Origin of the sequence: Tatumella ptyseos ATCC 33301 (genome assembly GCF_000735525.1) — a bacterium.
Taxonomy (GTDB): domain Bacteria; phylum Pseudomonadota; class Gammaproteobacteria; order Enterobacterales; family Enterobacteriaceae; genus Tatumella; species Tatumella ptyseos.
The window spans coordinates 1-56,620 of sequence record NZ_JMPR01000008.1 but is presented as its reverse complement, the minus strand read 5'-3'; the positions used below and the strand labels follow the sequence as shown (position 1 = coordinate 56,620).

The 56,620-nt window shown below is 50.8% G+C and carries 60 protein-coding genes (1 of these 60 cut by a window edge); 41 read left to right on the top strand and 19 right to left on the bottom strand.

Annotated features, from left to right (window positions below):
* On the bottom strand, positions 1-455 hold the 5' portion of the coding sequence (locus GTPT_RS02165; RefSeq protein WP_025901514.1) for a YhgN family NAAT transporter. The gene continues 145 nt to the left of window position 1, outside the view; the window shows 455 of its 600 coding nt (coding positions 1-455); the start codon lies at positions 453-455; its stop codon lies off the left edge, out of view.
* Here GTPT_RS02165 and GTPT_RS17635 point away from each other — a divergent pair.
* Positions 388-603: a hypothetical protein gene (locus GTPT_RS17635; protein ID WP_162139947.1), complete on the top strand. Its 216-nt coding sequence runs from the start codon at positions 388-390 to the stop codon at positions 601-603. The genes GTPT_RS02165 and GTPT_RS17635 overlap by 68 nt on opposite strands.
* A 146-nt stretch (positions 604-749) precedes the next feature.
* Complete coding sequence (gene asd / locus GTPT_RS02160; RefSeq protein ID WP_025901513.1) at positions 750-1,859, top strand: aspartate-semialdehyde dehydrogenase; 1,110 nt, start codon at positions 750-752, stop codon at positions 1,857-1,859.
* An 83-nt stretch (positions 1,860-1,942) separates the two neighbouring features.
* On the opposite strand, the gene glpD is transcribed toward asd, so the two are convergent.
* A complete protein-coding gene (glpD, locus tag GTPT_RS02155; protein ID WP_025901512.1) occupies positions 1,943-3,469 on the bottom strand; it encodes a glycerol-3-phosphate dehydrogenase in 1,527 nt (508 codons plus the stop codon).
* Between the two features lie 230 nt (positions 3,470-3,699).
* Between glpD and glpE the strand changes: the two genes are divergently transcribed.
* From glpE to GTPT_RS02140, 3 genes are read left to right on the top strand one after another with little or no spacing between them, the layout of a single operon-like run.
* Positions 3,700-4,032, top strand: a complete 333-nt coding sequence (glpE, locus tag GTPT_RS02150; protein WP_029991042.1) for a thiosulfate sulfurtransferase GlpE — start codon at positions 3,700-3,702, stop codon at positions 4,030-4,032.
* Positions 4,033-4,054: 22 nt separating this feature from the next.
* Complete coding sequence (gene glpG, locus GTPT_RS02145) at positions 4,055-4,888, top strand: rhomboid family intramembrane serine protease GlpG (protein WP_029991040.1); 834 nt, start codon at positions 4,055-4,057, stop codon at positions 4,886-4,888.
* 43 nt (positions 4,889-4,931) lie between these two features.
* Complete coding sequence (locus GTPT_RS02140; RefSeq protein ID WP_025901509.1) at positions 4,932-5,690, top strand: DeoR/GlpR family transcriptional regulator; 759 nt, start codon at positions 4,932-4,934, stop codon at positions 5,688-5,690.
* A 43-nt stretch (positions 5,691-5,733) separates the two neighbouring features.
* Here the strand turns inward: GTPT_RS02140 and nfuA are convergent, their stop codons facing one another.
* Complete coding sequence (gene nfuA, locus GTPT_RS02135; protein WP_025901508.1) at positions 5,734-6,309, bottom strand: Fe-S biogenesis protein NfuA; 576 nt, start codon at positions 6,307-6,309, stop codon at positions 5,734-5,736.
* Between the two features lie 57 nt (positions 6,310-6,366).
* Positions 6,367-7,050, bottom strand: a complete 684-nt coding sequence (gntX, locus tag GTPT_RS02130; RefSeq protein ID WP_029991038.1) for a DNA utilization protein GntX — start codon at positions 7,048-7,050, stop codon at positions 6,367-6,369.
* Positions 7,051-7,081: 31 nt separating this feature from the next.
* On the opposite strand from gntX, the gene bioH reads away from it, so the two are divergent.
* From bioH to GTPT_RS02115, 3 genes are all read left to right on the top strand, one after another.
* A complete protein-coding gene (bioH, locus tag GTPT_RS02125) occupies positions 7,082-7,852 on the top strand; it encodes a pimeloyl-ACP methyl ester esterase BioH (protein WP_025901506.1) in 771 nt (256 codons plus the stop codon).
* A 171-nt stretch (positions 7,853-8,023) separates the two neighbouring features.
* Positions 8,024-8,293, top strand: a complete 270-nt coding sequence (locus GTPT_RS02120; RefSeq protein ID WP_025901505.1) for a YdgH/BhsA/McbA-like domain containing protein — start codon at positions 8,024-8,026, stop codon at positions 8,291-8,293.
* Positions 8,294-8,454: 161 nt separating this feature from the next.
* Positions 8,455-8,751, top strand: coding sequence for a putative quinol monooxygenase (locus GTPT_RS02115; protein ID WP_025901504.1), 297 nt, complete (start codon positions 8,455-8,457; stop codon positions 8,749-8,751).
* A gap of 38 nt (positions 8,752-8,789) precedes the next feature.
* On the opposite strand, the gene GTPT_RS02110 is transcribed toward GTPT_RS02115, so the two are convergent.
* The gene (locus tag GTPT_RS02110; protein ID WP_025901503.1) at positions 8,790-11,111 is read right to left on the bottom strand and encodes a Tex family protein; all 2,322 of its coding nucleotides are present in this window, start codon (positions 11,109-11,111) and stop codon (positions 8,790-8,792) included.
* 98 nt (positions 11,112-11,209) lie between these two features.
* Positions 11,210-11,689: a transcription elongation factor GreB gene (gene greB, locus GTPT_RS02105; protein ID WP_025901502.1), complete on the bottom strand. Its 480-nt coding sequence runs from the start codon at positions 11,687-11,689 to the stop codon at positions 11,210-11,212.
* 328 nt (positions 11,690-12,017) lie between these two features.
* On the opposite strand from greB, the gene ompR reads away from it, so the two are divergent.
* Entirely contained in the window at positions 12,018-12,737 is a 720-nt protein-coding gene (gene ompR, locus GTPT_RS02100) for an osmolarity response regulator transcription factor OmpR (RefSeq protein ID WP_025901501.1), read from the top strand.
* The gene (gene envZ / locus GTPT_RS02095) at positions 12,734-14,089 is read left to right on the top strand and encodes a two-component system sensor histidine kinase EnvZ (RefSeq protein WP_025901500.1); all 1,356 of its coding nucleotides are present in this window, start codon (positions 12,734-12,736) and stop codon (positions 14,087-14,089) included. The genes ompR and envZ overlap by 4 nt, the downstream gene beginning before the upstream one ends.
* A 44-nt stretch (positions 14,090-14,133) precedes the next feature.
* Here envZ and pckA read toward each other — a convergent pair whose 3' ends face one another.
* The 4 genes from pckA to GTPT_RS02075 form a co-directional block, all read right to left on the bottom strand.
* The gene (gene pckA, locus GTPT_RS02090; RefSeq protein WP_029991037.1) at positions 14,134-15,756 is read right to left on the bottom strand and encodes a phosphoenolpyruvate carboxykinase (ATP); all 1,623 of its coding nucleotides are present in this window, start codon (positions 15,754-15,756) and stop codon (positions 14,134-14,136) included.
* Positions 15,757-16,012: 256 nt separating this feature from the next.
* Positions 16,013-16,879, bottom strand: coding sequence for an Hsp33 family molecular chaperone HslO (gene hslO / locus GTPT_RS02085; protein ID WP_025901498.1), 867 nt, complete (start codon positions 16,877-16,879; stop codon positions 16,013-16,015).
* Between the two features lie 26 nt (positions 16,880-16,905).
* The gene (hslR, locus tag GTPT_RS02080; protein WP_029991035.1) at positions 16,906-17,310 is read right to left on the bottom strand and encodes a ribosome-associated heat shock protein Hsp15; all 405 of its coding nucleotides are present in this window, start codon (positions 17,308-17,310) and stop codon (positions 16,906-16,908) included.
* A 305-nt stretch (positions 17,311-17,615) separates the two neighbouring features.
* Complete coding sequence (locus GTPT_RS02075; RefSeq protein WP_029991033.1) at positions 17,616-19,742, bottom strand: IgaA/UmoB family intracellular growth attenuator; 2,127 nt, start codon at positions 19,740-19,742, stop codon at positions 17,616-17,618.
* Between the two features lie 398 nt (positions 19,743-20,140).
* On the opposite strand from GTPT_RS02075, the gene nudE reads away from it, so the two are divergent.
* Positions 20,141-20,710 carry an ADP compounds hydrolase NudE gene (gene nudE, locus GTPT_RS02070; RefSeq protein WP_025901495.1) on the top strand — a complete coding sequence of 190 codons (570 nt, stop codon included), beginning with the start codon at positions 20,141-20,143 and terminating at the stop codon, positions 20,708-20,710.
* 168 nt (positions 20,711-20,878) lie between these two features.
* Here the strand turns inward: nudE and mrcA are convergent, their stop codons facing one another.
* Positions 20,879-23,431, bottom strand: a complete 2,553-nt coding sequence (gene mrcA, locus GTPT_RS02065; RefSeq protein ID WP_025901494.1) for a peptidoglycan glycosyltransferase/peptidoglycan DD-transpeptidase MrcA — start codon at positions 23,429-23,431, stop codon at positions 20,879-20,881.
* Positions 23,432-23,550: 119 nt separating this feature from the next.
* On the opposite strand from mrcA, the gene GTPT_RS02060 reads away from it, so the two are divergent.
* The 12 genes from GTPT_RS02060 to trpS all read left to right on the top strand — a co-directional run bounded on the left by GTPT_RS02060 (position 23,551) and on the right by trpS (position 33,572).
* On the top strand, positions 23,551-24,384 hold the full coding sequence (locus GTPT_RS02060) for a type IV pilus biogenesis protein PilM (RefSeq protein ID WP_025901493.1): 834 nt from the start codon (positions 23,551-23,553) through the stop codon (positions 24,382-24,384).
* Positions 24,381-24,941, top strand: a complete 561-nt coding sequence (locus GTPT_RS16665; RefSeq protein ID WP_025901492.1) for a PilN domain-containing protein — start codon at positions 24,381-24,383, stop codon at positions 24,939-24,941. The genes GTPT_RS02060 and GTPT_RS16665 overlap by 4 nt, the downstream gene beginning before the upstream one ends.
* Positions 24,934-25,413, top strand: a complete 480-nt coding sequence (locus tag GTPT_RS02050) for a HofO family protein (protein WP_029991030.1) — start codon at positions 24,934-24,936, stop codon at positions 25,411-25,413. Before GTPT_RS16665 ends, GTPT_RS02050 begins: the two co-directional genes overlap by 8 nt.
* The gene (locus GTPT_RS02045) at positions 25,406-25,756 is read left to right on the top strand and encodes a hypothetical protein (protein ID WP_029991028.1); all 351 of its coding nucleotides are present in this window, start codon (positions 25,406-25,408) and stop codon (positions 25,754-25,756) included. Before GTPT_RS02050 ends, GTPT_RS02045 begins: the two co-directional genes overlap by 8 nt.
* On the top strand, positions 25,746-26,990 hold the full coding sequence (gene pilQ, locus GTPT_RS02040; protein WP_029991027.1) for a type IV pilus secretin PilQ: 1,245 nt from the start codon (positions 25,746-25,748) through the stop codon (positions 26,988-26,990). Before GTPT_RS02045 ends, pilQ begins: the two co-directional genes overlap by 11 nt.
* Before the next feature lie 361 nt (positions 26,991-27,351).
* Positions 27,352-27,873, top strand: a complete 522-nt coding sequence (gene aroK, locus GTPT_RS02035; protein WP_025901488.1) for a shikimate kinase AroK — start codon at positions 27,352-27,354, stop codon at positions 27,871-27,873.
* 43 nt (positions 27,874-27,916) lie between these two features.
* Entirely contained in the window at positions 27,917-29,005 is a 1,089-nt protein-coding gene (gene aroB / locus GTPT_RS02030; protein ID WP_029991025.1) for a 3-dehydroquinate synthase, read from the top strand.
* 68 nt (positions 29,006-29,073) lie between these two features.
* On the top strand, positions 29,074-30,228 hold the full coding sequence (locus tag GTPT_RS02025) for an SPOR domain-containing protein (protein ID WP_025901486.1): 1,155 nt from the start codon (positions 29,074-29,076) through the stop codon (positions 30,226-30,228).
* A 97-nt stretch (positions 30,229-30,325) separates the two neighbouring features.
* Positions 30,326-31,138, top strand: coding sequence for an adenine-specific DNA-methyltransferase (gene dam, locus GTPT_RS02020; protein ID WP_025901485.1), 813 nt, complete (start codon positions 30,326-30,328; stop codon positions 31,136-31,138).
* A gap of 63 nt (positions 31,139-31,201) precedes the next feature.
* Positions 31,202-31,885, top strand: a complete 684-nt coding sequence (gene rpe, locus GTPT_RS02015; protein ID WP_025901484.1) for a ribulose-phosphate 3-epimerase — start codon at positions 31,202-31,204, stop codon at positions 31,883-31,885.
* Positions 31,869-32,546, top strand: a complete 678-nt coding sequence (locus tag GTPT_RS02010) for a phosphoglycolate phosphatase (RefSeq protein WP_029991023.1) — start codon at positions 31,869-31,871, stop codon at positions 32,544-32,546. The genes rpe and GTPT_RS02010 overlap by 17 nt, the downstream gene beginning before the upstream one ends.
* An 18-nt stretch (positions 32,547-32,564) precedes the next feature.
* Positions 32,565-33,572, top strand: coding sequence for a tryptophan--tRNA ligase (trpS, locus tag GTPT_RS02005; RefSeq protein WP_025901482.1), 1,008 nt, complete (start codon positions 32,565-32,567; stop codon positions 33,570-33,572).
* Between the two features lie 99 nt (positions 33,573-33,671).
* Here the strand turns inward: trpS and tsgA are convergent, their stop codons facing one another.
* Entirely contained in the window at positions 33,672-34,853 is a 1,182-nt protein-coding gene (gene tsgA / locus GTPT_RS02000; protein ID WP_025901481.1) for an MFS transporter TsgA, read from the bottom strand.
* A gap of 259 nt (positions 34,854-35,112) precedes the next feature.
* On the opposite strand from tsgA, the gene ppiA reads away from it, so the two are divergent.
* The 3 genes from ppiA (at position 35,113) to argD (ending at position 37,699) form a co-directional block, all read left to right on the top strand.
* Positions 35,113-35,676: a peptidylprolyl isomerase A gene (gene ppiA / locus GTPT_RS01995; RefSeq protein ID WP_025901480.1), complete on the top strand. Its 564-nt coding sequence runs from the start codon at positions 35,113-35,115 to the stop codon at positions 35,674-35,676.
* A 141-nt stretch (positions 35,677-35,817) separates the two neighbouring features.
* Positions 35,818-36,399, top strand: coding sequence for an anthranilate synthase component II (locus GTPT_RS01990; protein ID WP_025901479.1), 582 nt, complete (start codon positions 35,818-35,820; stop codon positions 36,397-36,399).
* Between the two features lie 82 nt (positions 36,400-36,481).
* The gene (argD, locus tag GTPT_RS01985; protein ID WP_029991021.1) at positions 36,482-37,699 is read left to right on the top strand and encodes a bifunctional acetylornithine/succinyldiaminopimelate transaminase; all 1,218 of its coding nucleotides are present in this window, start codon (positions 36,482-36,484) and stop codon (positions 37,697-37,699) included.
* 43 nt (positions 37,700-37,742) lie between these two features.
* Here argD and GTPT_RS01980 read toward each other — a convergent pair whose 3' ends face one another.
* Positions 37,743-39,830, bottom strand: coding sequence for a YccS/YhfK family putative transporter (locus tag GTPT_RS01980; RefSeq protein WP_025901477.1), 2,088 nt, complete (start codon positions 39,828-39,830; stop codon positions 37,743-37,745).
* 67 nt (positions 39,831-39,897) lie between these two features.
* Positions 39,898-40,530 carry a cAMP-activated global transcriptional regulator CRP gene (gene crp / locus GTPT_RS01975; protein WP_025901476.1) on the bottom strand — a complete coding sequence of 211 codons (633 nt, stop codon included), beginning with the start codon at positions 40,528-40,530 and terminating at the stop codon, positions 39,898-39,900.
* A gap of 301 nt (positions 40,531-40,831) precedes the next feature.
* On the opposite strand from crp, the gene GTPT_RS01970 reads away from it, so the two are divergent.
* Positions 40,832-41,236, top strand: coding sequence for an OsmC family protein (locus GTPT_RS01970; protein ID WP_029991020.1), 405 nt, complete (start codon positions 40,832-40,834; stop codon positions 41,234-41,236).
* Positions 41,237-41,272: 36 nt separating this feature from the next.
* Here GTPT_RS01970 and GTPT_RS01965 read toward each other — a convergent pair whose 3' ends face one another.
* From GTPT_RS01965 to GTPT_RS01955, 3 genes are all read right to left on the bottom strand, one after another.
* Complete coding sequence (locus tag GTPT_RS01965; RefSeq protein ID WP_025901474.1) at positions 41,273-42,142, bottom strand: phosphoribulokinase; 870 nt, start codon at positions 42,140-42,142, stop codon at positions 41,273-41,275.
* 83 nt (positions 42,143-42,225) lie between these two features.
* Positions 42,226-42,450, bottom strand: a complete 225-nt coding sequence (locus GTPT_RS01960) for a YheU family protein (RefSeq protein WP_025901473.1) — start codon at positions 42,448-42,450, stop codon at positions 42,226-42,228.
* Positions 42,447-43,469 carry a hydrolase gene (locus tag GTPT_RS01955; protein ID WP_025901472.1) on the bottom strand — a complete coding sequence of 341 codons (1,023 nt, stop codon included), beginning with the start codon at positions 43,467-43,469 and terminating at the stop codon, positions 42,447-42,449. The genes GTPT_RS01960 and GTPT_RS01955 overlap by 4 nt, the downstream gene beginning before the upstream one ends.
* A 57-nt stretch (positions 43,470-43,526) precedes the next feature.
* Between GTPT_RS01955 and GTPT_RS01950 the strand changes: the two genes are divergently transcribed.
* Positions 43,527-44,135 carry a LysE family translocator gene (locus GTPT_RS01950; protein WP_025901471.1) on the top strand — a complete coding sequence of 203 codons (609 nt, stop codon included), beginning with the start codon at positions 43,527-43,529 and terminating at the stop codon, positions 44,133-44,135.
* Positions 44,136-44,434: 299 nt separating this feature from the next.
* Here the strand turns inward: GTPT_RS01950 and GTPT_RS01945 are convergent, their stop codons facing one another.
* Positions 44,435-46,342, bottom strand: coding sequence for an ABC transporter ATP-binding protein (locus GTPT_RS01945; protein WP_029991019.1), 1,908 nt, complete (start codon positions 46,340-46,342; stop codon positions 44,435-44,437).
* A 126-nt stretch (positions 46,343-46,468) separates the two neighbouring features.
* On the opposite strand from GTPT_RS01945, the gene kefG reads away from it, so the two are divergent.
* From kefG to slyD, 4 genes are all read left to right on the top strand, one after another.
* On the top strand, positions 46,469-47,020 hold the full coding sequence (gene kefG, locus GTPT_RS01940) for a glutathione-regulated potassium-efflux system ancillary protein KefG (RefSeq protein ID WP_025901469.1): 552 nt from the start codon (positions 46,469-46,471) through the stop codon (positions 47,018-47,020).
* Positions 47,020-48,834, top strand: coding sequence for a glutathione-regulated potassium-efflux system protein KefB (kefB, locus tag GTPT_RS01935; RefSeq protein ID WP_025901468.1), 1,815 nt, complete (start codon positions 47,020-47,022; stop codon positions 48,832-48,834). The genes kefG and kefB overlap by 1 nt, the downstream gene beginning before the upstream one ends.
* A gap of 52 nt (positions 48,835-48,886) precedes the next feature.
* Positions 48,887-49,081, top strand: coding sequence for a YheV family putative zinc ribbon protein (locus tag GTPT_RS01930; RefSeq protein WP_025901467.1), 195 nt, complete (start codon positions 48,887-48,889; stop codon positions 49,079-49,081).
* Between the two features lie 187 nt (positions 49,082-49,268).
* On the top strand, positions 49,269-49,811 hold the full coding sequence (gene slyD / locus GTPT_RS01925) for a peptidylprolyl isomerase (protein WP_029991018.1): 543 nt from the start codon (positions 49,269-49,271) through the stop codon (positions 49,809-49,811).
* Positions 49,812-49,860: 49 nt separating this feature from the next.
* Here slyD and GTPT_RS01920 read toward each other — a convergent pair whose 3' ends face one another.
* Positions 49,861-50,079, bottom strand: a complete 219-nt coding sequence (locus GTPT_RS01920; RefSeq protein WP_025901465.1) for a SlyX family protein — start codon at positions 50,077-50,079, stop codon at positions 49,861-49,863.
* Positions 50,080-50,362: 283 nt separating this feature from the next.
* Between GTPT_RS01920 and fkpA the strand changes: the two genes are divergently transcribed.
* From fkpA to GTPT_RS01875, 9 genes are all read left to right on the top strand, one after another.
* Positions 50,363-51,181, top strand: a complete 819-nt coding sequence (fkpA, locus tag GTPT_RS01915; protein ID WP_025901464.1) for an FKBP-type peptidyl-prolyl cis-trans isomerase — start codon at positions 50,363-50,365, stop codon at positions 51,179-51,181.
* Positions 51,182-51,347: 166 nt separating this feature from the next.
* Entirely contained in the window at positions 51,348-52,070 is a 723-nt protein-coding gene (locus tag GTPT_RS01910; protein WP_029991017.1) for a helix-turn-helix transcriptional regulator, read from the top strand.
* Positions 52,070-52,456, top strand: coding sequence for a sulfurtransferase complex subunit TusD (gene tusD / locus GTPT_RS01905; protein ID WP_025901462.1), 387 nt, complete (start codon positions 52,070-52,072; stop codon positions 52,454-52,456). Before GTPT_RS01910 ends, tusD begins: the two co-directional genes overlap by 1 nt.
* The gene (tusC, locus tag GTPT_RS01900; protein WP_025901461.1) at positions 52,456-52,815 is read left to right on the top strand and encodes a sulfurtransferase complex subunit TusC; all 360 of its coding nucleotides are present in this window, start codon (positions 52,456-52,458) and stop codon (positions 52,813-52,815) included. Before tusD ends, tusC begins: the two co-directional genes overlap by 1 nt.
* Positions 52,816-52,828: 13 nt before the next feature.
* On the top strand, positions 52,829-53,116 hold the full coding sequence (tusB, locus tag GTPT_RS01895; protein WP_025901460.1) for a sulfurtransferase complex subunit TusB: 288 nt from the start codon (positions 52,829-52,831) through the stop codon (positions 53,114-53,116).
* Between the two features lie 124 nt (positions 53,117-53,240).
* On the top strand, positions 53,241-53,615 hold the full coding sequence (gene rpsL, locus GTPT_RS01890; RefSeq protein WP_003852912.1) for a 30S ribosomal protein S12: 375 nt from the start codon (positions 53,241-53,243) through the stop codon (positions 53,613-53,615).
* A 96-nt stretch (positions 53,616-53,711) separates the two neighbouring features.
* Positions 53,712-54,182 carry a 30S ribosomal protein S7 gene (gene rpsG / locus GTPT_RS01885; RefSeq protein ID WP_025901459.1) on the top strand — a complete coding sequence of 157 codons (471 nt, stop codon included), beginning with the start codon at positions 53,712-53,714 and terminating at the stop codon, positions 54,180-54,182.
* Between the two features lie 93 nt (positions 54,183-54,275).
* Complete coding sequence (gene fusA / locus GTPT_RS01880) at positions 54,276-56,390, top strand: elongation factor G (protein ID WP_025901458.1); 2,115 nt, start codon at positions 54,276-54,278, stop codon at positions 56,388-56,390.
* Between the two features lie 67 nt (positions 56,391-56,457).
* The coding region (locus tag GTPT_RS01875) for a GTP-binding protein (RefSeq protein WP_038010722.1) at positions 56,458-56,620 on the top strand (163 nt) is incomplete at its 3' end.

The window sequence follows — 56,620 nt, the reverse complement described above, 5'->3', positions numbered from 1 at the left end:
GAGGTAATCGCCCAGGCGAGGAGCAGAGACAGAACCAGCATGCCCAAAGACCCCGGATATTGATGAGACATCAGCATCAATGTGGCCAGTAATGAGGGGCCGGCGACGAGAGGGATAGCCAAAGGAACCAGAAAAGGTTCTTCACCCGCAGGTAATCCGTTGCCGGAGCCACTGTGCTCTGGTCCGGGGAAAATCATTTTTATCGCGATCAGGAATAAAATAATTCCCCCGGAAATCGACACGGTTTCTGTGCGCAGATTCAGGAAGGCCAGAATTTTTTCCCCGGTGAACAAAAACAGCAGCATGATAACCAAAGCGATTAACAGCTCGCGGATCATCACGATCCGCCGCCGCCTTGGCTCGAGATGTCTGAGTACTGACATGAAGATGGGTAAATTACCCAGCGGATCCATGATCAATAAAAGGAGTACGGTAACGGAAATCATCTCTGTCATGGGGCAGTCTTATCCTTTGGTCAGCGCTGATATTAGTTCAATGATTAAAAAAGCCTGGCGTATCGAATTTATTTACTTGCCAGCGCGTGTGCATTTTGTAGAGTTGGGGGTCATAGGTAAATCTGATTATTACATGCAGGCCGGCTGAGGTGATGGAAAAGATGTATTTCATCAGTGATCAGTTCCGGAGCGGGATATTATTTTCCTGCAGATCGTATAATCTCACGATCGGTTGTCAAGGTTCCTGACAATGCGGCGTAAAAGAACTCAGAATACAGGATAAGCAGGCACAACATGAAAAATGTAGGTTTTATTGGCTGGCGCGGCATGGTGGGTTCCGTACTGATGTCCAGAATGAGTGAAGAGCGCGATTTTGATGCGATCAATCCGGTCTTTTTTTCTACCTCTCAGCATGGGCAGCCGGCACCGGCCTTCGGTGGCCGTCAGAATGGCGTACTTCAGGATGCCAGTGATATTGAAGCACTGCGCGCGCTGGATATTATTATTACCTGCCAGGGCGGTGACTATACCAGCGATATCTATCCGAAGCTGCGGGCGTCAGGCTGGCAGGGGTACTGGATTGATGCAGCGTCCACATTGCGCATGGAAGACGATGCCATCATTATTCTCGACCCGGTGAATCAGAGTGTTATCCAGCGTGGATTAGAAAAAGGTATCAAAACCTTCGTCGGCGGGAACTGTACCGTCAGCCTGATGCTGATGTCGCTGGGCGGGTTGTTCGCCAATGATCTGGTTGAGTGGGCCTCTGTGGCGACTTATCAGGCCGCTTCCGGCGGTGGCGCGCGTCATATGCGTGAATTACTCACTCAGATGGGCATGCTGCATGATCATGTTGCCAAAGAACTGCAAGATCCGGCTTCCGCTATCCTGGATATTGAGCGTAAAGTGACCGAACTGACGCGTTCAGGCACCTTGCCGGGCGATAACTTCGGTGTTCCTCTGGCAGGCAGCCTGATCCCATGGATTGATAAACAACTGGATAACGGTCAGAGCCGTGAAGAGTGGAAGGGGCAGGCAGAGACTAATAAAATTCTGTCGACGTCATCGACGATCCCGGTCGACGGGCTCTGTGTACGTGTCGGTGCACTGCGTTGCCATAGCCAGGCATTCACCCTGAAACTGAAGCAAGATATTTCTCTGCCGGAGATCGAATCATTACTGGCCAGCCATAATGAATGGGTGAAGGTTGTCCCTAATGATCGGGAGTTGTCTATGCGTGAACTGACACCGGCAGCAGTGACCGGAACGCTGACTACACCGGTCGGGCGGTTACGTAAACTGAATATGGGGCCGCAATATCTGTCGGCCTTCACCGTGGGTGACCAGCTACTGTGGGGAGCCGCGGAACCCCTCAGAAGAATGTTACGTCAGTTAGCAGGCTGAGATAACAGGGTTGCCTGACAAAGAATGCAGGCAAAACGAAGGCGGCCACCAGGCCGCCTTCCTGTTTTTATACTGTCTGAAAATTACAGCCCGGCAACCGGTAAAGATGCGGGAAGTACAGAAGGAGTGCGATACCGGGTCTTTAGCCACTCACCGACCCGGGTCTGTTGTTCTTCTGTCAGCCACATCCCCTGTTTTGTCCGGCGCCAGAGCGCATCCTGCGCCTCATGAACCCATTCGTGGTCGGCGAGATAGCGCAGTTCTGCCTCATAAAATTCATGACCAAAGTTTTCGCCCAAATCTTCCAGTCGCTGTGCATCACCCAGTACCTTTTCCGTATTGCTGCCATAGGTCCGGGCGTAGTGCATAGCCATATTCGCGGTGATAAACGGATAGCGGCGACGCAGGCTGGCGGCAAAGTCCTCACGGCTGCCGGAAAAATGGCCGCCGGGCAGCACACTTTCTTTGGTCCAGGCCGGCCCGGCCTTCGGATAATATTTAGCCAGCTTCTCCATCGCATGCTCAGCCAGTTTGCGGTACGTCGTCAGCTTGCCGCCAAACACCGATAGCAAGGGTGCCTTGCCATGCTCATCATGCACATCCAGCGTGTAGTCACGAGTGATTGCCTGAGGGGAGTCGGATTCATCGTCACATAACGGGCGGACACCGGAATAGGTCCAGACAATATCCTCGCGCGTCAGGTGATGACGGAAATGATCATTGAATACCTTCAGCAGATAGTCTGTTTCGTTATCATCTATCGCCACATCTTTCGGATCACCGTGGTATTCCACATCGGTCGTGCCGATAATTGAAAACTCATTCATCCACGGGATCACGAACACAATACGGTGATCTTCATTTTGCAGGATATACGCTTCTTTCCCCTGGTGGACACGGGGAACCACGATATGACTGCCCTTAATTAACCGGATCCCGTAAGGTGATTTAAGCGCCAGACCGTTATCGAAGAATTCTTTCACCCATGGGCCGGCAGCGTTGACCAGGCCTTTCGCCTGCCAGCGGAAGTGTTCACCGCTGTCACTGTCCACCGCTTCGACGATCCATAAACCGTTTTCACGCCATGCCCGGGTGACCCGGGTGCGGGTTCTGACTTCACCCCCGTGGCTGACGACCGCCTGAGCGTTCGCAATCACCATACGGGCATCATCCACCCAGCAGTCTGAGTATTCAAAGCCGCGGTTAATGGCCGGGTCCAGTACAGAATCGGCCCCGAAAGTGATCCCTTTACTGGCGGGCAGACTGGTTCGTTTTCCCAAATGGTCATACAGAAATAATCCCATACGGATCATCCAGGCCGGACGAAGGTGTGGCCGGTGCGGCAGGCGGAAACGCATAGGGAAGGCGAGATGGGGAGCCATTTTCAGTAAAACTTCGCGTTCGGCCAGCGCTTCGCTGACCAGACGGAATTCATAATGTTCCAGATAGCGTAAGCCACCATGAATGAGTTTCGAACTTGCAGAGGACGTCGCACAGGCAAAGTCCCGGGCTTCCAGTATCAGCACTGACAAGCCACGTCCCGCAGCATCTGCCGCAATTCCGGCACCATTGATGCCACCACCGATGACGATCAGATCTTTGGTTTCCACGCGCTTTCCTCCGGAGTTCGGAATAATCAGTCAATGTTCGTTTTCGAACATTAGCATAGGCGAAAACAAACATTGATGCCAATATTTAACCCGATGAAAACATTTTAGCGTGATGCAGATAACAAAATCGGAGGGCAATAGCGCCGATGCTCGTGATTTATCGGATTATCGGGAGAACAAAGATCAGGTTACAATGTGCGGCTGTGAGCTGATTGATTAGAGAGAGTGATATGGAAACCTATGAGTGCATTAACGTTCTGCAGGCAATGGAGAAGTTACAACAGGGCGCTATTCTGGTCGATATTCGCGACCCGCAAAGTTTTGAAGCGGCCCATGTTGCGGAGGCTTTCCATCTGACCAACGGGACTCTGAACAATTTTATGGCAGAAGCGGAATTTGACCAGCCGGTATTAGTCCTTTGTTACCACGGAAACAGCAGTAAAGGTGCGGCTCAATATCTTATTAATCAGGGGTTTGATCAGGTATATAGCGTCGACGGAGGTTTTGATGCCTGGCGGATGGCGTTTCCTGCACAAATCCGTACCGATAACTGTCAGGGGTAATGTCCGGCACTGGGGATAGGTCATGAAATGTATTACGCAGTTTACGAACCCGCGAATGGCACAGGCTTTCGTGGATTATATGGCAACCCGCGGCGTCAGGTTGCATATTGAACAGCAGCAGCACAGTTACGAGCTCTGGCTGGACGATGAAGATCAGCTGACATTAACCGAAAGTGAACTCAGTCAGTTTATGCGCGATCCCAATCATCCCCGTTATCAGGCCGCGAGCTGGCAAAGCGGTACGACCCGGTTACGTATGGAATATCCGCGGGGGCAGTTTCTGACCAATCTTCGTGAACGGGCTGGCCCGCTGACGATGAGTGTGATGGTGAGCTGCATCGCCGTTTTTATTCTGATGCAGATTGCCGGCGATGAAACCGTTTTAAGCTGGTTATCCTGGCCTGACGGACCGGGACAATATTTTCAGGTCTGGCGCTGGGTCAGCCATATTTTTCTTCATTTCTCTCTGCTGCATATCGTCTTCAACCTGCTCTGGTGGTGGTATCTGGGCGGCGCGGTTGAGAAACGGCTGGGCAGTGGAAAGTTATTTGTGATCACTGTCATTTCAGCCCTGTTAAGTGGCTGGATGCAGGCTAAATTCAGCGGGATCTGGTTTGGTGGCCTGTCCGGTGTGGTCTATGCACTGATGGGATATTGCTGGTTACGGGGTGAAAGAGACCCGCAGAGCGGGGTATATCTGGAACGCGGATTAATTGTGTTCTCTATTTTATGGCTGGTGGTCGGGTATTACGGTCTGTTCGGGATGGATATCGCCAATATGGCGCACTTTACAGGTTTACTGGTGGGGCTAGCGATGGCGTTTGCCGATACTCAGGCCCGCAGAAAACAACATTGACGATGAACACAGAAGTCAGGGAAAACCTGCAGAGGAGGGTAGAGTGAAGCAGACTCAGCGGCATGACGTCATTATTGAGCTGGTTAAACGGCAGGGATATGTCAGTACTGAAGAGCTGGTGGAACATTTCTCGGTCAGCCCGCAGACAATCCGGCGGGATCTGAATGATCTTGCAGAGCAGAACCAGATCCAGCGGCATCACGGTGGCGCGGCGTTACCCTCCAGCGCAGAGAATACGGCATGGCATGATCGCCGGATGATGTATTCCGAAGAAAAAGCCAGTATTGCCCGCAGCGTTGCCGCACAGATCCCTGAAGGGTCGACGCTGTTTATCGATATCGGCACCACACCCGAAGCGGTAGCCCATGCTTTACTGAACCATCAGCATCTGCAGGTGGTCACCAATAACCTGAATGTGGCGACGTTGCTGATGGCAAAACCGGAGTTCAGAGTCATTATTGCCGGCGGAGATGTCCGGACACGTGATGGAGGGATCATCGGTGAAGCAACGATGGACTTTATCTCTCAGTTCCGGCTGGACTATGGCATTCTTGGGATCAGTGGCATTGATATGGATGGTACGTTACTGGAGTTTGATTACCATGAAGTCAGGACGAAGCGTGCGATCATTGAAAATTCACGTAATGTGATCCTGGTTACCGACCATTCAAAGTTTGGACGCAATGCGATGGTGAATCTGGGGAATATCAGTATGCTGGACAGCCTGTATACTGACCGTAAACCGCCGGAAGAACTACTCAGGGTTATCCGGCAGCATGATGTCCAGCTGGTGCTGTGCTGATTGATTCAAATATCCACCGTGTTTACACGGTGGATAACGATAATCAGTAGTAAGAGTGTTCACCCGGCTGGTGCTCAGTAAGGTCACGCACCCCTTTCAGTTCCGGGAAGGCAGCCAGCATCTCTTTTTCGATCCCTTCTTTCAGGGTGACATCAACCATTGAACAGCCGTTGCATCCGCCGCCGAATTGTAAAATCGCATACCCGTCTTCGGTAATTTCCATCAACGAGACTTTACCGCCGTGGCTGGCAAGCTGTGGGTTAATCTGTGCCTGTAACAGATACTCCACCCGATCAATCAACGGGGCATCATCCGCCACTTTACGCATCTTGGCATTCGGTGCTTTCAGCGTGAGCTGTGAGCCCAGGTTATCTGTCACGAAGTCGATTTCGGCATCTTCAAGGTAAGGGGCACTCAGTTCATCGACATACGCGGTCAGGCGCTCATAGTTAAGCTCTGTATCGGTACTTTCCACCGCATCGGGTGGGCAATAGGAAACACCACACTCTGCACTGGGCGTCCCCGGATTGATCACGAAAACACGAATCTGGGTGCCTTCTTCCTGTTTAGCGAGCAGTTTCGAAAAATGCTCCTGGGCAGTGTCAGTAATACGGATCATAGTATGGCTCAATAGTTGACTGAAACAGTGGGTAATAATACGCCCATCACCGTGACTCTACAAGGTGCGGCACAGGCACCAGACCTGGACACTGGCCGCCCCTGCACGGGTGAGCAAGAGTGATATTTCGCCTGCTGTGCTGCCGCTGGTGACAACATCGTCCACCAGCGCCACATGGCGTTCGGAAAAGTCGAACTCCGTGGCAAATGCATGACGCAGATTACGCTTTCTTTGCTGAATACTCAGCCGGTGTTGTAATGCCGTTTTCCGGGTACGTATCAGCGCTTCCGGCGCATACTCACAGGATAGCCAATAGGCTAAGGGTTGCGCGAGTAATGCGGACTGATTAAATCCCCGCTGCCATCGCCGCTGCTTGTACAATGGTGAACACACCAGAATATCCGGTTTTCTCAGGCCACAGACTCTGCGCTGCTGTAACCAGCTTAGCAAAATCAGTCTGGCAAACATCACCTGCAGTGCGGTACATCCTGAAAACTTGAACTTATGCAGTAACCGGCTGAGCGGCGGGAGATAATCACTGACGCAGACCAGCCGGTGCCAGGGCGGAGGGTTGAGTAAACAGCGGCCACAGGCCTCCGTCCCCGGTGCTGCAGGTAAACCACAGCGATAGCATAACGGCGGGAGTGGGGGCAAGCGGCGCTGACAGGCACTACAGATCCCGCGCCCCGGCGAAGACACGGGTAGCTGGCACAGCCAGCAATTACCTTTTAAAGTGAAAATGCTAACCTCTTACTTTTAACCGGAGTACTTCATTATGTCGCTTTACTGGCACCGTTGCGGAGAAGGAAAAACGGATCTTGTGCTATTGCACGGCTGGGGTTTGAATGCCGAAGTATGGTCTGGCGTCCTGGAGAGATTAAGACCGCATTTCCGGTTACACCTCGTCGATCTGCCTGGCTATGGCCGCAGTCAGGGCTATTCTGCGATGACGCTGGAGGAGATGACCGGGACATTACTGCCACATTTACCGGAAAATGCGCTCATTGCCGGCTGGTCTTTAGGCGGCCTGGTCGCGACCCGGGTGGTGCAGATCGCGCCACAGAAAGTACGCGGATTGGTCACTATCTCTTCTTCCCCCTGTTTCAGTGAACGGGAGCAGTGGCCGGGGATAAAGCCGACCGTGCTGGAAGGGTTCAGACAACAACTGAGTCTGCATTTTGAAAAAACCGTAGAACGTTTTATGGCGTTACAAACCCTGGGAACCGGCTCCGCCAGACAGGATGCGCGGCAACTCAGGGAAGTTATCCTGTCGCAACCTTTACCGTCAGCCGATGTACTTAACGGGGGGCTTTCTATTCTGCAATCCGCAGACCTCCGGGCCGGACTCTCCGCGTTGAAGGTTCCGGTGCTGCGTATCTACGGTGCGCTGGATGCGCTGGTGCCGGTAGCGATAGTCCCTAAGGTGGACCAGTACACCGGACACGGCCAGTCACTGATCATTCCTAAGGCCGGACATGCGCCTTTTATTTCTCATCCTGAGCTCTTCTGCCAACAGCTGATCGATTTTTCATCTGATTTGTAAAAGTTTGACCCGGTGAACAGTCTGTTTTTTAGACGTTTGCGCATAATCCGGTCGGACAACCTCATTTACCTCTGTTGTCTGATACTGTCTGACTGCTCCTGACATGGTTGATGTGTCAGGGGCTGCCTGTTCTTACGTATTTTATAAAACCAAAAGTAAGAGGCTTACCCTATGAATATATTGAAATTTTCGTTAACTGCATTCGTCGCGGGTGCAATGTCTTTTTCAGCATGGGCTGCAGAAGAGGTGACCAAAGCGGAAGTGGACAGTCAGCATCTGGAGAAGATAGGAACGATTACGACCACCTCGAAAGCGACTTCTCCGCTGGATGCCAAAGCAGAGTTATCCAGGCAGGCCGATGAGAAAGGGGGGCGTTATTTCAGAGTCATTTCCGGACGTGAACATGGCCGTATCAGTGCCACGGCGGAAGTTTATAAATAGTGTCTTTTACACAGGCGGCCTTCAGCCGTCTGTGCTTTACCGTTTATCTTCTGATGCGGTCGGGGTGTCTTTTTTCTGCCTGCAGTTGCATACTTTCAGACAGATTCATTGTCTGCCGGCCAGTTTGCCGGGGTCCCGTATTAACCATCAGAAGGTCAGATATGAGCCAGGTAATAACAGTTATTGCATCAATTACAGCAAAATCGGGCGAAGAAAAAGTGGTCGCTGAAGCCTTAAAAACGGCTGAGAAAGAAGTGCAGGGTGAGCCCGGGTGTGAATCTTATGTCTTACATCGAAATATCAGCCAGCCGCAACAATTTATTATGCTGGAGCGCTGGAGTTCACGTCAGCACCTGGATGAACATGAGAAAGCACCGGCATTTCAGAAGCTGGCTGCAGCACTGAATAACCGTGCTTCGCTGGACGTTATTCTCTCGCAGGAAGTCAGTGCGGGCTGAATAGCGGAAAAAAGCTCCCTGAACGGGAGCTTATCAGATTAACGTTTTTTGCCAAATGCAGCGGCCAGAGCATCTTCCATTGCGCTGTTGCCTGTGGCTTTAGGACGTGTTTTCCCGTTGTTCTGACGGGCTGCAGGGCGTGGCTGACCTGCAGGTGCGGCACCGCCTCCCGGTTTGCGTGTTTCGCCGGGTTGCTCATCCAGACGCATTGTCAGGGCGATACGTTTACGTTGCAGGTCGATATCCATGACCTTGACCTTGACGATATCCCCGGCTTTCACGACCTTGTGCGGGTCTTCGACAAATTTATCCGACAGGGACGAGATATGCACCAGACCGTCCTGGTGGACGCCGATATCCACAAAAGCCCCGAAGTTCGTCACATTGGTGACCGAGCCTTCCAGTACCATCCCCGGCAGTAAGTCAGCCATCGTATCGATACCTTCAGCAAAGGTCGCTGTTTTAAATTCAGGACGGGGATCCCGGCCCGGTTTTTCAAGCTCTTTTAAGATATCGTTAACGGTCGGCAACCCGAAGCGTTCATCGGTAAATTCTGAAGGCTTCAGGGCATGAACGGCCTGACTGTTACCCATTAATTCCTGCAGACTCTGCGCGGTTGCCTGCAAAATGCGTTCAACCACCGGATAGGCTTCCGGGTGAACGGTAGACGCATCCAGCGGGTTTTCACCCTGGCTGATCCGCAGAAAGCCGGCACACTGTTCAAAGGCTTTTGGCCCCAGACGGCTGACTTTCAGTAACTGCTTACGGTTTCTGAAACGGCCATTTTCATCCCGCCAGTCGACAATATTCTGTGCCATCATCCGGCTCAGTCCGGCAACGCGGGTCAGCAGGGGAACGGATGCCGTATTCAGGTCAACGCCGACGGCGTTAACACAGTCTTCCACCACGGCGTCCAGTTTTTTCGCCAGCTGACTCTGACTGACATCATGCTGATACTGTCCGACCCCGATAGATTTGGGTTCAATTTTCACCAGCTCCGCCAACGGGTCCTGTAAGCGGCGGGCAATGGAAACGGCGCCACGCAGTGAGACATCAAGATCAGGGAACTCAAGGGCGGCCAGTTCAGAGGCTGAGTACACTGAGGCACCCGCTTCGCTGACAATAACCTTCTGAGCCGTTACCTGCGGATACTGTTTTTGCAGCTCGAGGAAGAAGCGTTCTGTCTCCCGGGAGGCGGTACCATTACCAATAGCCACCAGATCAACCTGATAGCGGGTACATAACGCCGCCACACTGGCAGCGGCTTTGGCCGTCTGTCCGGTGTGCGGATATACCGTGTCGGTGGCTACCAGTTTACCGGTAGCATCGACAACGGCGACTTTTACGCCGGTACGCAGGCCGGGATCGAGCCCCATAGTCGGGCGCATACCGGCCGGAGCCGCCATTAGCAGATCATTCAGGTTACGGGCAAAGACATTGATCGCTTCATCTTCAGCCCGCTCTCTGAGTGTGCCCATCAGTTCGGTTTCCAGATGCAGCAGAATTTTTATCCGCCATGTCCAGCTGATAACAGCCTTTCTCCAGCGGTCTGCTGGCGCATCATTGAAAATGACCTGTAAATGTTCTGCTATCAGTGTCTCTCCATAACTCTCCCGCGGTGGCTCATCGCTTTGCGGATCCGGGTTCAGAGAAAGCTGCAGGATACCTTCGTTACGCCCGCGGAACATGGCCAACGCACGGTGAGAAGGGATTGACGATAACAGTTCGTGGTGATCAAAGTAGTCGCGAAATTTCGCGCCTTCTTCTTCCTTTCCTGCCACGACTTTCGATACCAGGTGGGCATTTTTAGACAGATAATTACGGACTTTCGCCAGCAGAACGGCGTCTTCCGCAAACTTTTCCATCAGTATGTAACGTGCACCGTCCAGCGCTGCCCGGGTATCTGCGATGCCTTTATCCGCATTCACATAAGACTGCGCCACGCTCTCAGGATCCTGATCCGGCTGCTGCCATAACAGGGTCGCGAGGGGTTCCAGACCGGCTTCAATGGCTATCTGTCCACGGGTGCGGCGCTTCGGTTTATAAGGGAGATAGAGATCTTCGAGTTCAGTTTTGCTCAGGGTTGTGTTCAGCGCATCGGAGAGTTCCGGTGTCAGCTTGCCCTGTTCTTCAATGGACCGGAGGATGGTCTGGCGGCGATCTTCGAGCTCACGGAGATAACCCAGCCTGGATTCTAACTGGCGTAGCTGTGTATCATCCAGCCCGCCTGTAACTTCTTTACGATAGCGTGCAATAAATGGCACGGTATTCCCTTCGTCCAACAGATGCACTGCAGAATTGACCTGCTCTGCACGCACCTGAAGTTCACCGGCAATAATTTGGCTTAGCGAATTTTTCATCTTTAGCATCAGATTTCTGCGAGGTTGGTTTCCAGCGGACAGTTATACGGACTGAGCCGTTAAAATGCCAGTAGCACCGCTGCCTTTGGGCTATATTCCTAATCTGCATCCGGGTAATGGATTTCGTTGATATACCAGGTAGCAATCCCGGCCGGTGTTTCTACCCGCGCGGCATCACCGGCCTCTTTTTTAAGCAAGGCCCGGGCCATCGGAGAATCGATAGAAATATAGTCTTTACGGCCAAAAATCTCGTCATAGCCCACAATGCGGAAAGATTTAATTTCTCCGGCATCATTTTCGACCTCGACCTGTGCGCCGAAGAAGACTTTGCCCTGTTGCTGCGGAGAGTAATCGACAATACGTAATGCTTCCAGGCTTTTTCTCAGATACCGGACCCTGCGATCAATCTCTCTGAGCCGCTTTTTGTTATACTGATAATCGGCATTTTCACTGCGATCACCCAGGCTGGCAGCCCAGGTAACCTTTTTGGTGACTTCCGGGCGTTCCTCGCGCCACAGATAGTCAAGTTCCTGTTTTAATTTGTTATAGCCTTCGCGTGTAATCAGTGGCGTTCTCATTCCGCTTCCCGTAACAGTCAATAAATGTCAGTCATTGTCAGTGTATGTCGCTCATGCGGGTGTGAAAGTCCGCTTTCTGCGGAGGATAGCCAGAAATTCCCCCTTCTGTGCGTAAAACAGCCATTATCGCCTGTGGTGAAATCCGGATAGAAAGTTTGAGGAAATTCAACAGACTCCGCGGGCATCGGGCGATAAAAACAGAGTTAACTTGCTGTTTAATATGCTTTGTAACAATTTCGGCTAGAATATAAACCATTATAAACTGTCACTGTAATATATCTTTTTTAACAATACAGCATCAGGCAATTGTGCCTTTGGGAGTGAAGAAATGCAGGAAAATTACAAAGTTCTGGTCGTTGATGATGATATGCGACTGCGGGCATTGCTGGAAAGATATCTGACTGAGCAGGGTTTCCAGGTTCGCAGCGTAGCGAATGCTGAACAGATGGATCGTTTACTGACCCGTGAATCCTTCCACCTGATGGTCCTTGATTTGATGCTGCCGGGCGAAGATGGGCTTTCTATCTGTCGCCGTTTACGCAGCCAAAGTAATCCGATGCCGATTATTATGGTGACGGCCAAAGGCGAAGAAGTCGATCGTATTGTCGGACTGGAAATCGGTGCTGATGATTATATTCCTAAACCGTTTAACCCGCGTGAATTACTGGCCCGGATCCGTGCGGTATTACGTCGCCAGGCGAATGAATTGCCGGGTGCACCTTCGCAGGAAGAAGCGGTTATCGCATTTGGTAAGTTTAAACTGAACCTCGGCACCCGCGAGATGTTCCGTGAAGATGAACCTATGCCATTAACCAGCGGTGAGTTTGCGGTACTGAAAGCGCTGGTCAGCCACCCGCGTGAACCCTTATCCCGCGACAAACTGATGAATCTGGCCCGTGGCCGTGAATACAGTGCAATGGAACGTTCCATCGATGTTCAGATTTCACGTCTGCGCCGTATGGTAGAAGAAGACCCTGCACACCCCCGGTATATCCAGACAGTCTGGGGTCTGGGGTATGTTTTTGTGCCGGACGGCAGTAAAGCATGAAGCGATTCCGCTTTTCGCCACGGAGCTCCTTTGCCCGTACGCTGCTATTGATTGTGACTCTGCTGTTTGTCAGCCTGGTCACGACCTATCTGGTGGTGCTGAATTTTGCGATTTTACCGAGTCTTCAGCAGTTTAATAAAGTTCTGGCGTATGAAGTCAGAATGCTGATGACCGATAAACTGCAGCTGGAAGACGGCACACAGTTAGAAGTTCCGCCAGCTTTCCGTCGGGAAATCTATCGGGAATTAGGTATTTCACTGTATACCAATGCAGCGGCAGAGGAAAGCGGGTTACGCTGGGCACAGCATTATGAATTTCTGAGCGATCAGATGGCGCAACAACTGGGAGGACCGACAGATGTCCGGGTGGAGGTTAACAAAAACTCTCCGGTGGTCTGGCTGAAGACCTGGTTATCACCCGACATCTGGGTGCGTGTCCCTCTGACAGAAATTCATCAGGGAGATTTCTCCCCGCTGTTCCGCTATACCCTCGCTATTATGCTGCTGGCGATTTGCGGAGCCTGGTTGTTTATCCGTATGCAGAACCGGCCACTGGTGGAGCTGGAACATGCCGCTCTGCAGGTGGGACAGGGGATTATACCGCCACCGTTAAGGGAGTATGGGGCATCGGAAGTACGCTCAGTGACACGGGCGTTTAATCAGATGGCTGCCGGAATTAAACAGCTGGCAGATGACCGTACGTTACTCATGGCAGGGGTCAGTCATGACCTCAGGACACCGCTGACACGCATTCGCCTGGCCACGGAGATGATGGGGGAAGAAGAAAAGTATCTTTCCGAATCCATCAACAAAGATATTGAAGAGTGCAATGCCATCATCGAACAGTTTATCGATTATTTGCGCACCGGGCAGGAAATGCAGACCGAACGTGTTGATCTTAACACGGTACTTGGGGAAGTTGTCGCGGCTGAAAGCGGTTATGAGCGCGAGATAGAGAATGCTGTGATGGACAGTGAATTGCTGCTGGACATCAATCCGCTTTCTGTCAAACGTGCCGTCGCTAACATGGTGGTGAATGCCGCCAGGTATGGTAATGGCTGGATCAAAGTCAGTAGTGGTCGTGAGCTGAACCGGGCCTGGTTTCAGGTGGAAGATAATGGTCCCGGGATTGAACCTGAGCAAATTGAGCACCTGCTTCAGCCTTTTGTCCGGGGAGACAGTGCCCGCAGTACCAGTGGGACCGGATTAGGGCTGGCTATCGTCCAGCGAATTATTGACGCGCATCGGGGTGAGCTGGAAATCGGAAGAAGTGAGCAGGGCGGGTTACGCATCCGGGCCTGGTTACCGGTTCCGGCCACAGAACCGCCAGTGGTCAATACCGTGACTCATTAAGTGTGTGGAACAGACAGGGTGAGAGCCCTGTCTGTGGTTGTGGATTAATGTAGCTCAGGACCGGCGAGCACCAGTGCTTTGCCGGTTTCCGTATCCGTATATTGCCCGAAATTATCAATAAACTTCTGTGCCAGCACTTCAGCCTGTGTTTGCCATTCGCTCTCTGACGCCCAGCTATTCCTCGGGTCGAGTATCTGGCTCTCCACACCTTTCAGCATCAGAGGGATCTGCAGGTTAAAGACCGGCAGTATTTGTACCGGAGCCTGCCGTAATTCATCGTTCAGAATGGCATTAATCAGTGCCCGTGTATTTTTCAGCGAAATACGCTCACCTTTACCATTCCAGCCGGTATTAACCAGATAGGCTTCTGCACCAGCAGCCTGCATCCGCTTCAGAAGCACTTCTGCGTAACGGGTCGGGTGCAGGGTAAGAAACGCCGCACCAAAGCAGGCCGAAAACGTGGGTAACGGTTTGACAATACCCCGCTCTGTCCCGGCAAGTTTGGCCGTGAAGCCGGACAAAAAATGATACTGGGTTTGCTCCGGCGTCAATCGTGACACAGGGGGTAAAATCCCGAAGGCATCGGCAGTGAGAAAAATGACTTTACGTGCATGTCCGGCTTTTGAGGCCGGAGTCACGATATTCTCAATATGGCTTATTGGATAAGAAACACGGGTGTTTTCGGTTTTTGAGGCATCAGTAAAGTCTATGCTTCCATCAGGGAGCACAACCACATTCTCCAGCAAAGCATCACGACGGATAGCCTGGTAGATTTCCGGCTCCGCCCGGGCGCAGAGATTAATGGTTTTTGCGTAGCACCCGCCTTCAAAGTTGAAAACGCCCTCATCATCCCAGCCATGTTCATCATCGCCGATTAACTGCCGGGCGGGATCGGTAGAAAGTGTGGTCTTCCCGGTTCCGGAAAGGCCGAAAAATACGGCCACATCCCCTTGTTTACCGACATTAGCGGAGCAGTGCATGGATGCAATATTCTTCAATGGCAGTAAATAATTCATGATGGCAAACAAGCCTTTTTTCATCTCACCGCCATACCAGGTCCCCCCGATCAGCTGAATACGCTCGGTCAGGTTAAATGCCACAAAATTTTCTGAGTTGAGACCCTGGGACTGCCAATGCGGATTGGTACATTTTGAGGCATTCAGGACCACAAAATCCGGGGTAAACTGTGCCAGCTCCTCCTCGTCCGGCCGGATAAACATGTTTTTGACGAAGTGAGCCTGCCATGCCACTTCAGTCACAAAGCGGACACTGAGCCGGCTGTTTGTATTGGCCCCGCAGAAGGCATCGATCACGAACAGACGCTTACCTGAGAGCTGATCTGTCACACACTCTTTCAATGCCTGCCAGGTATCCGTGCTGAGTGGCTGATTTCCGTGACTGCCTTTCGCGTTGTCACTCCACCAGAGGTTATCGCGGGTGGTTTCATCGCGGACAATGTATTTATCTTTCGGGGAGCGGCCGGTAAAAATACCGGTATCCACCGCCACGGCACCGTTACTGGTCAGTGTTCCCCGCTCAAAGCCCTGTAATTCCGGGCGTAGCTCTTCGTTAAACAGGGTATCGTAGTCCGGGTTATAAATAATGCAGGGGGTATGTTGAATACCTAACGATGAGAGTTCGGGCAACTTCCTGTTTCTGGAAGACATATATCTGCTCCTTTCGAACCTGAGTCTGCAAGTGGATATGCCGCGGCCAGAGGCAATGATAATGACCCCAAGAGGTATTAACCTGATAGTCACGGGCAGTGTACACAGCGGATGATAAGGGCAGGAAGGGAGTCCGGAGAAAAGTGTGAGGCGGGTTATACTTCACTGTAATGACTACCCTTTCTTTCAACAGAAAAGGTAGTCCTGTAGCAATACCGGGTACGCCGGCCTCAACAGAGAAGGCCGGAGTTCAGGATCAGTGGACGGAATTATTACCTGCGAGAGCATTATTGCGAATATTTTCCACATCGACCGCATCATAAATGTAATGAGCGCCACAGTAGTCACAATGCATATCAATCTTGCCATCTTCGGCCAGGATCTCATCTATCTCATTAGCCGCCACGGTTTTCAGTACGTCGCCACAGCGCTCACGTGAACAGGTACATTTGAATTCAACCGTGACCGGGTCAAAGACAGATACCTCTTCCTGGTGATAAAGACGCCATAACACATCGGTGGCCGACAGTGAGGTCAGTTCTTCGGCCTTGATGGTGTCAGCCAGCGTTACCAGATGTTCAAACTCCTCGTTACCGGCACCGTGGGAAGGCAGAACCTGAAGCAGGATACCCCCGGCACCTTGTGCGTCCTGGCGGATAATGAGTCGGGTCGGTAATTGCTCTGAACGGGCAAAGTAGTCTTCCAGGCACTCAGCAATCGTCTCACCTTCCAGCCCGACCACGCCCTGATAACGCTCGCCTTTCGCCGGAGTGATAGTAATGATCAGATACCCGTTACCTGCCATCTCTTTCAATGTTGCGCCGTCAGTAATATCGCCACGCATGCGGGCAACACCACGAAGCTGCTGGTGGTTGTTACCATTGACCACGGCCATGGACAGAGGACCGTCCCCCTGCAGCTGAACCGTAATATCACCTTCAAATTTCAGTGTCGCGGTCATCAGACTGGTCGCGACCAGCAACTCGCCCAGTAATGCCTGCACCGGTTGCGGGTAGTCATGATCCCGCAGGATATCCTGCAGGGTCTGTGAAACATTCACGAGTTCTCCGCGGACCTCGGCGTTGTTAAAAATAAAGCGATGAAGCTGATCGTGTACAGGCATAAGTGTCTCTCTTTGGTGACGGGAGATTATTCATCGCCCGTTAATTTAAATTTTATCAGGTGCCGGCGCTCTTTTTTGTCCGGCCGTCTGTCTGGGTGCGGCATCGTTAATGCATGGAGTTTCCGTGCAACGGCTTGTGCCTCACGTTTTTCAATACTTTCCGGCGTTTCGCGATAGAGAAGACTGGCATCCGTCGCGCTGCCTCGCTGCCCGGAAATGCCGGTGATCACTATGGTACGCAGGTCATTTCCCTGACGTAACACCAGCCCGGCATTGAGCTCTACATGTTTTCCGGGTTTGGTACGTTGTCCGTTGTAATGGACTTTTCCGCCTTCAATCATTTCTCTGGCGATGGCCCGGGTTTTATAAAATCGGGCAGCCCATAACCATTTATCCAGCCTGACATCCTGCGGAGACGTTTGTTTTTTCATACTGGCTCCTGTTATCAGAATCACCGGTGACCTGCCCCCGGCAGAGAGGCATTAATGTGCGTGACCGTCCTGTGCCGGAATTGAGTAAATATGGGTGAATACGAATAATTCAAGGCAGAAGGGGGACGTTACAGGTGACAGTATTTTCCGTGCAGCACCAATCAGTGATGTCCTATTATAACGTAATTCCGGCCGGATGTATTGCGATGGCAGTACCATGAAATGCTGTAGTGGCGGTCATGCCTGGCCCCGGAGCGGGGGCATGACCGGCAACTCCGGGCAGATGGCTGAAGCGGTCATCCGGATCAAAACAATGAGCGTGGCTCTTGTCCGCTCCCCAGGGTCGGATTAAAACATTTATCATAATATTGCTGAATGGCTATCTGTCGCTGGTGGTCTTTACGCACTCCGCGGAGGGCGAGAACAACATTCACCAGCAGGCAGGCCACCAATGCGACTAAGAAAAGAGATGTTCCCAGATAGCGCCAGAGTGAGATCCCTCCCGGTTCTTCATGTAATGATACATGGGTAGTACCATTTGCATCGACGGAGAGCGCTGTAATGATCCCGGACGCGGTAAATGGCGTATGGAGCAACATAGCGGAAATACGCTGCAACTCATTCCATTGCTCGGGTGCACTGAGATCAAATAAAGAGACATCGGGCTGTGGCTGTCTGACCAGCTGCCGGCCCTGGTCACTGATCAACAGGTAACCTCCCGGCGGCGGGCTGTTCAGGGTTTCTATCGCTTTACGGGTCTCACTGGTAAAAAATATTGCTGCGGCACTGTTGACGAGGTTCTCCAGCATGCCGGCACTGACCGGACGCAGCAGGACATTAACCCCATTCAGCTGACCGGACTTCGCCCGGGCCACCAGAGATGACCAGTCTTTCGCATTCCCCAGATTGACCAGGGCATTTTTCAGACGGACACAATCCATCGCCTGGCCACAGAGCTGATGGGTCTTTAGTACGATATCGGCGAAGTCATCCAGCAGGATCATCCCCGATTTCTGGATAGCTAACGCCAGCTGGGGGTTAATTTTTAAATCATCGATGGAGTCAGGATGCAGCTGCCGCTGAACCGTATCCAGTAGTGCTGTGGTTTCATCAATGGTCTCAGACTGTGGCAATGGAAGAGGGGAGGCGTTATTCCAGTAAATGGCAGAGCAGTCGAAAGGCATATAGCCATAAATACGGTTCCCCTGATAACTGCCCGGAACCGAACACATTCCGTTCCCTTTGACGTCCAGTAAATCACCCACCTGTAATCTCATGGCGGTTAACTGCTTCAGTGAGGTCACTTCAATTCGCTGAGTACCCTGCAGCCAGGCCATACTCAGTTTAAAAGGCATTCCCAGCGGGACCCAGCTCGCCATCATGATTAATACCAGCAATGCACCGCCAGCCAGCACAGCATTTTTACGCCAGCGTTGTACCGGAAATTCGCGGCACTCATCATGTAATGAAAGAAATCTGCCCTGGCGGATCACCCGACGTTCGGTATCAATATCTATCTCAGTTTCTTTTCCCAGGTCGTGCTGGATATAAGGCATCCAGTAATCGGGATAGTGCAGATCGATAACGCCCAGCGAAATATTACTTTGTTCCTGATTCGACTCGCCGAAAAGCCCCCAACGTTTCGGTAACCCACGCATACAGTGGATTTCTTTAAAATCACTGAGTCTGGCAGGCCGGAACATACTCCACAGACATCCGGTGATCACCAATAGCGCCGGCACGACCAGCCATAACAGTAGCCCCGGAGGAACAAGCTGACTCAGGAACAATACCAGTAATGCCAGACAGATAATAAAGGCTTCCGTGGTGCCGTCGGGCCTGGAAAGCTGGTGTTCTTCCGGTGTTTCTCTGCGTATCTGCAGAAGCTCAATATTGCTGCTTTTCTCTTTACGGATGGAAGCCGGGGAGTTCAGTGGCAGATGGCGGGTGCTCTCTGATGTCTCCTGAAAATAGTCAGCCAGCTGATGTCCGTTGAGTGCGATGACCAGTAAAATATTCCCGGCGGGGATCAGTTCAATGGTATTTTCAGCAGTAATGAATTGTTCCCACAACGGTGGCAGATGGATTTCAATGGTATCGAGATAATATCGCCATTGCTGGGGGGAACTGGTCGAAAGCCCGTAGCGCGTTATCGGATAGTTGAGGGAGTAAACCTTATGGCTCCGTAACGTAAAAACCGGTTCTTTACTGACATTGGAACGATTAAACAGCGCGAGAAAAGGGTGACGTGATGATGATACAGCAGATAAGTACGCAACCGCGGCTTGTTTTTCTTCAGAAGAAAGAGAGCGTTTAGTTGCCGGGATCAATAAAGAAAGCCTCTCCGGAAAGAAGCGGTACCTTCTGAAATAAATCATTGAAGCACCAGACAATAATATTGCTAATGCTAAAATCGTGATCATCATACCCATGTAATGTTCAGCCTGGCTACAGACAACTCCGCAGCAGTTATTTACTCCGGAAATATAATAAAAGATGATTCTCAGTGGTTCCGGGTACCGGCCCGGTGTGTGCTGCTAATGCAACGAATTATGATCCTATTGCAGTCAGGTCACTATTCAGGAGTCATTGATTAAATTCAGATTTCGCTCATCACTATTCTACTGCGGGCAGCACAATAAGGATATCGGTCTAATCTTAATATTTATATTCTGTATGATCCCCGGCGTGAAGATAATGCCTGACGCCGATGCTCCTGTGAAGGCTGAACCGGGGATTTGAGCTGCGGGGTGAGCTGTGGTTCAATACGAACAGCGAGTTTATACGTTTATTACCAATGCTGATTACAACGTACTGTTCGAGGTTATCGATGGGTTCCCTGAAAAAACCAGAAATTCTGAATATCAAAGAGGTTGCCCGTTCCCGGCTATTTACTATCCAGCAGGTCGACCTGGAATTCAGTAACGGTGAACGTCGGGCATATGAGCGTATGAAGCCCTCATCACGTGAAGCCGTGATGATCCTCGCACTGGAAGGTGATTCGGTGTTGCTGATCGAAGAATATGCGGTCGGGCTGGAGAGTTATGAACTGGGTTTTCCTAAAGGTCTGATAGACCCGGGCGAAACCCCCCCGGAAGCAGCACAACGTGAGCTGAAAGAAGAAGCGGGATTTGGCGCGCGGAGCACAGAGTTACTGGCCAGTCTGACCATGGCACCTTCGTATTTCTCCAGCCGTATGAACATTATTGTCGCGCAGGATCTGTACCCGGAAAAACTGGAGGGTGATGAGCCTGAACCGCTGATCGTACACCGCTGGCCGCTCAATAATCTGACCGGCTTGCTGGAAAAACCACAATTCAGTGAGGCCCGGAATATCAGTGCGCTGTTTTTGCTACGGGAATGGCTGATAAAGCACAATAAACTGCCGGACCCGTCATAAAAAAGCCGGTAGTGCTATCCCCGGATCAGGGTGAATGAAAACGTCTCAGGAAGTGATAAGTGGCATCAGATGAATGCCATGAGCGCTGCGGGCAGAAGATGTCCGTCGCCGACGCCAGGACTTGTTAAAAGACCACCGCCGCCTGGCGGTGGTCTTTTACTTTAGGGGTCAGAACAGGTCGTGACTCTGCCCGTTATTGATGATTTCAGGGCTGGTATCCTGCACTGAATACCCGGTCGGTTCCGTCCCGGTAATAAAGTATTCCTGACGTGAGTTCGGCCCGCCTTTAGACAGTTTTCCGGTGGTGCGGTCAATCGTCACCGTCGTAATACCCTCCGGGGGTACCAGCGGCTGCAGCGGCACACCTTCCAGCGCAACTTTCATATAGTCATCCCAGGCAGGCTGGGCGGTTTTTGCGCCACCTTCATACCCGGCGGCCTGATCTTTAATGGCACCGGAGTAAGTACTGCGGCCTAAATCCCTGCGGGCATCATCAAAGCCGACCCAGACCGAGGTGGCAATATCCGGGCCGAATCCGGAAAACCATGCGTCTTTCGAACTATTGGTTGTGCCTGTTTTACCACCGATATCATTCCGTTTCAGATCTCTGCCGGCACGCCAGCCTGTCCCTTGCCAGCCGGGTTCCCCGAAGACATTCGAATTCAGGGCACTCTTAATCAGGAAGGAGAGCTGGGTGCTGATCACATGAGGCGCATATGCCTGATCCGCTGCCGGAGGGACTTCAGGTTGCTCCAGATCCGTTTGCGGGGCTGAGGTATTGGCCGCAGCGTCCGGGCCGGATGGAGCAACATTCTCAATACTGTCTTCGTTCAGTGCTGCGGATTTCGGGGTCTCACCATAGATCACCGGAATATTGCATTGCGGGCAGGCAATTTTCGGTTGTTCTTCAAAGACGGTATCACCGGCATCATTGACAATTTTCTGAATAAACCATGGGTCCACCAGAAAACCGCCATTTGTCAGTGTGGCATAGCCTCTGACCACCTGTAACGGCGTAAAAGATGCCGCACCCAGCGCCAGTGATTCCGTATGGACAATATTCTGTTCCGGGAAGCCCAGCCGCTGCAGATATTTCACGGCATAATCCACACCCATGGCCCGCATCGCCCTGACCATTACCACATTTTTAGATAACCCCAATCCCTGACGTAAACGGATAGGGCCGTCATAAGTATTCGGAGAATTATGCGGACGCCAGTCTGTACCGGCACCGGCGTCCCAGCGGGAGATGGGCACATCATTCAGCAGAGTGGCTAATGTCAGACCTTTATCCATGGCTGCGGTGTACAGCAGCGGTTTAATATTTGACCCGACCTGCCGTAAGGCCTGGGTGGCCCGGTTAAACATGCTCTGGTTAAAATCAAAGCCGCCAACCAGCGCAATGATGGCCCCGGTTTTGGAATTCAGAGAAACCAGCGCTGAATTCACATCCGGCACCTGTGCCAGTAACCATTGGTTCTCTGATTGCCGTACCCAAATAAGCTGCCCGGGTTGCAGGACCTGATTAACCGCTTGCGGAGTAGCACCTTGCTGCGTGTCTGTTTTAAACGGTCTTGCCCAACGAACAGAGGCAAGGTCGAGTGACAGCACTTTATCCCCTTTCATTGTCACACTGGCAGAGCTGGCATTTGTGGCGGTGACGATGGCCGGGATAAGCGGGCCATACACAGGGAGTGTATTCAGCTCCCGGCTAATTTTTGCTGCATCCCAGGCGTTATCGCCGGATTTCCATAGCACTTTCTGTGCGCCGCGATAGCCGTGACGCATATCGTAGTCGATAACATTTTTCTGTACTGCCGCCTGCGCGGCGGTCTGTAAGCGACGTGTAATAGTGGTATAGACCTTAAATCCGTCGGTATAAGCATTATCGCCATAACGCTTCACCATCTCCTGACGCACCATTTCGGTGATATACGGTGCAGTGAAGGCGACTTCCGGACCATGGTAACTGGCATCAATCGTCTGTTTCCTGGCGTCATCATACTGCTGCTGAGTAATGTAATGCTGGTCCAGCATGCGCGACAGAACGACATTTCTCCGGGCCAGGGCGCGATCCGGTGAATAGAGCGGGTTAAAGGTTGAGGGGGCCTTCGGTAGCCCGGCAATCATGGCTATTTCGCTCAGGGTCAGCTGATCCACCGTTTTGCCGAAATAGACCTGAGCGGCGGCACCGACACCATATGCACGATAGCCCAGATAGATTTTATTCAGATACAGTTCCAGAATTTCATTTTTACTCAGTAACTGCTCAATACGTATCGCAAGGAAGGCTTCTTTAACCTTCCTCATAAATGTCTTTTCCGGACTCAGGAAGACATTACGCGCTAACTGCTGGGTGATCGTACTGGCCCCCTGAGAGGCATGACCGGTCATCAGCGCGATACTGGCAGCACGGAAGATCCCGACCGGGTCAATGCCATGATGCTCGTAGAATCGACTGTCTTCTGTGGCGACAAACGCTTTTATCATTTCAGGCGGGATTTGATTCAGCGTTAAGGGGACACGGCGTTTTTCGCCAAACTGAGCCATCAATTCTCCGTCGGCACTGTAGACTTGCATCGGCGTTTGCAGCCGCACATCTTTCAGTGTGTTTACATCGGGCAGCTGTGGCTCAATATACTTATAGAGGCCATAGACAGAGCCGACTCCCAGAAATACGCAAAAAATTGCGGAAATAAATAAATACTTTAAGAACTTCACCTGAAATATCCCACCAAAGGTCAACTGCATAGTTTATAAACAATTTCCGCGTAGTATAAAGGCAAGAAGATTGGTTTGATACGTCATTTTGCGCAACAGACACAGCGGAGGTGTCATTTATGAATTTTCAGCGCTGGAATGTCGGGCTTGATATTCAGCCGGGCTGTATTACTGCCCTGGGGGTACAGGCCCGGCGCAGAGGTTGGCAATTACGGCATTGGTGGCAGCACAGGTTACCTTCAGCAGGTACCGGCACTGTGGATATCGAAGGGCAGCGATCAGTATTGTTGTCTCTTCTGCGCCAGTGGCGTCGGCTGTTGCCTGCCCGGTTTTCGCTGAGGGTCGGTTTACCTCCGCATCTTGTCTCCCGCCGTGAACTTACACTACCACCGACCGTTATGTGCGAGCCGCAACTCGGGCGTTATATTCGGACCGCGGCGCGCCGCTGGTTTCCTGAAGGTACCGGACCTCTGGGGCTTGATTACACCTCTGAGCCGCTTTCTTCGGGAGGACTGACGGTGACGGTTGTAAACCAGGAGGTGCTTGATCAGTGGCAGGCATTATTCCGACAGGCAGGACTGAGCCCTGAGGTGTTTGATCTCTCGCCGGCCAGTCTGGCGATCATTATGGAAGCGCAGCAGCCGGAAAGGGATGGCATATTACTTCACTGCAGTGATGCCTTCTGGTTATGGGCTGCCCGCCGGCACGGGAAAATCAGCTACGGCTGGCAGTTTCGTCAGCAAATGACTGATGCCGATACCCTCTGCCGGCAGCAGTGTCCGGAGGCAGCATTCCGTCTCTGTTGCGGAGAAGATCTCCGGCAACCACTGCCCGGGTTTACGTTATGTCATCCTCTGCAGATGATTGCGCATCGGTACCCGCCTTTACCGGCCAATGATAATGGCTATGTCCTGGCGACCGGCCTTGCTTTACGGCCGGAAGATAGCGTATGACCCGGGTGAATCTGTTGCCCTGGCGGGAAACTGCGATAAAACAACGGGCGCGCCACTGGATCATTCGCTACAGCACGTTGCTGATAGTTCTTACTCTTCTTTGTGCGGGTGGTCGTATCATGCTGCACAATCAGGTGCAGCAGATGCTTTTACTGGATGAGCAGCAACAGCAAGATCATTTACGGATAAACCGGCTCATTACCGGGCAGCAACAGCTTTCGCTGCGCCTGGAGGGCCTGAGGCAAAAAAGGGAAGCCCGCCGGTTACAACAGGAGCAACTGATACAATGGCGTCGCTTCTGGGCTGACTTACCGGAGCTGATGCCTGCATCGGTCTGGTTATTTTCTGTCAGCCGCCACGAAGGCGTGCTCATTTTTCGCGGGCAGAGCGACAGCGTTTCGCAACTGTTACGCTTTAACCGGCAACTTAAAGGGCATCCGTTTTTATACTCATCGGCTGTGCAGGAACTGGTCACGGTAGCAGAAGGCGGATATCGCTTTACGCTGACGGCCCGTCTGACCCCCGAACTTCACGAGACAGGGGGCGGAAATGCCTGAGTTTATCCTTTCTTTTTTATACCGCCCCCGGAGTCAGCAATGGCTGCTGTTTGTTCTGCTTGGCATGGGCAGTCTGGTTGCGGAGGTTGCGGTTCTGGACTTCCCTGCCTGGCGACTTTGGCAGCGGAGTGAAGTCCGTTATCTGCAGCAAACGACAGCGCTGAAACAGCAACGGAAAAAACTGGCATCTCTGCCTCCCCTGGCACAACTGCGGGAGTGGTGCCATGAGGCGACAATGCCTGAAGCTCCCCGGATAACACCGGTGGCGCTACTGACCCGACAGAATGTCAGGATCCGCCATTGGAAAAATGGTTCTCCGGCACAGATACAGTTATGGCTGAACTGGCCTGAGGTTAAAGATATTTTCGGAGGTATTGCCTCGCTGTATCCGGCCTGGTCCGCTGGCGATTTTACTCTTGGTCGCCAGAACGATGTGCTGGAAATGACACTATGGCTGCATACCGGTGACTAGACGTGGGCTGTGGTGCCTTAGCCTGTTACTCAGTACAGCACAGGCAGAAGACCGGGACCCTTTTCAGCCTCCGGTAATCCGCCCGCAATGCCAGTTACCGGAGAAAGCAGATCTGCGTCAGTGGCAATTAAAGGGGACTTTATCTGATCAGACTCACCAGGCCGCCTATATTACGGGGCCCGGCGGCGGGCATTATTTCCTGCAGGCGGGAGAGTACCTGCCGGGGAGCGAATGGAAAGCCGAAAGGATCGGTCGCGGCAAGGTGTTGTTCCGTAATACCTCGGCATGCGAAAAGCCTTTATGGCAGTTATCACTGACCCGGGAGAGCACTTATGAGAAGTAATATCCTGTTATTGATGCTTGTTCTTACTGCCGGAACGGGGCGAGCGGCTGTATCGGACTCTCCTGTGACTCTGGACTTTGAGGAAGCACCGGTCACGCGGATTTTTTATTATCTTGCCGGGTTTCGGGATCTCAATCTGGTTATTGCCCCCGGGGTGACCGGGACATTGTCTTTGCGGTTACACGATATCGCCTGGCCCCGGGCGATATCACTGGTATCGGAAATGGCAGGGGTAAGGACAGTTCTGGACGAAAACATTTTACGGGTTTTCCCGGAAGGGCAGAGAGAAGACGATGCCGGACGCCGGAACACGGGCAATCGTTCGTCTTCGCCTGTGATCACCCGACGTTTTACGTTGCGTAATACCGATGTCGCATCAATCAAACCATTACTGATGAGTGATCGTGCCGGTTTATTGAGTGCTTCAGGCCCCATCAGTGCGAACAGCCGGGCAAACATGCTTATTGTTCAGGATACCGCGGAGTCAGTCCGGAAAATTTCTGAGTGGTTAGACAGCTATGATGTCGCGATCCCTCAGGTAGAAATCACGGCACATATCATCACCATCAGTGAGGAAAGCTTACGTGAACTAGGAGTGGATTGGGGGTATCAGGGAGAACGCCTGCAGACAGACCCGGGAACGCTCTCTGTGCTGAATATTCCGCTGTCAGTGACACCCGCATCTTTCACCGCCGGTATGACACTGACACGAATTAATGGACAACTGTTGAGTCTGGAGCTGAGTGCGCTTGAGCAGGAGCATCAGGCAGAAATTATTGCCAGCCCGCGTCTGATTACTTCGCATGGTAATATGGCGTCCATTAAACAGGGGACGGAAATACCTTATGTCGTCACCCAGGGCAAAAACGAAACGGCAACCGTGGAATTTAAAGAAGCCGTCTTAGGAATGCAGATCACACCTGAAGTGCTCGGAGAAGGAAATGTTCGCCTGACGATACAGCTCAGCCAGAATGTTCCGGGAAAAGCCTTACAAAAAGGGAGTAACGTACCGATAAGTATCGATAAGCAGGAAATTTCTACCCGGGTTACGGTACGTGATGGGCAGACTTTGGCGCTGGGGGGGATTTTTCAGCAAAATCAGAATAACCAGAGGAATAAGGTACCATTGTTGGGAGAAATTCCTTTTTTTGGTCAATTATTTCGTCATGATGCACGCCAGCAGAATAAACGTGAGCTTGTGATATTTATTACCCCGCGGTTAATATTCCCCTGATCGCTCTCTCTGAAGGTGGCCGCTGACCGAATGCGCGTTGACGCGGCCCTGCATTTAGCATAAAAGATTGAGCGATTCCTTAAGTCCGGGGCCAAATACTAAAAAAACAGAGGCATGGTCAGGTTATTTTTGTGATTGCATGAATAATTGCCGGAAAAACAGGCAGACTATACAATCTCATCTTGCTCCGGAAGAGAAAGCTACCCCTGAGATCATTTAATTGGTTGCCAAACAGCCCAGAGTGTTGAGATAATTTTTCGTCTGACTCTTGTTAACGCTTATGAGGTCTCAGTTTCTGTCCCGACTGTCAGCAAGGCTGAACGCGGGGTATCATCAACGAATTCTTAGTAATACCGATAAAATGGCAGAGAAACGAAATATCTTTCTGGTTGGGCCTATGGGTGCCGGCAAAAGCACTATTGGTCGTCAGTTAGCTCAGCAACTCAATATGGAATTTTACGATTCCGATCAGGAAATTGAGCGACGTACCGGAGCTGATGTTGGCTGGGTATTTGATGTAGAAGGCGAAGATGGTTTTCGTGATCGTGAAGAAAAAATCATCAACGAGCTCACTGAAAAACAGGGAATTGTCCTGGCGACGGGTGGTGGCTCAGTAAAATCACGGGATACCCGTAATCGTCTTTCCGCTCGTGGTGTTGTTGTGTATCTGGAAACAACCATCGAAAAACAACTGGCACGCACACAGCGTGATAAACGACGTCCGTTACTCCAGGTTGACTCTCCTCCGCGGGAAGTTCTGGAAGAATTGGCCGATGAACGTAATCCTTTGTATGAAGAAATTGCAGATGTGACCATCAGAACCGATGAGCAGAGTGCTAAAGTGGTCGCAAACCAGATTATTCATATGCTGGAAAGTAATTAATTTGTTAGCGTAAAACAGACTCAGTCGCAGGGTATCGATCATTATGGAGCAGATCTCGGTCTCACTTGAAGAACGTAGTTATCCGATTACCATAGCTGCAGGTTTATTTGATGACCCTGCCTCCTACTGGCCTCTCAGTGCCGGTGATACCGCGATGGTGGTGACCAATGAAACGCTGGCACCACTCTATCTGGCGTCTGTGACACAGACATTATCTGATGCAGGTATTGCGGTTGACCAGGTGGTTCTTCCGGATGGCGAGCAATATAAGACGCTGAATGTCCTGGAGAAGATATTTACCGCTTTACTGGAAAAACCCCATGGCCGGGATACCACTCTGGTGGCTCTCGGGGGCGGGGTGATCGGTGATATGACCGGCTTTGCCGCGGCATGTTATCAACGGGGCGTCCGCTTCATTCAGATCCCTACCACCTTACTTTCACAGGTTGATTCTTCAGTCGGTGGAAAAACTGCAGTAAACCACCCGTTAGGTAAAAATATGATTGGGGCTTTCTACCAGCCCGCATCGGTCATTATTGATACCCGTTGTCTGAAAACGCTGCCGCTACGTGAGTTGTCGTCCGGACTGGCGGAAGTCATTAAATACGGTATCATTCTGGATTATGACTTTTTTGTATGGCTTGAACAGCATATGGATAAGCTGATGGCCCTGGATGAACCGACGATTGCCCGCTGTATCCGCCGTTGCTGTGAACTCAAAGCTGAAGTTGTTGCAGCGGATGAGCGTGAGTCCGGGGTCAGGGCTTTGCTGAATCTGGGACACACCTTCGGGCACGCGATTGAAGCGCATATGGGCTACGGCAACTGGTTACACGGTGAAGCGGTCGCCGCCGGAATCGTGATGGCTGCGAAAACAGCCGAACGTTGTAATGGTTTTACCTCAGCCGAAACAGAGCGCATTATTGCGCTGCTGGCGCGGGCCGGACTTCCGACCCGTGGGCCGGCTGAAATGAGCGCAGAACAATATTTGCCTCACATGCTGCGTGATAAAAAAGTGCTGGGCGGAGAGTTACGTCTGGTACTGCCTTGTAAAACAGGCCAGGCAGAGGTGAGAAGTGGTGTAGCACATGATATTGTTTTAGCGGCGATCAATGATTGTCAGCCAGACTGATATACGACAGAGCTTGTTCTGCTGCACACAGGTAGCGGGATACTAACGGTTAAGCACGAGGTGGTTTAATGGATGAGTTCCAGCCGGAAGATGAGTTAAAACCTGACGCCAGTGATCGTCCTGCTGCGCGAACCCGTAAATCATCACCCAAGCCAAAGTTACCGAAACTACCGCAGCTCCCGCAGTTACCGGTATCGAAGCAGCATATTATGATTGCTATCGGTATTCTGGTTCTCCTGCTCCTCATCCTCGGTATTGGCGCTGCCCTGAAAGGCCCTTCTCAGTCCCCGGTATCAGGAAACACGACATCTTCCGGAGGAGAAGGGAAGTCTATTGATCTTTCCGGTTCCTCTGTGATGAATAACACACCGGGATCAACCACCGATGCGCCACCACCGCCAGTCGCGGGTAGCGATACGGAAGGGAAGCCTGCGTCTCAGTCTGATGGGCAATCTGTATCGCCTTCTGCCCCGACCTCCGCGCCGGTTACTCCGGCACAGCCTGACACAGCACAGAACGGTATCAGTGCTGACGGGATGACGGCACCGGTCGCCAGTCAGACAACGTTGCCGACCGCGCCAGCGACACTGGGACTGAGCGGAAAAAATAACGGTATGGCATCGGGTAATCGTTCAGCCAATACCTCGCCATCTTCACCGGCGTCGGTACCTTCTGTTCCACACCATGCAATGCAGAAACCCCATGTCAGCGAGCATAACGTCGCGGCAGAACGTCGTGAGCGTGAGGCGCGCATTACGGAACAACGCCGCAGGGAAGAACAGCACCGTGTCACAGAACAACGTCGGGTCGCTGAGCAGCGTCGTGTAGCGGAACCGCGTCGCGTTACTGAGCATACGGTGAAAGAGCCCCGCAAAACGGTCACAGCTTCCGAACCGGCCATGCATGAATCGAAACCTGTCAGCGTGGCGCGTAAAAATGCCTCTGAGGCGGTAGCTCAGATACCTTCGGGTGAGTACACAATACAGCTGAGTGGTGCGACACACAGAGGATCCCTGAATGCATGGGCCAGACAACAAAACCTTACCGGTTACCATGTTTATGAAACGCAGCGTAACGGGCAGCCCTGGTATGTGTTAGTGAGAGGTTCTTATGCAACCTCTGCTGAAGCTAAGCAGGCTATCAGTACCCTTCCTGAAGCTGTACGGGCGAAAAGTCCATGGGTTAAACCTTTAAGTCAGGTCAGGAAAGAGGCTGCTAAGTGATAATTATCGGGGCTGCAACAGGCAGCCCCACTGATAAGCGCAGATCTGCTGTCGGTCTATCCGCAGCCATTAATGAAATAATTTTTACTACGACAGCATGAAAAAACACCGCGCTTTCCTGAAGTGGGCAGGGGGTAAATACCACCTGCTGGATGATATTCGGCAATACTTACCTGAGGGCGATTGTTTAATCGAGCCCTTTGTAGGTGCCGGTTCAGTATTTCTGAATACAGATTACAAAAGTTATCAGCTGGCTGATATTAATAGTGACTTGATTAATCTCTACAACATTATCAAGACCAATAGTACGGCGTTTATTGCAGACTCCCGTCGGTTGTTTACCGCGGAGTTTAATGACCCTGATGTCTACTATGCCCAGCGGATAATTTTCAATCAAAGCAGAGACCCTTATGAACGGGCACTGTTGTTCCTCTATCTGAACCGCCACGGTTATAACGGCCTATGCCGCTATAACCTGAGCGGAGAGTTTAACGTGCCTTTTGGCCGTTACCGTAAGCCTTATTTCCCCGAAGCCGAACTGTTATGGTTTGCTGAGCGTGCACAGCAGGCGACTTTTGTTTGTCAGTCTTACAGCACAACAATGAGTCAGGCGCGCTCCGGATCAGTCGTGTATTGTGATCCTCCTTACGCACCACTTTCGGCGACGGCAAACTTTACCGCCTATCACACGAACAGTTTCAATCTTGCTGAACAGGTACATCTGGCTGAACTGGCGGCAAAACTGGCAAGGGAAAATGCAGTCCCTGTGTTAATCTCTAATCATGATACTGAGTTAACTCAGCAGTGGTACGGTGAAGCAGTAAAGTATGTAGTGAAGGCTCGCCGTTCTATCAGCCGCAATATAAACGGGCGCACTAAGGTTAACGAATTACTGGCGCTTTACCGCTAAGCTGAGCATAGTCAGGTCTATTTCTCAGGTAATTTAACCGGGCACAACCCTCGGGAGAACAGAATGAAAGACTATTTGATAGCCCCCTCGATTTTGTCGGCTGACTTCGCCAGGCTGGGAGAGGACACCGCAAAAGCACTGGCTGCCGGGGGAGATGTTGTTCATTTCGACGTAATGGATAACCATTACGTGCCTAACCTGACCATGGGGCCGATGGTGCTTAAAGCTCTGCGTGATTACGGTATCACGGCTCCCATAGATGTCCATCTGATGGTGAAACCTGTTGATAGTCTGGTCCCTGAATTTGCGAAAGCGGGTGCCAGCATCATTACTTTCCACCCGGAAGCTTCAGAGCATATCGATCGTACCTTACAGCTGATTAAAGAACATGGCTGCAAAGCAGGTCTGGTATTCAACCCGGCAACACCGCTGAACTATCTTGATTACGTCATGGATAAGATTGATGTGGTTCTGTTAATGTCGGTGAACCCTGGTTTTGGGGGGCAAAGTTTTCTTCCGTCGACACTGAATAAACTCCGTGATGTGCGTAAACGTATCGACCACAGTGGTTTTGATATCCGCCTTGAAGTGGATGGCGGGGTAAAAACTGACAATATTGCTCAGATTGCCGCGGCCGGAGCCGATATGTTTGTCGCCGGTTCAGCGATTTTTGGTCAGCCTGACTATAAAAAAGTGATCGAAGAAATGCGTCGGGAACTGGAGAGTGCTAATGGATCATTTCACTGATATACGGGCTGTTGCATTCGATCTCGACGGCACGCTGACTGACAGCATTCCCGGCCTGGCAGAGGCTATCAATCTCACGTTGAAAACACTGAGTTTTCCTGCCGCCGGTGTGGACCGGATCGCGACCTGGGTAGGAAACGGGGCAGATGTTCTGGTGGAGCGTGCCCTGACGGATGCTCTTGGTCACACGCCTGCCACCACTGAGTTTGAACAAGCCCGGCAGTTATTTAATAGTTATTATGCACAAACGGCTGAACACGGCAGTGAATTGTTCCCGGCCGTACAGGAAACCCTGCGGACATTACATCAACAGCAGCTGCCGATGGCCATTGTGACCAACAAGCCGACGCCATTTGTTGCCCCCTTGCTGGAATCACTGGGGATTGCCGATATGTTCTCACTGGTTATCGGCGGGGACGATGTGGTAGTGAAAAAACCACATCCGGCGGCAATTTACCTGGTTTTAGGTAAATTCGGGCTTCATCCGCATGAATTATTGTTTGTTGGTGATTCACGAAATGATATTCAGGCAGCGAAGTCTGCAGGTGTCCCCTGTGCCGGTCTGACCTATGGATATAACTACGGAGAGCCCATCGCGGACAGTAAGCCGGATCGGGTATTGAATACGTTTGACCAACTTTTGCCCGTACTTGGGCTGTAAGGAATCAGGAAGAAATTTATGAGTAAACCCATTGTTTTTAGTGGCGCACAGCCTTCAGGTGAACTAACCATTGGTAATTACATGGGGGCTCTTCGTCAATGGGTACAGATGCAGGATGATTACCACTGCATCTACTGTATTGTTGACCAGCACGCGATTACTGTCCGTCAGGATCCGCAAGCGCTGCACAAAGCAACACTGGACACCCTGGCACTGTACCTGGCCTGTGGTATTGATCCTGAAAAATCGACCATTTTTGTCCAGTCTCATGTGCCGGAACATGCGCAGCTTTCCTGGTTGCTTAATTGCTACACCTATTTTGGTGAGCTGAGCCGCATGACACAGTTCAAAGATAAATCTTCCCGTTATGCTGAAAATATTAACGCCGGTCTGTTCGACTATCCGGTGTTAATGGCCGCAGACATCCTGCTTTACCAGACCAACCAGGTGCCGGTAGGCGAAGATCAGAAACAACACCTGGAGCTAAGCCGGGATATTGCTCAGCGCTTTAATGCCATTTACGGCGATATCTTCCGTATTCCGGAGCCTTTCATTCCGAAATCAGGTGCGCGCGTGATGTCATTGCTGGAACCGACCCGTAAAATGTCGAAGTCGGATGATAACCGCAATAATGTGATCGGCCTGCTGGAAGACCCGAAATCGGTCGTGAAGAAGATTAAACGTGCAGTGACCGACTCTGATGAGCCACCGGTAGTTCGTTATGATGTGAAAAATAAAGCCGGCGTTTCTAACCTGCTGGATATTCTTTCCGGAGTTACCGGTCAGTCTATCCCTGAGCTGGAACAGGAATTCAGCGGTAAAATGTATGGTCATCTTAAAGGCGCGGTAGCAGAAGCTGTTGCCGGAATGGTCGGCGAATTGCAACAGCGGTTTGAACACTATCGTAATGATGAAGCTTTACTGAATAAGATTATGAAAGAAGGCGCGGAAAAGGCCAGCAGCAGAGCCCGTGAAACGCTGGATAAGGTGTATCAGGCTGTAGGATTTGTTGGCCGTCCTCAGTAAAGTATACCCGCAGTCATAAAAGACTAAAAAGCCACCGTCAGGTGGCTTTTTAGTCAGATAACGCCGGTATCCCGGCGCCGGAGTGAACCGCAGTGATGATTAGCGGGATGCAGATGTGCTATGCAGCCGGTGTCTGGTCACAAATCCCAGGCCGATACAAAGGATAAACACGACCGCATACAGACCATTTGCAGTCAGCAGCGCAGCATGTGGCCCGCTGTGTTCTACGATAGGACTGGTTACAACAAAGGTCAGCATTGTACCGATAGTGCCGCAGGTCAGGATAAAGTTAACCAGCTTCGGTGATGACACTTTGGTTTGCTGTGAACCCAAAGTAATAATGGTGGTATAAATGGCACTTGAGAAGAAACCTAATGCCATAATAATCAGGTGGAGCATCGGGATTGCCTGGTCATGAGTAAACCAGTACATCAGCAGTGTTGCCAGAGCGGTGAGCACCACCAGAATTTTCTGCAGGTCAAAGAAGCGCAGTACGACACTGAACACCCACATTCCTACCATATAAGCCGTCCAGAAATTACCTACCAGTTGGCCGGCATCAGAAATCTGCATACCCAGGTTTTTAGTCGCATATTCCGGTACCCAGGAAATAAAGCCCAGTTGTCCCAGAATGTAGCATAGGGCAGCCAGTGCCAGCAGGAATACTCCGCTTCCCCATTTTTCTTTTCCGGTCTGTTCTTTGTCGCTGTTTTTGGTCAGTACCGGGAATTCCATCATCAGTGTGAGTACAAAGATAACCACGTAGATGAGTCCGATACAGCAATATACCCAGTACCAGGGCAGGTGACGGGCCAGAAGAATACCCGCGATGATAGGGAACAGAGTTCCGGCCATGCTGAAGAAGGAGTCAGTGAACAGCAGGCGCGAACCGCGCTGACGGCCTTCATAAAGATGGGTGATCAGGAAAGTACCAATCGACATGGTAATACCGCTAACCACACCCAGGACAAACATACAGACGGAGAATATTGCAATACTGTGCCCGGTAATCAGCCCCGCAATTGCCAGCAACATCAGGATAAAGCCAAAAATCAGCTGGCGTTTCAGAGGGATAATTTCCATCAGCCAGGCATTCAGGAAAATAGCGGCCAGGATCCCCGCATTAAGAAAAGTGAACGTATTACTCATACTGGACACCGGCACATTAAAGTACCGGGCAATATTATCCATGACCATCCCTGTCACGATAACTAATGCACCCGTTAGTGCATAAGAAAAAAAACTAATCCAGGTCAGGCCAATTCTGTTGGTCTTTGTCATTGTCGACACCCTAATAAGAAGAGAAATACTGGTTATAACGGCACAGGTAAAGAGTGAACCGTGATCTGCAAAAATAATCAATGCAAAATCATACCTTTATTGCATTAAATGTGTGATGTTCTTCAAATGTTTGTCCCGGCAGAGTGATCTTTTCCTGTGGTTAACCGTGCCATCACCCGGTAAACGTCTGGTTCTTACCTGTTTATATCACTACAATTAGTCGGATTTTTTGCACTATCTATCTAATCAGGGAGTTTTTATGTTGAAACGTACTTTGGCGACAGCTTTCACTTTGTTAGCTCTCTCTTCTGTCTCTGTATCGGCACTGGCCGATACCCATGTATTACTGACTACGACGGCAGGTAATATTGAGCTGGATCTTAATGATCAGAAAGCACCGGTGAGCGTTAAGAATTTTGTCAGCTACGTCAACAGCGGCTTTTATAACAATACTATTTTCCATCGGGTGATCCCGGGGTTCATGATCCAGGGCGGCGGGTTTACTGCAGATATGCAGCAGAAAACCGCAGGTGCGCCTATCCGTAATGAAGCTGACAATGGTTTGCAGAACGTCCGTGGCACCATTGCCATGGCCCGTACTGCGGATAAAGATAGTGCAACCAGTCAGTTCTTTATTAATGTGGCGGATAATGCATTCCTGAATCACGGTCAGCGTGATTTCGGGTACGCGGTCTTTGGTCGCGTTGTCAAAGGCATGGATGTGGTGGATAAGATTTCGCAGGTGGCTACCACGTCGAGTGGTCCTTACGAAAATGTTCCTGCTAAACCGATTGTGATCACTTCAGCAAAAGTCTTACCATAATCTGATGCGGTCAGTGGAGTACAGGGTTATTGCACTGACTTTACTCCGATACCATTCTCTGCCACAGTCAGCAGAGAGTGGTGCATTTGCATTGATGCGATCCGCTACCTCCCCGGTAACTGCCAGACAGAGATTACTTTCATGCTGCTCCTCATCGATAACTACGACTCCTTTACCTGGAATTTATTTCAGTATTTCAGCCTGACCGGAGTGGATGTCCGCGTTGTTCGGAATGATGCGATCACCCTTGAGGAGATGTGCCGATTACCTCTGACTCACCTGGTGATTTCTCCCGGACCATGTACACCGGATCAGTCCGGTATTTCTATGGCGGCCATTCGCCATTTTGCTGGTAAAATTCCTATTCTCGGGGTCTGCCTGGGGCACCAGGCGATAGTCAGTGTCTTTGGTGGTAAGGTAGTCCGTGCACGCCAGCCGATACATGGTAAAACATCAGCGATTATCCATCGCGGTATCGGCGTGTTCCGTCGGTTGAATAATCCACTGACGGTAACACGTTATCACTCACTGATCGCCGAGCAAGCCTCACTGCCGGAATGTCTGGAAATCACGGCCTGGACTGAGGTGAACGGTGAGCCCGACGAAATTATGGCTATCAGACATAAAACACTGCCTGTGGAAGGGGTACAGTTCCACCCGGAAAGTATTCTGAGTGAGCAGGGAGTGGAATTATTAAAAAATTTTGTGACTCAGGCCGGCTAAAGATTGTCTTTAAGTGATTTTTTATGCATATTTTATGGATTATTATTTAATCAGTCAGTGAATTAATCAGGCGGGGCAGGATATGGCACAAGAGAATATGGCAGTAACCCGGGAAACCTTTGATCAGGTTATTTTACCGGTTTATGCACCGGCGCAGTTTGTTCCGGTCAGGGGAAAAGGAAGCCGGGTCTGGGATCAACAGAATAAAGAATATGTCGATTTTTCCGGCGGTATTGCAGTAACGGCATTGGGCCACTGTCACCCGGCGCTGGTGAATACACTAAAAGTGCAGGGTGAAACGTTATGGCATACCAGTAATGTATTCACTAACGAACCGGCACTCCGTTTAGCCAGCAAACTTATCTCAGCGACCTTTGCGGAGCGGGTTTTCTTCGCTAACTCCGGAGCAGAAGCAAACGAAGCTGCCTTTAAATTAGCCCGTTACTATGCTTCCGTCCGCCATAGTCCGTATAAAACTAAAATTATTGCCTTCCATCATGCCTTTCATGGCCGGACGTTGTTCACGGTCACGGTCGGAGGGCAACCTAAATATTCCGACGGTTTTGGCCCTAAACCGGCCGATATTATCCATGTCCCTTTTAATGACCTCGATGCGGTAAAAGCTGTTATTGATGATCATACCTGTGCGATTGTTCTGGAACCTATTCAGGGCGAAGGGGGTATTACGCCGGCCACGCCTGAATTTATGCAGGGATTACGAGAGCTGTGCGATCAGCATCAGGCTTTGCTGGTGATGGATGAAGTTCAGAGCGGGATGGGACGAAGCGGTAAACTTTTCGCTTATGAGCACTATGGCGTGAAACCGGATATTCTGACAACCGCCAAAGCATTGGGTGGCGGTTTCCCTGTCAGTGCGATGCTAACCACACAGGAAATCGCTTCTGCAATGACTCCGGGGACACACGGGACAACCTATGGCGGGAACCCGCTGGCCTGTGCGATTGCAGAAACCGCACTGGATATCATCAATACACCGGAAGTCCTTGCGGGCGTAGAACAACGCCGCCAATGGTTTTATGAAGAACTGGAGAAGATTAACCAGCGCTTCTCCCTGTTTACCGAAATCCGTGGTAAAGGGTTACTGATTGGCGCAGAACTGAAAGATGAGTACAAACTGAAAGCACGGGATCTTCTACACGCTGCAGCCGATGCAGGTGTGATGATCCTGACGGCCGGTAACGGCGTGATCCGGTTTGCACCTTCACTGGTCATTTCAGAGCAGGATATTCGTGAAGGAATGGCCCGGTTAGCCACCGCCGCAGAAAAACTTTTTGGCTGAGACGGGAAGCTGTCAGGTGACAGCGGTATTGCTGTCACCTGGCTTACTTAGGGCTGCTTTTTTTGCTGAGCAGCCATTGACCGTGATGAGGGCGCTGACGCCAGACCAGGGAGGAAATCGTCCGCATCACCTTCAGATGGCTTAATATCTGGTTCAGTTGTCGTTCCACAATAGTAACCGGCCCCAGAGGAATTTTAATCTCTTCATCCATCACATTCCTGCTGTGATCCTCCTCGCTGTGAAAATCGAGTCGTTGCTGACATTGCTGTAAGGCCACTTCGCAGGATTGCAAATACTTTTCCGCCAGATCAGGCGTCAGCATCGTATGCTCACGTGAAAGCGTCGTCAGCACATTGATATGCTCGACAATAAACTGACTGTGTGTCACCCAGAGGTGCATTTCGCTAAGGTATTCGGTATCAAAGCCCGGTTCCTGCATAGCCTGGTTCAGGGAGCTGAACAGTGCATTGTGTTGCTGGTTAGCTTTTATCCTGATAGCTTCGGCCTCTTCTGCCCCGGGGGACGGCCCGAGAAGGACTTGCAGCGCTTTCTGATAGGTGGACAGGACATCCTGAGCATTTTGCCTCAGTAAGGCACTCTGCCATTGTGGCCATAACCACAGCATGCCGGCGAAAGAAATCAGGCAACCGAGCAGGGTATCCAGCAGGCGCGGTACCAGAAAGTGTGCACCGTTCAGTGCGAGCAATTGCAGGCTATACACTGCGGTCACGGTAGTACCGATAGTGGCCCAGCCGTAGTATTGCCGTGAGAACAGGTTGCTGAACAGGGTAAGCAGCAGCATAGTCAGTAAAATGGCGGGTTCCGGTGTGGCGAGCTGTAAGGAAAGCGCGGCAATAATCAGCCCGGCAAACGTCCCTAAGGCCCGGTGCTGTATCCTCACACGGGTAGCGTTATAACTGTTCTGGCTGACCAGAATAATGGTCATCAGTACCCAATAAGGCTTGGGCATGTTCAGCGACAGCGCAAGGGTACTGGCCACCAGAAGCATTACCGAAAAGCGACCGGCTGTGCGTAATGCCGTCGATTTTAATGACAGATAACTGCGTAATGCACTCAGGAAAGGTAACCGGCGTTTACTGTCAGCCATTACATCACGGCGGTAAAGCGGAGCCCGTGACTGCAGTACTTTTGCAATTTTAGAGAAGTGATATCCGAAGAAAGACCCCACCGGATTATCCGGGTGTTCACGGGCAATATTTTGCAAGTCTGCCAGTGATCCTGCCATTGAAAAATGTCCGGGAATTTGATGATAAAGAATATTATCTGCGGTACTCCTCAGCTGCGTACAAATTTCATCGGCGTTTTGTTTAATGATCGCGGCAGAACCACTTTTTTGGATCAATGTGCGCACATCGTCCGTTTCACCCAGCGTGACGGAAATATGTTCCTGTAAATCTTCAGCCATGATAAAGGTGCGGATCAGATATTTCTCGCGGCTGTTTTTGTCGGCAGACAACATATGGATCTGCTGGTAGGCGGTAGTGATCAGGTCGACGATTTTTTGCTGCCGGTTTAACAGCGCAGGCAACGATTTTTCCGTGTCTGTCGGGTCTGTTGTGGTCAGCAGGTGATATTTATCTTCGCAATAGCTGGCCAGCGCCCGATAGAGCAGACTGAGCGTTTCGCGCAGGGGCTGATCTTTCGACAATCTGAACCAGAACCAGTTAAAAAGCCCGTACCAAAGGGTTCCGCCGCCATACAGTAACGGTGGCCCCCAGAGAGGCATCCGCCCTGTCAGGCTGAGTGTGAAGGTCATGGCGATAAGCGCACCGGGTAACAGCCGGCCATACAGGGGGCTTATCTCTCCGCACACGCCAATCAATAAGGGCAGGGTAAAAACGATAAAGGGTAGCGGAACATGTCGCAGTAATAACCACTGCAACAGGAAACTGCTGAAGGCAAACAGCATTCCTCCGAGGACGATTCGCTCAAAGAAACGGCGGTGTGGGGTATCCAGTCCGGCGATATTACAGCAGGCAGGGATAAGGGAAAACAGCAAACCTTTCTGCAGGTTGCCTGTTAGCCCGCCAATCAGAACAGGCAGGAAAACGACCAGTGTCTGGCGCAATGCATAGTTAACTTCGGGGTGATAAATCAGTCGGCGCCACATCGAATACAATCGCTGATAAAAAGTAAAACAGAACACGGTAGCGGCAGGCTACCGTGTGGATGGGAAGTTAACGGGTCCCGTAGACGACGATCGTCTTGCCGTGAGCAGAAATCAGATTCTGATCTTCCAGCATTTTAAGAATTCGTCCGACGGTCTCCCGTGAACAGCCGACAATTTGTCCTATTTCCTGGCGGGTAATTTTAATCTGCATCCCGTCCGGATGGGTCATAGCATCAGGCTGACGTGCTAAATTCAGCAATGTCTGGGCAATACGGCCTGTGACATCAAGGAATGCCAGATTACCGACTTTTTCGGACGTTACCTGTAACCGGCGCGCCATCTGTGAAGATAAACGCATCAGAATTTCGGGGTTCACCTGAATGAGTTGTCGGAATTTTTTATAAGAGATTTCAGCAACCTCACATGCCACTTTGGCACGTACCCAGGCGCTGCGTTCCTGATCTTCTTCAAAAAGTCCCAGTTCACCGATGAAATCTCCCTGGTTAAGATAAGAAAGGATCATCTCTTTTCCTTCTTCATCTTTAATTAAAACAGCCACGGAGCCTTTCACAATATAGTACAGGGTTTCTGCTTTCTCACCCTGGTGGATAAGGGTACTTTTGGAAGGATACTTATGAATATGACAATGGGACAGGAACCATTCGAGTGTAGGGTCTGTTTGTGGTTTACCGAGAACCATTCTCTTTTATCCTCTGTTGTAATCGTGCCGGAAATACAGGGATAAGCTCCTGCCAGGCAAGGAAGTCATAGGGTATTTTTATTGGCAATTACCGCAGAAAAGCAGATTTTGTTCCGGAGCTTTCTACCGTTTCACCATAATTGTAATCTGATAAAAAAATGTCTCACTCTTTGTTTGTAGCACACACTGGCGCAACTGTCTCCTGTTGTATGTTCAGACTGTAACGAATGCCAGCAGATTGCTGTTTATCCTTTGAAGGAGTAATCTGAAACCTGTTTTTTCAGAGCAGAGAGTAAGCATAATGCAGGCACGCGTAAAATGGGTTGAGGGACTCAGCTTTATCGGAGAATCGGCTTCCGGACATCAGGTATTAATGGATGGAAACTCGGGCGATAAAGCGCCAAGCCCGATGGAAATGGTGCTGATGGCCACCGGAAGTTGCAGCGCCATCGATGTGGTTTCAATCCTGCAAAAGGGGCGTCAGGATGTGGTGGACTGTGAAGTTAAACTGACCTCTGAGCGCCGGGAAGAGGTACCTCGTTTGTTTACGCATATTAATCTGCATTTTGTCGTCACGGGGCGCAATCTGACGGATGCTGTGGTTGAACGAGCTGTCACATTGTCTGCTGATAAGTATTGCTCAGTGGCACTGATGCTGGGGAAAGGTGTGGAAATTACGCATAGCTTTGAGGTGATAAGCCTTTGAAAGCCTATTGAGTGCCATCATGGCACTCAATACGGTCTACTGAAACTGCTTTTCTTCCATTAACCGCTTCACCAGTGGTGTCATGATTAACTCCATTGCCAGCCCCATTTTTCCGCCCGGCACGACCAGTGTATTAATGTGCGAAATAAAAGACCCCTGAATCATCGCCAGCAGGTAGGGGAAGTTAATGGCTTCCAGTCCCCGGAAATGAATTACCACAAAACTTTCATCTAATGAAGGGATGGTTTTGGCAGCAAATGGGTTAGAGGTATCGACGGTCGGAACCCGCTGAAAATTGATATGGGTACGGGAGAATTGCGGTGTTATGTAGTTAACATAATCATCCATGGAGCGAACCACTGAGTCCATCACCGCTTCCCGGGAATGGCTACGTTCGCGGGTATCCCGGACCAGTTTTTGAATCCACTCCAGGTTGACAATCGGGACGACACCGACCATCAGATCCACTTTATCTGCGACGTTGTACTGATCCGTGACAATTCCGCCATGTAACCCTTCGTAAAATAAAACATCGGTATCATCAGGCAGAGGTTGCCAGGGCGTAAACGTGCCCGGTACCTGCTTCCAGGGCACAGCTTCATCATAAGTATGGAGATACTTGCGGGAGCGGCCGGTTCCCTGAGTTCCGTACTCAACAAAGGTCTGTTCCAGCATTGCGAAATCGTTGGCTTCAGGGCCAAAGTAGCTGATATGCCGGCCGGAATCTCTGGCTTTGCGTATGGCAACATCCATTTCCGGGCGACTATAACGGTGAAAGCTATCCCCCTCAATTTCGGCGGCCCGGATATTCAGCTGCTGGAAGATTTTTCTGAATGCCAGACTGGTGGTGGTGGTTCCGGCCCCGCTAGAGCCTGTGACGGCAATGATTGGATGTCTGGCGGACATTAGGCTGTGCTCCCTGAATTCGTTCGGCTGACTGCATTGTTAGCATGTCTGCCGGGACCTGTCATCACTCAGGTGAGCAGAATTTATCTGTTCTGTCTGAAGGTACTGGCCTGCATTAACGACACTGATTCGTTCAGTTCAGACCAGACCACCACGATTTCACCGGCCGTAAGCTGACGATGAATATCCTGTGTTTTTTCCTCCAGCGTTCGTTCTTCTTCACCGTAATCGGTACCTTCACGGAGGACAAACGATTCGATCAGGTTATTCAGCGTCTCAGGATTGAGTTGTTGCCAGGGAATAATCATGCTTTTTTATCCAGCCAGGTTGAAAGCCATTGGGGGATCCGTTTCTCCAGCCACATGACCGGACGGGTTAATGTTCCGCTGACAAAACCGACATGCCCGCCATATTGGCTGAGCTGATAGGTAATGCTGGGCGAAAGATGCTCCGGGTTCGGGATAACGTCCGGTACCATAAAGGGATCATCCTGAGCATGGATAATCAGCAGCGGTTTTTCAACACCTGAAAGCATCGGCATACCGCTGGCCCGCCGGTAGTAGTCGGTCGCGTCGGCAAAACCGTGTATTTTCGAGGTAACTTCGTCATCAAAGTCTCGTAACCGGTGGATCTGCTTCAATCGCTCAGGAGAAACCGACAGTAATTCCGGGTAAGCTTTCATTTTCCGGCGGGCACTCTTCTTCAGCTGTGATAACAGGTAAAACTGATAAAAGCGTGAGAAGCCCTGTTCCAGTTTAGAACTGCAGGGCTCAAGCATCAGCGGGGCAGAGACGATGACTCCCGCATCCAGCAGACAGTCACTTCCCTGAGAACCCATCAGACAAGCCAGCATATTACCCCCGAGGGAGAACCCAATCGCTGCAGTGGGCACTTTTCCGTAGGTTTCCTGCAACCACTGCAAAAAGTAGCTGGCATCGCCGATTTCACCGGAGTGATAGCTTTGCGTCATGCGATTAGGTGCTTTGCCGCAGCCGCGAAAATGCATCACAACACCCAGCCATCCCTGCTTTTTAATCGCAGAAAGCAGGCCATGGGCATAAGGGCTGTTAATACTGCCTTCCAGGCCGTGAAAAATCACGGCTCGGGGCTTGTGGCGTGCGTGTTCCGGGTCTTCGCTCCAGGCAAGATCGACAAAATCACCATCAGGTAATTCCAGTCTCTGCCAGCAGGGCTTGATCCGGACAATACGTCTCAGGATCCTGGGCAGGAGCGTCTGAAGGTGAGGGTTTTTCAGTTGAGCAATCGGTGTGAAATGCTCATCTGTGATACGACAATTATTCATGTTGTCGGGACTTGTCTGATCCATAACTCACTGTATATTTAAACGGTTTAATTTCATCCTAAGACAGGAAAGGTGCCACGCATGGAAATGGGGTTATTTCTTTCACTACTTGGCTTCCTATGGGTTGCCGCGATCACACCTGGCCCTAATAATATGTTACTTACTGCATCCGGCGCCAACGTTGGTTTTTTTCGCAGTATTCCGCTCATGCTTGGCATCATGCTGGGTATGCAACTCATGCTGCTGTTGGTCGCTTTTGGTATCGGCGGCCTCATTCTGATTTATCCGGCGCTTCACTTATTGCTCAAAATTGCGGGCAGCCTCTATTTACTCTGGCTGTCATGGAAAATCGGCAGTGCCCCTTATGAAGTGCTTGAGGTAGACCTTTCTCCGGACAGAGGGAAAGCCATGCCATTCTGGCAGGGAGGTCTGCTGCAGTTGATCAACCCTAAAGCCTGGTTGATGTCATTAGGCGCAGTTGCCAGTTTCAGCCTTGCCGGAGCAGAATATCGTTCGTCTGTACTTGCCATCAGTTTCGCGATGTTTCTGGTCAACCTTGTGGCCGGTATCATTTGGCTGGGCTTTGGGACGATGATTGGCCGCTGGCTTAAAAGCCCGCAGGCATGGAAAATCTTTAATATCTTTATGGGGCTGCTCACCGCATCCTGTGTCATTCTGATCTGGCTTTAGACACTCATTGGCCCGGCAGGCAGTCATGACCCGGGTTCAGTGGAGACAATTGACTGAACCATTATATCAGGGGATCGTATGCTGATAATGCAGAATATTCCCTGAAAACCCGGCGACAAATTTATTGTTTTCCCGGCAGACAGGCAAGTCTTTATTCATCGAATCGGCTGAATTGTTAACAGCACCGGCTACGCAGTGAGTGGCCGGTGACTGTCCTGGTTATCGCGTTTGACTCACCGCGAACCTCATGTTGCCGGTACTATACCGGCTATAACGCATGAAAAATTAAGGGGTCAGCCTTATTCTGCTGACTGCATCTGTTCCAGTTGCTCCTGAAGTTCCAGCCACTCCATTTCACAGGTTTCCAGGGCTGACTGGCTTTCCGCCTGTACTTTCAGGGCAGCGGTCAGGTCATCTTTGCGTGCAGCATCATACAGTTCCTGCTGACCAAGCAACGCTTCATTCTCGCTGAGGGTATTCTGTAATAACGCCATTTGCTTTTCGATTTTATCTATCTTTTTCCTGATCGGTTGTGTCAGGGCCCGGAGTTCAGCATCACGACGTTTCTGGTCTTTGCGTGCCTGGGCGGAATTACCCTGAGCTGCGGCAGGGGCCTCTTTGACCACGCTGTTTTTCTGCTGTTCTGTCAGCCACTGCTGGTAGTCTTCGAGATCGCCATCGAATACATCCACATTACCGGCATCGACCAGATACAGGTCATCAGTGGTTGCACGGATAAGATGCCGGTCATGCGAAACGACGACCAGAGCCCCTTCATAATCAATTAATGCTTCTGTCAGTGCCTGACGCATATCCAGGTCGAGATGGTTGGTCGGTTCATCCAGCAATAGCAGGTTAGGACGTTCCCAGACAATCAACGCCAGCACCAGTCGGGCTTTTTCTCCCCCCGAGAAGCGTTGTGTCATCTCTGTAACTTTATCTCCCTGAAAACCGAAGCCGCCCAGGTAATCCCGTAACTGTTGTTCGCTGACCTGAGGAGAGGCCTGACGCTGCAGGTGTTGTAATGGTGAATCCTCTGCACGCAGGTACTCCAGCTGGTGCTGTGCGAAATAGCCCGCTTTAATGCCTTTCGCCAGAGCAACCTCGCCCTGCTGAGGGGATAACTCACCGGCTAACAACTTAATCAGCGTAGATTTCCCTGCGCCGTTACGGCCCAGTAACCCGATGCGTGAACCGGGAACCAGATTAAGTTTTACGGAATTCAGGATCACCCGGTTATCATAGCCGGCGGTGACTTTTTCCATTTTCAGTAACGGGTTGGGCAGGCTCTCCGGTGGTAAGAAACTGAAGCTGAAAGGATTATCCACATGTGCCGGGGCAATGAGTTCCATGCGTTCCAGCATTTTAATCCGGCTTTGGGCCTGACGGGCTTTTGTCGCCTTTGCACGAAAACGGTCGATATAATGTTGCAGATGGGCGACTTTCGCCTGCTGGCTTTGATAAAGCGACTGTTGCTGTGCCAGTTTGGTGGCTCGCTGCCGTTCAAAGTCACTGTAATTACCGGTGTATTCAAACAGGTTTTCCTGCTCGATATGCAGGATTTTATTGACAGTCGGGTCCAGAAAATCGCGATCGTGAGAGATCAGTATCAGCGTGCCGGTATAACTTTTCAGCCAGCGTTCGAGCCAGATCACTGCATCGAGATCCAGGTGGTTTGTCGGTTCGTCAAGAAGCAGTAAGTCTGAACGACAGATCAGTGCCTGGGCCAGATTCAGACGCATACGCCAGCCCCCCGAAAAATCTTTTACCGGAGCCTGTAATTGCTGTTGGGTAAATCCCAGCCCATTTAGCAGACTGGCAGCACGGGCCTGAATTGTCCAGGCCTGAACGGTATCAAGCTGTGCATGCAGCAGCGCAATACGGTTTCCGTCATTTTCTGCATTGGCCTGAGCCAGCTGCGATTCCAGATGGCGGAATTCCCGGTCACCGTCGATGACATACTCGATCGCTGGCTGATCCAGGGCCGGAGTTTCCTGATTTACCCAGGCCAGAGCCCAGTTTGCAGGAAAACTGACATTTCCGGCATCACTGGTAGTTTCCCCTTTCAGAAGGGATAAAAGTGTGGATTTTCCGCAGCCATTCTTCCCGACCAGGCCAACTTTTTGCCCGGGATTGATGGTGGCGGAAGCATTGTCCAGTAGCACGCGGGTACCGCGTCGTATTTGTAGCGAAGAAAAGACAATCATAAGCGCCGTTTCGTCAGAATATGTTAAATTATCAGCTAAAGTGAACTAATGATTAAACAGAAAATTTCGTTATGTGCTGCATGGTAGCTGAAATAGTTATCCGTGACGATGATTTGGAGGGGAACAATGTCGACACAGCCCAAAATCCTGCTGCTTTATGCCCATCCTGAATCACAGGAATCAGTCGCTAACCGGATCCTGCTGAAAACTGCACAACGTCAGGAAAACGTCACTGTGCATGACCTTTACGCATTTTATCCTGATTTTTTTATAGATATTCATTACGAGCAGCAACTGTTACGGGAACATGACATCATCATTTTCCAGCATCCACTCTATACTTATAGCTGTCCTGCGTTACTGAAAGAGTGGTTCGATCGGGTGCTGACCCGTGGATTTGCGATCGGTCACGGTGAGCAGGCATTAGCTGGCAAGTACTGGCGAAGTGTGATCACGACCGGTGAGCCGGAAACCGCGTATCACCAGCACGGCCTGAACAGGTATCCGATGAGCGATATTATGCGGCCCTTTGAACTGACAGCACAGGCCTGTCGTATGCATTGGTTAACACCGATGATTATTTATTCCGCCAGGCGCCAGACGGGCAAGGCGATGACAACGTATGCCAGTGCTTACAGCGACTGGTTAGCCCAGCCATTACCACAGGGGGTAATTTAATGCAGGGACCTGGCCTGTTAACTGCGGGTGTAATTTATCTTGGGGCAGCGGTCATTGCTGTCCCTATTGCTGCCCGATTGGGTATTGGCGCGGTACTGGGCTATCTGCTCGCGGGGATTGCTATAGGCCCCTGGGGTGTCGGGCTTATCAGTGATGTCGACGAAATACTGCATTTCTCGGAACTGGGTGTAGTTTTTCTGATGTTTATCATCGGTCTGGAACTGAACCCGGCCAAACTCTGGCAACTCCGGCGCTCTATTTTTGGGGTCGGTGCGGCCCAGGTCATCTTTTCGGCGGCAATTCTGGGCGGGCTGCTCTGGCTGACAAACTTTTCATGGCAGAGCGCGGTCATCGGCGGTATCGGATTGGCGATGTCCTCTACCGCGATGGCTATTCAGCTGATGCGCGATAAAGGAATGAACCGTAGTGAGTCCGGTCAGCTGGGATTTTCTGTCCTGCTGTTCCAGGATTTGGCGGTGATCCCGGCTTTGGCTCTGGTGCCGCTTCTGGCCGGTGGCAGTGATGGCGGACAGGCGACGGACTGGATAAAAGTAGGCATGAAGGTGCTGGCATTTGCGGGCATGCTGATTGGCGGCCGCTTCCTGCTGCGTCCGATTTTCCGCTTTATTGCCGGTTCGGCAGTGCGTGAGGTTTTTACGGCGGCGGCATTATTATTGGTGATCGGTTCGGCGTTGTTTATGGATGCGCTGGGACTGTCGATGGCGCTCGGGACCTTTATCGCAGGTATCCTGCTGGCCGAAAGTGAATACCGGCATGAGCTTGAGGTCGCGATTGATCCCTTTAAAGGACTGTTGCTGGGGCTATTCTTTATCTCGGTCGGTATGGCACTCAATCTTGGCGTGCTCTACACCCACATTGTTGAGGTGATTATCGCCGTACTGGTGCTGGTTGCTGTCAAAACGCTGGTTCTGTACATCCTGGCCCGCGTGTATGGCTTACGCAGTTCGGAGCGTTTGCAGTTTGCGGGGGTATTGAGTCAGGGCGGAGAATTTGCGTTTGTCCTCTTTTCGGCGGCATCCTCGGTGCATCTTTTTACCGGCGAACAACTGCCTATGTTACTCGTGACCGTGACTTTATCGATGATGACGACACCGTTACTGATGCAGGGTATCGATAAGATATTGATTCGTCGCTTCAATAACTCAAAGGATGACCACGGTGAAAAGCACTATGTTGAGGATGATCAGCCGCAAGTGATCGTGGTGGGCTTTGGTCGTTTCGGCCAGGTTGTTGGCCGTCTGCTGATGGCAAATAATACACGGATAACGGTCCTGGAACAGGATATCAGCGCCGTCAGTCTGATGCGTAAGTACGGTTATAAAGTCTATTATGGCGATGCGACGGAACTGGAACTGTTGCGGGCAGCCGGTGCAGAGGGGGCCGAGTCCATCGTCATCACCTGTAATGATCCGGAAGATGCGATGGCGATTGTTCAGCTGTGCCAGCACCATTTCCCGCACCTGAAAATTCTTGCCCGCGCCCGCGGACGTGTAGAAGCACACGAATTCCTGCAGGCAGGGGTGACGCAGTTCAGCCGCGAAACCTTCTCCAGTGCGCTGGAGCTTGGCCGTAAAACGCTGGTCTCAGTGGGGATGCATCCTCATCAGGCAATGCGGGCGCAGCTGCATTTCCGTCGTCTGGATATGCGTATGTTACGAGAACTGATGCCAAATCATGATGATAGCGGACAAATCTCCCGTGTCCGGGAAGCCCGTCGTGAGCTGGAAGACATCTTCAACCGTGAAATGCAGCAGGAAAAGCAACAGCTGGATGGCTGGGATGAGTTTGAATAACCCTCCCCTGTGAGAGTGCTATCGAGGGGCTTTCAAAAGACAGGAGTGCAGGATGGCGAAACGATTTATAGCCGGGGCCGTTTGCCCGCACTGTCAGCAAACCGATACGCTGGCGATGTGGCGTGAAAATAATGTAGATGTCGTGGAATGTGTCAAATGTGGTCATCAGATGCGTGAAGCGGATAAACGGTTGCCGGATAAACACGCGGGACCTGGTAAAATTATAGGGGTGTTTACTCCTGAATAGGCGGGTATCAGGTTTTTTTTCCCCGGTAACTTACAGGGGGATTGAATTTCGTTACAATTGCCACCACTAAGACCGGAGAGGAAATCAGTTTATGTTTTTCCCGGTCAGGACCTTTCTGGTTGGTGTTATTGCAGGCAAAAATAGACCAATGAGACGGGAATATAGCTCTCAACGGTTAGGAGATATCATGAAAGTAGCAAAAGACCTGGTTGTCAGCCTTGCTTATCAGGTACGTACAGAAGATGGGGTATTAGTTGATGAATCCCCTGCAAATGTACCGCTGGATTACCTGCACGGTCATGGTTCCCTGATTTCTGGTCTGGAAAAAGCACTGGAAAACCATGAAGCAGGTGATAAGTTTGACGTTAACATCCCGGCCAACGATGCTTATGGTCAGTATGATGACAATCTGGTTCAGCGCGTACCGAAAGATGTTTTTGTCGGTGTTGATGAACTGCAGGTAGGCATGCGCTTCCTGGCTGAGACCGATCAGGGTCCGGTACCGGTAGAAATCACCGAAGTCGGTGATGATTATGTTGTGGTTGATGGTAACCATATGCTGGCAGGCCAGAACCTGAGCTTTAATGTCGAAGTCATTGCTATTCGCGAAGCGACGGCGGAAGAACTGGCTCACGGGCATGTCCACGGCGAAAATGGCCATGATCATGGCCACGACCATGAACATGGTCAGGAAGGTTGCGGGACTGGCGGCTGTGGCTGCCACCACTAAGCTGTCCTGAGACATAAAGCCGCTGACGAGCGGCTTTATGTTGAGCCTCTCAATAGTGAGGAGGCGGTGTCTCTTCAGATTGTGAAGCCAGCAGTGACGGTGCCGCTGTTTTAAGCTTATCCGCTAATAAACGGAACTGTTCACGTAATCTTGCCATTTCAAGTTCATGCCTGACCACAGTCTGGTTCAGTTCTTCAATAGTCAGCTCCTGAAAAGCAATTTTGCTTTCAAGCGCTTCCAGATGTTTTTCCCATTCGGTTATCTGCATTAGTTTTCCTCACTGTCTCTTTGCGCGCCATGATGCGCGATCCCGGCATTTTATTCGAGTCCCGGTGGAGGGAAATCGCCTGAATTTTGCAGGTCAGCCACGCGGTAACCTTGAAATTTACTCTTATATCCCAATAATCAATGAAACTTCCTGATGCAAAAAAGGTCGGAAGTTAACAGAGAATCATTGTGATGGCAGTGGTAACCCTGTCATATACCGTTATAGTGTGAGCAATTAAAACACAACAATCACCGGGGTCAGAGACTTCGGTTGGGAGATATGGATGAAATCATTGTTTAAAGTCTCATTGTTAGCGACCACCCTGGCTGTTGCGCTGAATGCACCTGCAGTTATGGCTGCAACCTCAGCAACCACCACCACAGAACAGACTCCGACCAATGCTGCATTTAAAGATCAGTCTCAGCAATCGGCCTATGCACTGGGAGCCTCTCTGGGTCGTTACATGGACAACTCTCTGAAGGAACAAGAGAAGCTTGGTATCAAGCTTGACAAAAAACTCCTGATTGCCGGTGTACAGGACGCATTTGCAGGTAAGAGCAAATTATCCGATGCTGAAATTGAACAAACCCTGAAAGGGTTTGAAACTAAAGTAAAAGCGGCAGCTCAGGCTAAAATGGAACAAGACGCGAAAGAGAATGCAGAGAAAGGTGATGCATTCGCAGCGAAATTTGCAAAAGAAAGCGGCGTGAAGAAAACCGCCAGCGGCCTGCTGTACAAAGTAGAGAAAGAAGGTACGGGTCCGGCCCCGGTCGACAGTGATACTGTTGTCGTTAACTACAAAGGGACTCTGGTCAACGGTACTGAGTTTGATAACTCTTACAAGCGTGGTGAGCCTCTGACATTCCGTCTTGACGGTGTGATCCCGGGCTGGACCGAAGGTCTGAAACACGTGAAGAAAGGCGGTAAAATTGAGCTGGTTATCCCGCCAGACTTAGCTTACGGCCAGAATGGTGTTCCGGGTATCCCGCCAAATTCAACCTTAGTATTCCAGGTTGAATTACTGGATGTGAAACAGGCACCAAAAACTGACGATGCGGCCAAAGCACCGACAGCAGACAGCCAGACCAAAGCAGCCCAGTAATACCTTGCACCGCCGCGCTCTGCGGCGGTGTCTTCTCCCCGCGTAGAATAAAAACGCTGGTTTATGTCATCGACATTTGCCAGACTGACCCTTCTGATGTTTTTACTATTTGAGTCTGCCCGGCAGTGCTTATGACAGGCTCCTGCTATGTAGGGTAATATCTGTGATGTCTAATCCTTTTAATCCTGGCGATGCTTCCGTTTATGAAATCCCGGAGCATCCATCTTTTGAACCGTCAGACTACGAGATCCTGAAATCCTACGAATCCGTCGTCGATGGTCTGGCAATGTTGATTGGTTCACACTGTGAGATTGTGCTGCATTCTCTGGATAACCTGACGTGCTCTGCCATTCGTATTGCAAATGGCGAGCATACCGGCAGACAGGTCGGTTCACCCATTACTGATTTGGCTCTGCGGATGTTGCATGACCTGCAGGGTGAGGACAGTAATGTTTCCCGCGCCTACTTTACCCGTGCGAAAAGCGGGGTATTGATGAAATCGGTGACCATTGCTATCCGAAATCGGGAGCAGCGGGTCATCGGTTTATTGTGTATTAACATGAATCTGGATGTGCCGTTCTCTCAGATAATGTCAACGTTTATGCCTCCGGAGCTACATCAGGTAGATTCAAGCGTGAATTTCGCCAGTTCAGTAGATGATCTGGTGGCTCAGACATTGGAGTTCACGATAGAAGAAGTCACTAACGATCGAAATGTCGCAAATAATGCGAAGAACAGACAGATCGTGTTGAACCTGTACGAAAAAGGTATTTTCGATATCAAAGATGCCATTAATCAGGTCGCTGACCGTCTGGATATCTCCAAGCATACGGTTTATCTCTATATCCGGCAGTTTAAAAACGGTGAGTTTCAGGGAGGCGATCGCTGATGCATTATGCATTGCTGGTGACCGGTGCGCCTTACGGGACGCAGCAATCGACCAGTGCACTCCTGTTTGCCCGCGCGCTCCTGGCGGCCGGCCAGCATCTGGACAGTGTTTTCTTCTATCGTGAGGGTGTTCAGAATGCCAACCTGCTGACCGCGCCTGCCAGTGATGAGCTGGATATTGTGCGGGAATGGCAGAAGTTACAGGAGCAACATGGTATCGGGTTACATATCTGCGTTGCTGCAGCGCTTCGGCGCGGCGTCGTTGATTCCGCAGAAGCGGCCCGGTTACAGTTACCTGTTGCGAATCTGCAACAGGGATTTTTGCTGGCAGGCCTTGGCGCTTTTGCTGAAGCCGCATTAACCTGTGATCGGCTGGTACAGTTCTGATGAATCGTGTTGCCTTTATTTTTACCTCTGCTCCTCATGGGAGCAGTGCAGGGCGGGAAGGTCTTGATGCCTTGCTGGCCACCGCCGCTCTGAATGATCAGTGCGGAGTTTTTTTTCTGGGAGACGGTGTTCTGCAGTTATTCCCGGGCCAGCAGCCTGAAAATATTCTGTCACGACATTACGCGGCAACATTTGGCGTATTATCACTTTACGACATTGAGCAATGCTATTTGTGTAAAGCCTCACTGGATATCCGTGGGATCCCTGTGGATACCCCATGGATACTGGATGCGGAAATCCTGGAACCTATGGCATTACGACGTTGTCTGAATGACTATGACAGAATCGTCACCTTCTGAGATAAAACGACTGATGTTACATACATTAATGCATTCGCCCTGGCAGAGTGATATTGCGGGACGTATCTCATTGCTGAGCGAAGATGATGACGTGCTATTATTGCAGGATGGCGTGCTGGCGGCCCTTGAAGGTAACCCTTTCGCGAAAATGCTACTGCAGTCACCGGCAACAATTTATGTGTTAGAGGAAGACCTTCTGGCACGCGGGCTGACTGAACAAATTTCAGCCAATATGTGCAAAGTAGGCTATAATGGATTCGTTGAATTGACGATTCGTCACCCACAACAGCTCGTCTGGTAGCACAGAAGTATTGGTTATTTCTTGACACCTTTTAGACGTGGCCCTAAAATTCTGCGTCCTCGTAGAAATACGAGGCGATTTATTACGTGTTTACGAAGCAAAAGCTAAATCCAGGAGCTATTTAATGGCAACAGTTAACCAGCTGGTTCGCAAACCACGCGTACGCAAAGTTGCAAAAAGCAACGTGCCTGCGCTGGAAGCCTGCCCGCAGAAACGTGGTGTTTGTACTCGTGTATATACTACCACTCCTAAAAAACCGAACTCCGCACTGCGTAAAGTATGTCGTGTTCGCCTGACCAACGGTTTCGAAGTGACTTCGTACATCGGTGGTGAAGGTCATAACCTGCAGGAACACTCCGTGATCCTGATCCGTGGCGGTCGTGTAAAAGACTTGCCAGGTGTGCGTTACCACACTGTTCGCGGTGCACTTGACTGTTCAGGTGTTAAAGACCGTAAGCAAGCGCGTTCTAAGTACGGTGTGAAGAAGCCAAAGGCTTAATGGAACTCCGTTAAGTAAGGCCAAACGTTTTAATATAAATGTCAGAATAAACTCGTAGAGTTTTGGACAATCCTGAATTATCAACGGAGAATTTCCATGCCACGTCGTCGTGTTATTGGTCAACGTAAAATCCTGCCAGATCCTAAGTTCGGATCTGAATTACTGGCCAAATTTGTAAACATTCTGATGGTAGACGGTAAAAAATCTACTGCAGAATCTATCGTTTATACTGCGCTTGAGACCCTGGCTCAGCGCTCTGGTAAATCTGAACTGGAAGCATTCGATGTAGCTCTCGAAAACGTGCGTCCTACAGTAGAAGTTAAATCCCGCCGTGTCGGTGGTTCTACTTATCAGGTTCCGGTTGAAGTCCGTCCGGTTCGTCGTAATGCTCTGGCAATGCGTTGGATCGTAGAAGCTGCTCGTAAACGCGGTGATAAATCTATGGCTTTACGCCTGGCGAACGAACTTTCTGATGCTGCAGAAAACAAAGGTACTGCAGTTAAGAAACGTGAAGACGTTCACCGTATGGCTGAAGCCAACAAGGCGTTCGCTCACTACCGCTGGTAATCACCACGGTGTAGTTGTTAACCCGGCGGACGCTTCTGAAGCAAACCCGCCGTGGTTTACTTACAATGAACGTCCGAGAATCAGAGGAATCAAATGGCTCGTACAACACCCATTGCCCGCTACCGTAACATTGGTATCAGTGCACACATCGACGCCGGTAAAACTACAACTACCGAGCGTATCCTGTTCTACACCGGTGTAAACCATAAAATCGGTGAAGTACATGATGGTGCTGCAACCATGGACTGGATGGCTCAGGAGCAGGAACGTGGTATTACTATCACCTCCGCTGCTACCACCGCTTTCTGGTCTGGTATGGCAAAACAATTTGAACCACACCGCGTCAATATCATTGATACCCCGGGACACGTTGACTTTACTATCGAAGTAGAGCGTTCAATGCGTGTTCTGGATGGTGCAGTAATGGTTTACTGCGCGGTCGGCGGCGTTCAGCCTCAGTCTGAGACTGTATGGCGTCAGGCGAACAAATATAAAGTTCCACGTATCGCGTTCGTTAACAAAATGGACCGTATGGGTGCGAACTTCCTGAAAGTTGTTGGCCAGATCAAAAGCCGTCTGGGTGCTAACCCTGTTCCATTGCAGCTGGCAATCGGTGCAGAAGAAGGCTTCACCGGTGTTGTTGACCTGGTGAAAATGAAAGCCATCAACTGGAACGAAGCAGACGCGGGTGTGACCTTCGAATACGAAGAAATCCCTGCTGATCTGGTCGAACTGGCTGACGAGTGGCACCAGAACCTGGTTGAAGCCGCCGCAGAAGCTTCTGAAGAGCTGATGGAGAAATACCTCGGCGGTGAAGAACTGACTGAAGAAGAGATTAAACAAGCTCTGCGTCAGCGCGTTCTGAACAACGAAATCATCCTGGTTACCTGTGGTTCTGCATTTAAGAACAAAGGTGTTCAGGCGATGCTGGATGCTGTTATCGAGTACCTGCCATCTCCGACTGACGTACCTGCGATTAAAGGTATGCTGGATGACGGTAAAGATACTCCTGCAGAGCGTCACGCTGATGATAACGAACCGTTCTCAGCACTGGCATTTAAAATTGCTAATGACCCGTTCGTAGGTAACCTGACGTTCTTCCGTGTCTATTCCGGTATTGTTAACTCCGGTGACACCGTACTGAACTCAGTGAAATCTGCACGTGAGCGTTTCGGCCGTATCGTTCAGATGCACGCTAACAAGCGTGAAGAAATCAGCGAAGTTCGTGCGGGCGATATCGCCGCAGCTATCGGTCTGAAAGATGTTATTACTGGTGATACCCTGTGTGATCCAAGCGCGCCAATCATCCTGGAGCGTATGGAATTCCCAGAGCCGGTAATCTCTATCGCCGTTGAACCAAAAACCAAAGCTGACCAGGAAAAAATGGGTCTGGCTCTGGGTCGTCTGGCTAAAGAAGATCCATCTTTCCGCGTATGGACTGATGAAGAATCTAACCAGACTATCATCGCTGGTATGGGTGAGTTGCACCTGGATATCATCGTTGACCGTATGAAGCGTGAATTTAACGTTGAAGCGAACGTGGGTAAACCACAGGTAGCTTACCGTGAAGCTATCCGCGCTAAAGTCACCGATATCGAAGGTAAACACGCCAAGCAGTCTGGTGGTCGTGGTCAGTATGGTCATGTTGTTATCGACATGTACCCGCTGGAGCCAGGTAAGAACCCGGATGGTTACGAATTTATCAACGACATCAAAGGTGGTGTAATCCCTACGGAATACATCCCTGCGGTTGATAAAGGTATCCAGGAGCAGCTGAAATCAGGTCCACTGGCGGGTTACCCGGTAGTTGATCTGGGTGTTCGTCTGCACTTTGGTTCTTACCATGACGTTGACTCCTCTGAGCTGGCGTTTAAACTGGCGGCTTCTCTCGCCTTTAAAGATGGCTTTAAGAAAGCAACTCCGGTTCTGCTTGAGCCAATCATGAAGGTTGAAGTTGAAACTCCGGAAGAAAACACCGGTGATGTCATCGGTGACCTGAGCAGACGTCGTGGTATGCTTAAAGGGCAGGAATCCAACGCAACTGGCGTTGAGATTCACGCAGAAGTTCCGCTGTCTGAAATGTTCGGATATGCAACTCAGCTGCGTTCACTGACCAAAGGTCGTGCTTCTTACTCCATGGAGTTCCTGAAGTATGACGATGCGCCAAACAACGTTGCGCAGGCCGTTATTGAAGCTCGTGGTAAATAATACCACGGTTTAATTTTGAACAGATGCCTTCATCGGATGATGAAGGCATAACGTAAGGAATATCGCCATGGCGAAAGAGCAATTTCAACGTAACAAACCACACGTTAACGTCGGTACTATCGGCCACGTTGACCATGGTAAAACCACTCTGACTGCAGCAATCACTACCGTACTGGCTAAACACTACGGCGGTGCTGCACGTGACTTCGCGCAGATCGATAACGCGCCAG

Excerpts from the sequence above, each read along its gene's own strand:
- GTPT_RS17635 (WP_162139947.1), top strand. The coding sequence starts at position 388 with ATGGGTAAATTACCCAGCGGATCCATGATCAATAAAAGGAGTACGGTA.
- asd (WP_025901513.1), top strand. The coding sequence starts at position 750 with ATGAAAAATGTAGGTTTTATTGGCTGGCGCGGCATGGTGGGTTCCGTA.
- glpE (WP_029991042.1), top strand. The coding sequence starts at position 3,700 with ATGGAAACCTATGAGTGCATTAACGTTCTGCAGGCAATGGAGAAGTTA.
- glpG (WP_029991040.1), top strand. The coding sequence starts at position 4,055 with ATGAAATGTATTACGCAGTTTACGAACCCGCGAATGGCACAGGCTTTC.
- nfuA (WP_025901508.1), bottom strand. The coding sequence starts at position 6,309 with ATGATCCGTATTACTGACACTGCCCAGGAGCATTTTTCGAAACTGCTC.
- GTPT_RS02120 (WP_025901505.1), top strand. The coding sequence starts at position 8,024 with ATGAATATATTGAAATTTTCGTTAACTGCATTCGTCGCGGGTGCAATG.
- GTPT_RS02115 (WP_025901504.1), top strand. The coding sequence starts at position 8,455 with ATGAGCCAGGTAATAACAGTTATTGCATCAATTACAGCAAAATCGGGC.
- GTPT_RS02110 (WP_025901503.1), bottom strand. The coding sequence starts at position 11,111 with ATGAAAAATTCGCTAAGCCAAATTATTGCCGGTGAACTTCAGGTGCGT.
- greB (WP_025901502.1), bottom strand. The coding sequence starts at position 11,689 with ATGAGAACGCCACTGATTACACGCGAAGGCTATAACAAATTAAAACAG.
- ompR (WP_025901501.1), top strand. The coding sequence starts at position 12,018 with ATGCAGGAAAATTACAAAGTTCTGGTCGTTGATGATGATATGCGACTG.
- envZ (WP_025901500.1), top strand. The coding sequence starts at position 12,734 with ATGAAGCGATTCCGCTTTTCGCCACGGAGCTCCTTTGCCCGTACGCTG.
- pckA (WP_029991037.1), bottom strand. The coding sequence starts at position 15,756 with ATGTCTTCCAGAAACAGGAAGTTGCCCGAACTCTCATCGTTAGGTATT.
- hslO (WP_025901498.1), bottom strand. The coding sequence starts at position 16,879 with ATGCCTGTACACGATCAGCTTCATCGCTTTATTTTTAACAACGCCGAG.
- hslR (WP_029991035.1), bottom strand. The coding sequence starts at position 17,310 with ATGAAAAAACAAACGTCTCCGCAGGATGTCAGGCTGGATAAATGGTTA.
- GTPT_RS02075 (WP_029991033.1), bottom strand. The coding sequence starts at position 19,742 with ATGGGTATGATGATCACGATTTTAGCATTAGCAATATTATTGTCTGGT.
- nudE (WP_025901495.1), top strand. The coding sequence starts at position 20,141 with ATGGGTTCCCTGAAAAAACCAGAAATTCTGAATATCAAAGAGGTTGCC.
- GTPT_RS02060 (WP_025901493.1), top strand. The coding sequence starts at position 23,551 with ATGAATTTTCAGCGCTGGAATGTCGGGCTTGATATTCAGCCGGGCTGT.
- GTPT_RS16665 (WP_025901492.1), top strand. The coding sequence starts at position 24,381 with ATGACCCGGGTGAATCTGTTGCCCTGGCGGGAAACTGCGATAAAACAA.
- GTPT_RS02050 (WP_029991030.1), top strand. The coding sequence starts at position 24,934 with ATGCCTGAGTTTATCCTTTCTTTTTTATACCGCCCCCGGAGTCAGCAA.
- pilQ (WP_029991027.1), top strand. The coding sequence starts at position 25,746 with ATGAGAAGTAATATCCTGTTATTGATGCTTGTTCTTACTGCCGGAACG.
- aroK (WP_025901488.1), top strand. The coding sequence starts at position 27,352 with ATGGCAGAGAAACGAAATATCTTTCTGGTTGGGCCTATGGGTGCCGGC.
- aroB (WP_029991025.1), top strand. The coding sequence starts at position 27,917 with ATGGAGCAGATCTCGGTCTCACTTGAAGAACGTAGTTATCCGATTACC.
- GTPT_RS02025 (WP_025901486.1), top strand. The coding sequence starts at position 29,074 with ATGGATGAGTTCCAGCCGGAAGATGAGTTAAAACCTGACGCCAGTGAT.
- dam (WP_025901485.1), top strand. The coding sequence starts at position 30,326 with ATGAAAAAACACCGCGCTTTCCTGAAGTGGGCAGGGGGTAAATACCAC.
- rpe (WP_025901484.1), top strand. The coding sequence starts at position 31,202 with ATGAAAGACTATTTGATAGCCCCCTCGATTTTGTCGGCTGACTTCGCC.
- GTPT_RS02010 (WP_029991023.1), top strand. The coding sequence starts at position 31,869 with ATGGATCATTTCACTGATATACGGGCTGTTGCATTCGATCTCGACGGC.
- trpS (WP_025901482.1), top strand. The coding sequence starts at position 32,565 with ATGAGTAAACCCATTGTTTTTAGTGGCGCACAGCCTTCAGGTGAACTA.
- tsgA (WP_025901481.1), bottom strand. The coding sequence starts at position 34,853 with ATGACAAAGACCAACAGAATTGGCCTGACCTGGATTAGTTTTTTTTCT.
- ppiA (WP_025901480.1), top strand. The coding sequence starts at position 35,113 with ATGTTGAAACGTACTTTGGCGACAGCTTTCACTTTGTTAGCTCTCTCT.
- GTPT_RS01990 (WP_025901479.1), top strand. The coding sequence starts at position 35,818 with ATGCTGCTCCTCATCGATAACTACGACTCCTTTACCTGGAATTTATTT.
- argD (WP_029991021.1), top strand. The coding sequence starts at position 36,482 with ATGGCACAAGAGAATATGGCAGTAACCCGGGAAACCTTTGATCAGGTT.
- GTPT_RS01980 (WP_025901477.1), bottom strand. The coding sequence starts at position 39,830 with ATGTGGCGCCGACTGATTTATCACCCCGAAGTTAACTATGCATTGCGC.
- crp (WP_025901476.1), bottom strand. The coding sequence starts at position 40,530 with ATGGTTCTCGGTAAACCACAAACAGACCCTACACTCGAATGGTTCCTG.
- GTPT_RS01970 (WP_029991020.1), top strand. The coding sequence starts at position 40,832 with ATGCAGGCACGCGTAAAATGGGTTGAGGGACTCAGCTTTATCGGAGAA.
- GTPT_RS01965 (WP_025901474.1), bottom strand. The coding sequence starts at position 42,142 with ATGTCCGCCAGACATCCAATCATTGCCGTCACAGGCTCTAGCGGGGCC.
- GTPT_RS01960 (WP_025901473.1), bottom strand. The coding sequence starts at position 42,450 with ATGATTATTCCCTGGCAACAACTCAATCCTGAGACGCTGAATAACCTG.
- GTPT_RS01955 (WP_025901472.1), bottom strand. The coding sequence starts at position 43,469 with ATGGATCAGACAAGTCCCGACAACATGAATAATTGTCGTATCACAGAT.
- GTPT_RS01950 (WP_025901471.1), top strand. The coding sequence starts at position 43,527 with ATGGAAATGGGGTTATTTCTTTCACTACTTGGCTTCCTATGGGTTGCC.
- GTPT_RS01945 (WP_029991019.1), bottom strand. The coding sequence starts at position 46,342 with ATGATTGTCTTTTCTTCGCTACAAATACGACGCGGTACCCGCGTGCTA.
- kefG (WP_025901469.1), top strand. The coding sequence starts at position 46,469 with ATGTCGACACAGCCCAAAATCCTGCTGCTTTATGCCCATCCTGAATCA.
- kefB (WP_025901468.1), top strand. The coding sequence starts at position 47,020 with ATGCAGGGACCTGGCCTGTTAACTGCGGGTGTAATTTATCTTGGGGCA.
- GTPT_RS01930 (WP_025901467.1), top strand. The coding sequence starts at position 48,887 with ATGGCGAAACGATTTATAGCCGGGGCCGTTTGCCCGCACTGTCAGCAA.
- slyD (WP_029991018.1), top strand. The coding sequence starts at position 49,269 with ATGAAAGTAGCAAAAGACCTGGTTGTCAGCCTTGCTTATCAGGTACGT.
- GTPT_RS01920 (WP_025901465.1), bottom strand. The coding sequence starts at position 50,079 with ATGCAGATAACCGAATGGGAAAAACATCTGGAAGCGCTTGAAAGCAAA.
- fkpA (WP_025901464.1), top strand. The coding sequence starts at position 50,363 with ATGAAATCATTGTTTAAAGTCTCATTGTTAGCGACCACCCTGGCTGTT.
- GTPT_RS01910 (WP_029991017.1), top strand. The coding sequence starts at position 51,348 with ATGTCTAATCCTTTTAATCCTGGCGATGCTTCCGTTTATGAAATCCCG.
- tusD (WP_025901462.1), top strand. The coding sequence starts at position 52,070 with ATGCATTATGCATTGCTGGTGACCGGTGCGCCTTACGGGACGCAGCAA.
- tusC (WP_025901461.1), top strand. The coding sequence starts at position 52,456 with ATGAATCGTGTTGCCTTTATTTTTACCTCTGCTCCTCATGGGAGCAGT.
- tusB (WP_025901460.1), top strand. The coding sequence starts at position 52,829 with ATGTTACATACATTAATGCATTCGCCCTGGCAGAGTGATATTGCGGGA.
- rpsL (WP_003852912.1), top strand. The coding sequence starts at position 53,241 with ATGGCAACAGTTAACCAGCTGGTTCGCAAACCACGCGTACGCAAAGTT.
- rpsG (WP_025901459.1), top strand. The coding sequence starts at position 53,712 with ATGCCACGTCGTCGTGTTATTGGTCAACGTAAAATCCTGCCAGATCCT.
- fusA (WP_025901458.1), top strand. The coding sequence starts at position 54,276 with ATGGCTCGTACAACACCCATTGCCCGCTACCGTAACATTGGTATCAGT.